Origin of the sequence: Parvibaculum sp. (assembly GCF_049671045.1) — a bacterium.
Classification (GTDB): domain Bacteria; phylum Pseudomonadota; class Alphaproteobacteria; order Parvibaculales; family Parvibaculaceae; genus Parvibaculum.
Map to the genome: position 1 here is coordinate 1 of NZ_JBATUH010000123.1, position 42328 is coordinate 42328.

A 42328-nucleotide genomic window follows, 5' to 3' on the forward strand; every position below is an offset into this window, starting at 1 on the left:
ATCGCTGTCCGTCATGCCTGTGGCGCGCCAGAGGCCGCGCGCGCCCGCCATGTTGCGGCCATGGGTCGATGTACGTGAACGATAGGGAGGCACGGGTCCAAATCCTTTCGTCTGGAGCGAGGGGCCGGGCCCCGGGAAGAGGGCGGGGCCTGCGGGCTCGAATTGCCGGAATGGGGTCTTTTATCCGGCTGTGCCTCAATAGACAAATCCCGCCTTTCGCGTCGTCGCGGCCCGGAAAAAGGGGCGCGCCCGCCGCGGGGGCCGCCCTGCTTCGGGCGAAGGGGAATTCGCCCCGAAGATGGGGGGCAGAGGGCGGCCCCGCGACTGGCCGGGAAGGCATGGCGTCTCGCGCTGACCGACAGGACGGAGCCCCGGTCATGGTGGGTGCGGATGATCGGACGGGTGCGTCCGGGAGCCTTGGGCATCCGCGCGGCGCAATGTCAGCGCCGCCCGCAGATAAAATGATTCCGCAAGCACTTAATCCATCTTTTGCTCCGGCGAATTTGCAGGAGCGCCGCACGCGCCAGCCTGTCGCGGCAAGGTGAAATTGCCGTCATGGAGCCAAATTGCGGGGTGCTGGCTTCATAAAAAGAGGCTAGCATTGAACGCGGATGGGGGGATGAGGCTCGCACTTGTGCGCTGGAGCGGGCAATTGCAAGCCTCCGCCGCCTTTTATCTCGGAGGCAGGGAACTGCCTTCATCTGAAATGAGGCTGAAACGGAGCTTCTCATGATTGGAAAAATCGGGACGGGACTCGTCGCGATGGCCGTCGCCGGATTGATTTCGGTGGCCGCGCATGCCGAAGACAAGGTCCTCAACATCTACAACTGGTCTGACTACATCGCCGAAGACACCGTGGCGAAGTTTGAAAAGCAGACCGGCATCAAGGTGCGTTACGACGTCTATGACGGCAACGAGACGCTGGAGGCCAAGCTCATGGCCGGCCATTCGGGCTATGACATCGTCGTGCCGACCGCCTTCCCGTTTCTCGATCGCCAGATCAAGGCCGGCGTCTATATGAAGCTCGATAAGAGCAAGATTCCGAACTACAAGAATCTCGATCCGAAGCTCATGGCGCGCGTCGCCGCCGCCGATCCCGGCAACGAGCATGCCGTGATCTGGATGTGGGGCACGGACGGCGTCGGCTACAACGTGAAGGCGGTCGAGAAAGTGCTGCCCAACGCGCCGGTCAATTCGCTCGACATGATCTTCAAGCCGGAAGTCGTCTCGAAGCTCGCCAAGTGCGGCGTGACCATGCTCGATTCGCCGACCGACGTGATCCCGGTCGCGCTCAACTATCTCGGCCTCGATCCCAATTCGCAGAATCCCGAAGACCTGCAGAAGGCTCAGGACCTGCTGATGAAGATCCGGCCCTACATCAAGTACTTCAACTCGTCGCAATACATCAACGACCTCGCCAATGGCGACATCTGCGTGGCCTTCGGCTGGTCGGGCGACGTGTTCCAGGCGGCGAACCGCGCGGTCGAAGCCAAGAACGGCATCGAGATCAAATATTCGATCCCGAAGGAAGGCACGCTGATCTGGTTCGACACCATGGCCATCCCGAAAGATGCGCCGCATCCCGAGCTTGCCTATCAGTGGATCAACTTCGTCCTTCAGCCGGAGATCGAGGCGGCGAACTCGAATTATGTCGCCTATGCCAACCCCGTTCCGTCGTCCAAGCCGATGGTCGACGAAGCCGTGCGGGACGACCCGAACATCTATCCTTCCGAGGAAGTGATGGATAAGCTGTTCGCCGTTCCGACCAAGTCGGAGAAGTTCACCCGGCTCCAGACGCGCGCCTGGACGTCGATTCGGACTGGACAGTAATAGAGCAAACCCCGGCGGCGTGGCCGCCGGGGTTTCTCATCGCCGGGGGTTCAATGGCGAGTAAAGGCAATACCTCGTGGATCGAAGGGCTGGCGTCGTCGCTGGCCCGTATTGGTTTGACGGGCAGGCGCATCGTCATCGGCGTTCCGCTGATCTGGTTGTCGCTCTTTTTCCTGCTGCCATTTCTGATCGTTCTCAAGATCAGCTTCGCGACACAGATCCTCGGTATCCCGCCATACACGCCGCTGTTCGACTGGAGCCAGGGAGGGTGGCTGCCCAGGTTGCAGCTCGATTTTTCCAATTACGCCTATCTGTTCGAAGACAAGCTCTACATCGTCGCCTATCTGAATTCGGTCAAGATCGCGTTCTTCGCGACCTGCATCTGCATCCTGATCGCCTATCCCGTCGCCTATGGCGTCGCGCGCGTGCCGGAAAGCTGGCGCAATCCGCTGCTGCTTCTGATCGTGCTGCCGTTCTGGACCTCGCTGCTGCTGCGCGTCTATGCCTGGATCGGCCTTCTCAAGAACAACGGCATCATCAACAATTTCCTAGTTTCCATCGGCCTGATCACCGATCCGCTGCCGATGATGAACAATGCCTTTTCGATCTATGTGGGCATTGTCTATTCCTATCTGCCGTTCATGCTGCTGCCGCTCTATGCGGCGCTCTCGCGCATGGACCTCACGCTGCTCGAAGCCGCGGCCGATCTCGGCGCCTCGCGCACGCGCGCCTTCTTCTCGGTCACGCTGCCGCTCTCCATTCCCGGCGTCATCGCGGGCGGGATGCTCGTCTTCATTCCGGCGATCGGTGAATTCGTCATCCCCTCGCTTCTCGGCGGCCCGAGCACGACCATGATCGGCCGCGTGATCTGGGACGAGTTCTTTGAAAACCAGGCCTGGCCCGTCGCCTCGGCGGTGGCCATCGCTCTCATGCTGTTCCTGGTCGTGCCCATCATGATCTTCCAGCATTATCAGGCGCGTTCGGAGCAGCCATGAAAGTCACCAGCCTTTCCCCCTTCGTGCTGATTTCCATGATGCTGGGCTTCGTGTTTCTCTACGCGCCCATCGTCGTGCTCGTGATCTTCTCGTTCAACGCGTCGCGTCTCGTGACCGTCTGGGCGGGTTTCTCGACGAAGTGGTACGTCTCGCTCCTTACCGACGATCAGGTGCTCGGCGCGGCCTATCTGAGCTTCCGCATCGCCTTCATGAACGCGACGCTCTCGGTCATTTTGGGCACCATGGCGGCGGTCGCACTGGTCCGCTTCGGCCGCTTCTACGGCCGCTCGGTGATGATCCAGTCGATCTCCTCGCGCCTCGTTCTTCCGGATGTCATTCTCGGCCTGTCGATCCTTCTGCTCTTCGTGGCGATGCAGAGCCTGATCGGCTGGCCGACGCGGCGCGGCTTCACCACCATTCTGATCGCGCATGTGACCTTCTCGTCCGCCTATGTCGCCATCGTCGTCCAGTCGCGGCTTGCCGGCCTCGACCGCACCTTCGAGGAGGCCGCCTTCGATCTCGGCGCAAGTCCCTTCAACGTGTTTCGCACCGTCACCCTGCCGCTCATCGCGCCTTCGCTGGTTGCGGGCTGGCTTCTTGCCTTCATCCTCTCCTTCGACGATCTCGTGATCGCGAGCTTCGCTTCGGGCCCCAACGCCACGACGCTGCCCATGGTGATCTTCTCGAAGGTGAGGTTCGGCATCACGCCGGAAATCAATGCGCTGGCCACGATCATCGTCGTCGGCGTCGCCATCGGCGTCATCTTCGCTGGCAATCTGTTGCAGCGTCAGGCCACGCAACGCCAGAAATAGGCCCCGCGCCCCCGCGCGCTCTTCACTCTGGAAGCGGCATGCAATGGCTGCAATGATGCCGCCTGGAGCGCCGTACGACGGAAAGATACGGCCGGAGCAGGAGGGGAGGCGCCGCTTATGGGCAGCATCGACATTCACTATCAGAGCCTGACGCATATATCCCGCGAGATCAGAACGGGCGCCGTTTCGCCTGTCGAGGTGACGCAGGATCTGCTCGGCCGGATCGCGCGTCTGGAGCCCCGTCTCCACAGCTATGCGACCGTGATGGAAGAGGCGGCGCTTGCCGATGCCCGCCGCGCGGAGAGCGAAATCGCCCGCGGAATGGATCGCGGGCCGCTCCATGGCGTGCCCGTCGCTGTCAAGGATCTCTGCTTCACGAAGGACGCGCCAACCGGCTCCGGCACCACCATCTATCGCAACTGGACGCCGGACCATGACGCGACCGTCGTCGAGCGCCTGCGCCGCGCGGGCGCGGTCATTCTCGGCAAGCTGCAGCTCACCGAGGGTGCGACCGGCCATCACCACCCGGACATCGTTCCGCCCGTCAATCCCTGGGGGGCCGACCGCTGGACCGGCGTTTCGTCCAGCGGCTCGGGCGTCGCCACGGCTGCGGGCCTCTGCTTCGGCTCGCTCGGCACCGATACGGCGGGATCGATCCGTTTCCCATCCGCAAGCTGCGGCGTTACCGGGATCAAGCCGAGTTGGGGCCGCGTCAGCCGGTATGGCGTGTTTCCGCTCGCGGAATCGCTCGACCATATCGGGCCGATGGCGCGGAGCGCCGCCGATGCCGCCGCGATCCTCGGCGCCATTGCGGGCGCGGATGCGAACGATCCGACCGCGCGGCTCGAGCCGGTGCCCGATTATCTGGGCGGCATTGCGGGCGGCATCAGCGGCCTTCGCATCGGCATCGACTGGTCCTATGCGACCGATGGTGCCGACGAGGCGGTGGCGGCCGTCATCAAGGAAGCGCTCGCCGTCTTCCGCGAGCTTGGCGCGCGCATCCGCGAGATTTCCCTTCCCTCGATCGCGGGCATTCTTGCCAACGCGCTGACGCTGATGACGGTGGAGGCGGCGGAAGGCCACGCCGCGACCTTCCCCTCGCGCGCGAGCGAATATAGCCCCGGCCTCACCGGGCTCCTCGAAATCGGGCGGGCGGTGACGGGCGTCGACCTCTTCAAGGCGCAGAAGGAGCGCTGGGCCTTCTCGGGCAGGCTCGCTTCCGTCTTCGAGGATGTCGATGTCATTCTCATGCCCGCGATCATGACGACCGTGCCGACGGTGGATGAAGCGAATGCGGCGATGGCCGACCCGGTTCAGGGCCTGCCTTCGCTCCTGCGCTTCACCGTGCCGTTCAACGCTTCCGGAAATCCCTCGATCACCTTGCCGGGCGGCCATGACGCGCGCGGCCTGCCCATCGGCTTCCAGCTTGTCGGGCGGCATATGGCCGAGGATGTGCTCTGCCGCGCGGGCCATGCCTTCCAGCAGGCGACGGACTGGCACACGCGGCACCCGAAGCTCGACTGACGAAGCGGGGCGCGGGCGAGCGCGGGATCTCCCGCCCGTCCGCTCGCCCGCCCGTCATTTTATTCCGCAGGCTGAGGAGTGCCCGAAATATTCCGCGCGACGGAGGCCACGACATCGCGATTGTCGTGATCCCAGGGATGGAAGTCGCGCCGGAAGAAATCGCGCCACGGCTTGCCCAGACCGCGCAGCGCGCCGCCCTTGCCGAAGAGATAGCGGATGCCGCCGATCCACAGCCGGGTTTTCGAGCCCTGGTAGTCGCGCAGCATGATGCGCATATGGCGCAGCGCATCCCAAAAGAACTGCACGGTGACGAAAAGCATGATCCGCCGGCGCAGATAGTTCGTGCCGCCCACGGCGCGATAGACGTCGAAGGCGACCGCCTTGTGCTCGCTTTCCTCGATCGCATGCCATTTCCAGAGCGCGACCATTTCCGGATGGGCGCCTTCCAGAAGCTCCGGGCGGCGGAGCAGGGCGTCGGCAAGGATCGCGGTCCAGTGCTCATAGGCGACCGTCGCCGCGAGGCGGGCGATGGGCGGCAGGTTCCTGTCCGCCCAGGCGATGCGGTTGCGGATTGGCGCCTCGAGCTTGTCGAGCGGATAGAAGCGGGCGGCGCAAAGCGCTTCATTGTACTTCTGATGCTCGCGCCGGTGGATGGACTCCTGCGCCGTGAAGCCGCGTATATGGCTTTGCAGCTCGGGGTCCGTGATCTTGTCGCGATAGTGCTTCACGGCGTTGATGAACTGCTCTTCGCCAACCGGAAACATGATGGAGAGCGCATTGTAGAAGGCAGTGGGAAAGGCCTCGCCGCCATGCCAATCGGTTGCGAGCACATCCGCGATTCTGAAATCGAGGTTGCGCGGCGTAATCGAAACATCGTCGGGGGTGCGGGAAATCTTCTCCGCATTGGTGGGGCTGCTCATCGGGGGCCTCTTCTGTCGTTCGCTATCCGCAATTTAGGAAAGGCCCGGCATCGTTCGAGGTCGAATCCGGCTAGATTGGGGGTCCAAAGTGGCCAAATTGCGCGTGAAGGAATGGAAATGAGCGCTCGCTGCGGATCTGCGGGGCGGTAAAGCCCCGGTCCACACCCTGCGCTCCGGAAACAACGGAATGACCGTCAGCCCCAAAACTCCCGAAATTTATGTCGATGCCGATGCCTGCCCGGTGAAGGAGGAAGTGCTGCGTGTCGCCGAGCGCCACGGGCTCGGCGTCTTCATCGTCAGCAATGGCGGCATGAGGCCGAGCCGTCACCCGCTCGTCCGCACCATTGTCGTGGCCGACGGCCCCGATGCCGCCGATGACTGGATCGCTGAGCGCATCGGGTCTGCGGATATCTGCGTCACCGCCGACATTCCGCTTGCCTCGCGCTGTCTCGAGCACGGCGCGAAAGTGCTGAACGCCAACGGAAAGCCGTTCACGGAGGAAAGCATCGGCATGGCGCTCGCCATGCGCGGCCTCATGCAGCATCTGCGCGAAACGAGCGATGTCAGGGGCGGCCCGCCGCCATTCAGCCGCGAGGATCGCTCGCGCTTTCTGAGATCGCTAGAGGAGGTCGTTCAGTCGGTGCTGAAAAGCGCGGGCGCCGGCAACTGAGCGGCGAAGGCGCGCGAGCGCCCCTCACTTCAATGTGGTGAAGCCATGCGCCTTGAAGATTTTGCCTGCGCGGGCCGACGAGAGGAAACCGAGGAACGCGGCCGCATCCTCGTTTCGGGACGCCGCGGTCAGCGCCGCCGGATAGACGATCGGCGGGTGCGTGTCCTCCGGAAAGACCGCGACGATCCGAACGGCGGGCTCCGCCAGCGCGTCCGTCCGATAGACGATGCCGAGCGGCGCTTCGCCCCGCGCGACGAAGGCGAGCGCGGCCCTTACGTTTTCGGCCTGCGCGATCCGGTTCTCGACGCTCGCCCACACACCGAGCTTTTCGAGCGCGGCCTTGCCGTATTTCCCGGCCGGAACCGCCCTCGTGTCGGCCATGGCGAGCCGGCCGGTTCCGAGCGCGTGGGCGAGGTCGACACCGGGCGCGATCGTGAGTGATACGGCGGAGCCCTTCGGCGCGACGAGGACGAGCCGGTTGCCGAGAAGGTCGATCCGCGACTTCGCCTTCAGCAGATGGCGCGCATCGAGATAGTCCATCCAGTCGAGATCGGCGGAAATGAAAAGGTCGGCCGGCGCGCCTTGCCCGATCTGCTTGGCGAGGAGCGAACTTCCCGCATAGGAAATCCGTACCGTCTTGCCGGTTTCATGCGCCCATTCCGCCGTCACCGCGTCGAGCGCTTCCTTGAGGCTCGCCGCCGCAAAGACGAGCGGCGGAGTGCCAGCCGCCCGCGCCGCCGCGCCCGGCAGCGCGAGAGCGGCGAGGAGGCCGAGCGCCAAGCCGATGCCGCGCCAATTCATCATGCGGGTCGAGCCTCGCTCTTGCCTGCCTCAGAGCACGAGCTGCGTCTGGGTGACGATGGCGGCGAGTTTGCCACCGTCGCGGCTGATGCGGGTTTGCCAGACCATGAGCTTCCTTCCGCGATGCACGGGCGTCGAGATAGCATGCGCGGTTTCGCCGAGCGGTATGGCGGCGAGGAAATTCGTCTTGCTCTCGACCGTGGTGGTCGAGGCGCCCTGATCGAGATTGAGCACGGTGCCGATGGCGCCGAGCGTATCGGCGAGCGCCATGATGGCGCCGCCATGCATGATGTCGGGAACGGTGCAAAGCTCCTTGCGGACCGGAAGCCGCGCCTCAACGCATTCGGGCGTCGCGCTGACCAGTTCGAGCCCCAGAAGCTCCGCGAAGGGAAGCGGGCTCTTGCGCAGGCGCTCCATGATTTCGTCCGACATCTCGACCTCGTTGCTGGTGATGTGAATGAGGGACGTTAAGCCCTGAAGCGGAATTGCGTAAGGGCCGGATTCAGGCCGTCAGACAGGGCCATTTGCGCGGGCGGCCGGCCGATCGCAACTCGGCGGTTGACATAGTTCTATTTTGGAACTTACCTAGCCCTGACATTTGGCAGGAGGACAGGCATGGCAGCCAGACGAAACGCGACGGCGGCGATTGTGGGGGCGGGCGATTTCATCGGCGCGGCCATCGCCCGGAAGTTTGCGGCGGAAGGCTATCAGGTGGTCGCCGGCCGCAGGAATGGCGACAAGCTCGCGCCGCTGAAGACGGAGATCGAGGCGGCAGGCGGCGTCTGCGTCGCCCGATCGCTCGATGCGCGCAGCGAGGAGGGGATCGTCGAATTTCTCAATGCGGCGGATGAAGTGGCGCCGCTCGAAGTGTGCATCTTCAATGTCGGCGCCAATGTAAATTTCCCGCTACTCGACACGACCGAGCGCGTTTTCCGCAAGGTCTGGGAAATGGCCTGCTATGCGGGCTTTCTGACCGGGCGCGAGGCGGCGCGGCTCATGCTGCCGCACGGGCAGGGCTCGATCTTCTTTACCGGCGCGACGGCGAGCCTCCGGGGCGGCGTCGGCTATGCCGCGTTCGCTTCCGCGAAATTCGGCCTTCGCGCGGTCGCGCAGAGCATGGCGCGCGAGCTTGGCCCGAAGAACATCCATGTCGCTCATCTCATCATCGATGCGGGCGTGGACACGGCCTTCGTTCGCGAGCGGATCAAGGCGGCGGGGGGCGAGGAGGCGCTGAAGAACCTCGCGCCCGACCAGCTCATGGACCCGGCCTCGATCGCCGAGACCTATTGGCAGTTGCACAGCCAGAAGCGAGACGCCTGGACACATGAACTCGATATTCGTCCTTACAGGGAGCATTGGTAATGGTGAAGGTGGAGCACCACTTCGATTTCGGAAGCCCGAACTCATATCTGGCGTGGAAAGTCATTCCCGAAATCGAGAAGCGCACAGGCGTGGCCTTCGAGAACGTGCCGGTCCTGCTCGGCGGCATCTTCAAGCTCACCGGCAATCAGCCGCCCATGATCGCCTTCGGCAATATCAGGAACAAGCCGCAATATGAGGCGCTCGAGATGCAGCGCTTCATCGCGCGCCACAAGCTAGATGCCTTCAGGTTCAATTCCCACTTCCCGGTGAACACGGTGCAGATCATGCGCGGCGCCATCGTCGCGGAGATGGAAGGCGTGCTCCCGAAATATATGGAGATCGTCTTCCGCGCCATGTGGGAGCAATCGCTGAAGATGGACGATGCCGAGGTGATCCGCGCGGCGCTCGACGCGGGCGGGCTCGATGGCGCGCATATCATGGCGCGTATTCAGGACACGGACGTCAAGGAGAGGCTGATCGCGAATACGTCGGCCTCCGTCGAGCGCGGCAGCTTCGGCGCCCCGACCTTCTATGTCGGCAAGGAGATCTTCTTCGGCAAGGACCGCCTGCGCGACGTGGAAGAAGAGATATTGAAGCAGAAATGAGCCGGGCGCGGGCGGGCTGAGGTCCGCCCCTCGCTGGCTTCCCCTCCCATGCCGAAAGGCGGATTTTCCGGAACCGGGAGGGCATGGCGCCGGGCCGATTGTGCGTCTATCATCCTCCCCTGAACGCGGGAGGGGGGAGACAATGACCAATCAGGAAATCGTCGCTATCCGGAGCATGCTGGCCCAGTCGGCATTTCCCACGGACATCCACGAACTGCGCAAAGCCTATGACGAAATGGGCGGCCTCTTCCCGACCGCGGCGGATGTCGCGCTCGATGCGGTGAGTGCCGGGGGCGTGCCCGCCGAATGGGCGGTGACGCCCGGCAGCGCGCCCGATCGCGTCATCCTGTATGTGCATGGCGGCGGCTATGTCATCGGCTCGGTCAGAAGCCACCGGCATGTCGTCTCGGAGCTTGGCCGCGCGGCGGGCGCCCGCACGCTCTCGCTCGATTATCGTCTGGCGCCGGAACATGCCTTTCCCGCCGCGGTAAACGATGCGCTCGCCGCCTATCGCTTTCTGCTGGCGCAAGGTTTCGCGCCCGGCAACATCGCCATCGCCGGTGACAGCGCGGGCGGCGGCCTCACCGTCGCCGCGCTTCTCGCGATCCGCGATGCGGGGCTCGCGCAACCGGCCTGCGGCTTCTGCATATCGCCCTGGGTCGATCTCGAAGCGAGCGGCGAGACGATGAAGTCGCAGGCGGCCCGCGATCCGATGGTTCAGAAGGACGGGCTTCTCGGCATGGCGGCGGCTTACCTCAATGGTGCCGATCCGCGAACGCCGCTTGCATCGCCTCTCCATGGCGATCTCAGGGGCATTGCGCCGCTTCTCATCCAGGTGGGCGCGGCGGAAACGCTGCTCGACGATTCCGTTCGCCTCGCGGCAAGGGCGGGCGCGGCGGATGTCGAGGTGAACCTTCAGATCTGGCCGGAGATGATCCATGTCTGGCACTTCTTCCATCCGATGCTCGGTGCCGCGCGGCAGGCGATAGCGGGCGCGGGCGCCATCATCGCGAAGGCGATGGACAGAAGTGCGGGCAGGGCTGCCTGAGGCGCGCCCGCCTTTCGCGTTTCAATCGAGGATCATGCCGATCGAGCCGACAATGCTGCGCGGACGGCGCGGGCCCGCTGCCTCGGCGAACAATCCCTTTTCGAGCGGCGCTTCGAGCATGGCGGTCAGCGTCTGCATGAAGTGCTCGAGCGTATCGTCCGAACTCCAGCTCGGATGCGGGCGGGAGCGATCCGTCAGCGCCGCCTCGCGGAGCGAGAGCACGCTGCTCATATAGGCGCCCATGAAAACGAAGCGCTGGTTCTTCGCGGCGGCTGGCATGTCGGGCATGAGTCTGCGCAGGTGATCGAGGCAGCGCAGATAGCCGGAGTTCCATCGCTTCTCCAGCGCATCCATGAAAAGCTCGCGATGGTTCATGGCGAGCATGGCGATGAAGCGGATATAGGTGTCTTCCTCTTCGCCCGTTTCGCCTGAAAGCCCGATCGAGGGAAAGACAAGCGCTTCCACCGCCTCGCGGACGCTTGAGGGGCCGCCCGACGCTTCCAGCCGGTCGAGAAAATCATTGCGCCGCTTGTCGATCAACTTCGCGCCGTCGGCCACCAGCTCGCGCACAAGCGCCTCCTTGGTGCCGAAATAATAGCTCAGCGATCCGTGGTTCTTCTGGCCCGACGCCTCGACGATCTCGCGCACGCTCACCCCGTCGATGCCGCGCAGCGCGAAAAGCCGCTGCGCCGCGAGCTTGATCTGCTCGCGCGCACCCGTCTGTGCCTTACGTAACGTCTTCGCCATGCTCAAAGAATGATTTGCCGGAGGGCGCGCGTCAATTATATTATCCAAACGACCTAATTCAAGAATGTCAAAAACAGAAGGGGAGGCGCCATATGTCCGAACTCGATTTCACCGGAAAGACTGTACTCGTCGTTGGCGGGTCGAGCGGCATTGGCAACGGGATCGCGCAAGCCTTCCGCGAGAAGGGCGCCGCCGTCCATGTCTGGGGCACGCGGGCGAAGGCATCCGACTACTCCGCCGCAGAAGGTTCGGACATGACGGGCCTTCATTATGACCGCATGGACGTTTCCGATTTCGATGCGATCGAGAAATATCAGCCGCCATTCCAGAAGCTCGACGTGCTGGTGCTGAGCCAGGGCACCGTCATTTATCAGCGCGGCGAATTCAGGATGGATGGCTTCCAGAAAGTGATGGACGTCAACGTCAACAGCCTCATGGCCTGCGCGCTCAAGTTCCACGACATGCTCGCCGCGGCGAAGGGCTCGCTCATCACGATCAGTTCCACCGCGGCTTTCCATTCGACACGCGGCAATCCGGCCTATAACGCATCGAAGACCGGCGCCGTCGGCCTCACGCGCACGCTCGCGGAAGCCTGGGCGAAGGATGGCATCCGCGTGAACGGCATCGCGCCGGGCCTCGTCGATACGAAGCTCACCAAGGTGACGACGGAAAATCCCGACCGCCTTTCGGCGAGCCTTCAGGGCATTCCGATGCGCCGCCTCGGCACGCCGAAGGACATGGCGGGCGTCGCGCTCTTCCTGGCGTCGTCGCTCGCATCCTATGTACTTGGCCAGACCATTCCGGTCGATGGCGGTCTCATTCTCTGAACAACGAAATCAGCCGGGGAGGCAATCCATGAATTTCGAACATACCGACAAGGTGAAGACGCTGATCGCGAAGCTCGAAAGCTTCATGGATCGGCACATCTATCCGAACGAGCAGGCGCATTTCGACTGGGTGTCCAATCCGGCCAACCTCTGGAAGCATTGGCCGGGCCTCGATGAGTTGAAGGAGAAGGCGAGGGAGGAAGGGCTCTGGAATCTCTTTCTGCCGCATGAATATGGCGAGTGGAGCCCCGGCCTCACCAATCTCGAATATGCGCCGCTAGCAGAGATCATGGGCCGGGTGCCGTGGTCGTCCGAAGTCTTCAATTGCGCCGCGCCCGATACGGGCAACATGGAAGTGCTGGCGAAATACGGCACGCCCGCGCAGCAGAAGCAGTGGCTAAGGCCGCTGCTCGAGGGCGAGATCCGCTCGGCCTATCTGATGACGGAGCCGCAGGTTGCCTCGTCGGATGCGACGAACATCGAAACCGAAATCCGCGCCGACGGCGATGACTATGTCATCAATGGCCGCAAATGGTGGATCTCGGGCATCATGGACCCGCGCTGCAAGCTCCTGCTCCTGATGGGCAAGACCAATCCGCAGGCGCCGCGCCACCAGCAGCAATCGACCATCATCATCCCGCGCGAGACGCCGGGCGTGCATATCGTCCGCAACCAGTCGGTCTTCAGCAGCTTCAATTCGCCGGGTGGCGAAGCCGAACTCCGGCTCGAGAATGTGCGCGTGCCGAAGTCGAACCTCATTCTCGGCGAAGGCCGGGGCTTCGAGATCGCGCAAGGCCGCCTCGGGCCGGGCCGCATTCACCACTGCATGCGCTCGATCGGGCAGGCGCAGCGCGCATTGGAGATCATGGCGCGCCGCGTCGAAAACCGCGTCGCTTTCGGCAAGAAGCTTTCGGATCAGAGCAGCATCCGCCAGGACATCGCGCGCTCCTATTGCGAGATCGAGCAGGCGCGGCTTCTGACGTTCAAGGCGGCGGATGCGATGGACCGCCATGGCAACAAGGTCGCGCGCGATCTCATCGCCGCGATCAAGATCGTGGCGCCGCAAATGGCCCAGACGGTTTGCGACCGGGCGATCCAGGCGCATGGCGGAATGGGCGTGAGCGCCGACACGCCGGTGGCGGCCTTCTTCACGCTGAACCGCTTCCTGCGCATCGCCGACGGCCCCGACGAAGTGCATATGTCACAGCTCGGCAAGCTCAAGATCGCCGAATACAACGCGCAGAAGTGAGGTCGCCATGACAGAACCTGTGAGGTCGGTCAGAGGTCTGACTGTGCTGGTGACGGGCGCAGCGAGCGGCATGGGTCGCGCCACCGCCGAGGTCTTCGCCGCCGAGGGCGCCAATGTGGCGGTGACGGATTATTCGGCCGATGGCGCCGAAGCCGTCGCCCGCGCCATCGCCGCGTCCGGCGGCAGCGCAAAGGCGTGGCGTCTCAACGTCGCCGACAAGGATGAGGTCGGCGGCGTCGTCACCGCCATCGCGGCCGAATTCGGCGGCCTCGACATCGTGGTCAACAATGCGGGCATTTCCGGCTTCGCCCCCATCGACGATCCGAACTATGACGATGTGTGGGAGAGGCTGCACGCCGTGCTCCTCACCGCGCAGCAGCGCGTCATCCGCGCGGCGCTGCCTCATCTTCGGAAATCGAAGAGCCCGCGCATCGTCAACATCGCCTCGACCGAGGCGCTGGGCGCAACGGCGATGGACAGCGCCTATGCAGCGGCGAAGGCGGGCGTCACCGGCCTCACTCGCGCGCTGGCGGTCGAGCTTGGCAAGGAAGGCATCACGGTCAACTGCATCTGCCCCGGCCCCATCCTGACCGGGATGACGGCGGCGATCCCAGACGATCAGAAGGATGTTTACGCCAAGCGGCGCACGGCGCTCCGCCGCTATGGCCGCCCGGAAGAAGTGGCGCATATCACCTTGAGCCTTTGCCTGCCCGCCGCTTCCTACATCACCGGCGCTACCATTCCGGTCGATGGCGGGCTCATGGCGCGCAACGCCTGAAACGGGGAGAGACAATATGAAGGCGCTTCTCTATCAGGGCCCGCGCGACATCCGCTATGAGAGCTTCGACGATCCGAAGCTCGCCGGCGATACGGACGTCATCGTGAAGATGGACAAATGCGGCATCTGCGGCAGCGATCTCCACATCTATCACGGCGAGGGCTTCAGCCCGGATCTCGGCTTCTGCGTCGGCCATGAAGCCGTCGGCGAAGTCGTCGAGGTGGGCCGCGGCGTGCGCCGACTCAAGGCGGGCGACAAGGTGATGCTCTCGGCGGCAGTCGGCTGCGGCTCGTGCGCCTCGTGTCTCGCGGGCAACATCAACCAGTGCGAAACGGGCGGAGCGGCCTGCTATGGCCTCAGCCATCGGCTCGAAGGCTGCCAGGCCGAAGGCATCCGCGTTCCCATGGCCGATTTCAACGCCCACATCATCCCCGAAGGCATCACCGCCGATCAGGCGCTGATGCTGACCGACAATCTGCCGACCGCCTGGTTCGGCTGCGTCAATGCGAATATCCGCCCCGGCGCGAAGGTCGGCATCGTCGGGCTCGGCCCCATCGGCCTCATGGCGGTGGAGAGCGCCTTCGTGCTCGGCGCTTCGGAAGTCTTCGCCATCGATCTCGTGCCCGAGCGCAGGGCCATCGCCGCCCAGCTCGGAGCGACGCCCGTCGATGGCGCGAACGCGCTCGAGGCCATCGCCGAAGCGACCGGCGGACGCGGCCTCGACAGCGTGGTGGAGGCGGTCGGCGCCGATGCGACGATCAAGATGGCGCTCATGCTCGCGGGCAAGCGCGGCCATGTCTCGGCCATCGGCGTCAACCAGACGCGGGACTTCGCATTCCCCATGGGCCTTGCCTTCGCGAAGGGGCTGACCTTCCACATCGGCACCTGTTCGGTTCAATCCCACTGGCCGGACCTCGTGCCGCTGATCCGCAATGGCCGTTTGCGCCCTGAAAGGTTCATCACGCATGAGCTTCCGCTCTCCGAAGGCGCGGAAGCCTATCGCCTCTTCGATGCCCGCCAGCAGGGCGTGCTGAAGACTGTCATGGTTCCCTGAGGCAGGTCATGGCGCTCGAAAACTGGACCGATCTCGTCGATCTCGAAAAGCTCCGCGCATGGATGGATGAGGAGGGGCTCGAAAAGGGCGACCTCACCGATGTGGAGCCGCTCGCCGGCGGCACACAGAACATCCTTCTCAAATTCCGCCGTGGCGGCCGCAGCTTCGTTCTCCGCCGCCCACCACATCGCCCGCATATGAACGGCAGCGAGACGATGCGGCGCGAGGCGCGGGTGCTCGCCGCGCTCAAGGGCAGTGATGTGCCACATCCGGGCCTCATCGCGGCCTGTCCGCGCGAGGACGTGCTCGGCGCGGCCTTCTATCTGATGGAGCCGGTCGAAGGGTTCAACGCGACCGTCGGCCTGCCGCCGCTCCATGCGGGCGATGCGGACATTCGCCGCCGGATGGGGTTTGCGATCGCCGATGGCGCGGCGGCGCTCGGCCGCGTCGATCATGTCGCCGCGGGCCTCGCCGATCTCGGCAAGGTCGCAAATTATCTCGAGCGGCAGGTGGCGCGCTGGCGCTCGCAGCTCGAGAGCTATCGCGAATATCCGGGCTGGCCTGGCCCGGGCGATATTCCCGGCATCGACAGGGTGGCGGACTGGCTCGACGCCAATCGGCCTTCGTCGTTCAGCCCAGGCATCATCCATGGCGACTATCACCTCGCCAATGTGATGTACCGCTTCGACGGGCCGGAGCTTGCCGCCATCGTCGATTGGGAGCTGACGACAGTGGGCGACCCGCTCATCGACCTCGGCTGGCTGATGGCGACATGGCCCGATCCAGAAGGGCGCGGCAGCACGGGCTCGGTCGGGGTGAAGCCGTGGGACGGCTTTCCGGCAGCCTCCAATCTCGTCGCCCGCTACGCCGAGGGCTCGACGCGCGATCTCTCCGCCATCGAGTGGTACGCGGTCCTCGCCTGCTACAAGCTCGGCATCATTCTCGAGGGAACACATGCCCGTGCCTCGGCCGGCAAGGCGCCGAAGGAAACGGGCGACATGCTCCATGCCTCCACCATCGGGCTTTTCCGACGCGCGCTGGGCTGGATCGGGGGATAGGGGCACGCGGCTCGCCGATCTCTATCGGAAGGATGGACGAAAATCTGGGGATAACCCGTTTCGTCCGTCCCCGGTGTCATATCCCCGCCGCTTTTTTCCCACTTAGTCTTCGCGGTCGCATGTGGCGAGCGAGGCCGTCCGCCTGTCATGAGGCGGCGGCCGCATGCTATGCTCGGCACATTCGAGGAGTTCAGCGAAGGCTCATCCATGCATCTGATCCCCCGGCTCTCCCTGCTCGCCCTTATCCTTTCCATTGCGCTCATCCTCTCGCCCGATCCGGCGGGCATGGCGGCGCAGGCGGCCGAGGGCAATCTCGCCGTCGCCCGCATCACGCCCTCGGGCGAGGATGTGCCCGCCGAGCGGCAGATCGTCATCGAGTTCGACCGGCCCGTCGTGCCGCTCGGGCGCATGGAGCGGACGGCGGCGGAAATTCCCGTCGAGATCGAGCCGAAGCTCAATTGCGAGTGGCGCTGGCTCAATGAAAGCGCGCTCGCATGCGAACTCAGGGAAGCGGATGCGCTGAAGGCCTCGACCCGCTACCGCATGACGGTCAATCCGGGGATCAAGGCCGAGGATGGAACGACGCTGGCCGGGCCGTTCCAGCACGAATTCGTGACCATGCGCGTGGCGCTCGACCGGGCCGAGTTCTCCGAATGGGCGGGGCCAGGCGCACCGGCGATCCTCGTCACCTTCAACCAGCCGGTGCGCCGCGACACGGTGGTGAACCGCCTCGAATTCTCATGGAAGGGCGACAGGGCGGGCACGCGCGCGGTGCACGCCTCGGAAGGGCCGGATTGGTCGAAGGCGCCGGACGATGCGCTGGTAAAGGTGGAGCGCGAGCCGGGAATAGCCGGCTTCTTCCGGCGGCTTCTCGCTTACCTCCCGTGGTTCCGGCCGGAATCCGTTCCGGGAACGGAGGAATGGGCGCGCCGCACATGGCTGGTGACGCCGAAAGCGCCGCTGCCGCTCGACACCGAGGCCGAACTCGTCATGCATCCGGGGCTCGTTTCGGGCCTTGGGCCGGAGCGCAGCGTCATCGACCAGACGGTGCAGGCCTTCGCGACCTTCGGAGACTTCCGCTTTGCCGGGTTGAAATGCACGCGCAACGATGGCAGCAAACTCGTCATCAGGCCGGACGAGGCGAACCCGCCAGCGGGCGCCTGCGGCCCGTGGAATCTCGTCCGGCTGCTTTTCACCTCGCCGGTGCGCGCGAAGGAGATCCGCGATCACGTCCAGCTCTCGCCCGAACTGCCGAAAGCCGATGCCGAGAGCGATCCCTGGGCCAATGTCGATCCCGAGCAGACGGACGGCTATTACAACTGGAAGGGGCGCCAGAAGGGCGACGAATATTCGGCGCGTTTCCCGGTCTATCTGCGCTCGGACCGCGATTACGAAGCGACGCTGAAACCCGGCGACACAGGCATGATCGTCGATATTTTCGGCCGCAAGCTTGAGGGACCGCTTTCGGTCCGCTGGCGGATGGACAACCGGCCGCCGAATTTCGAGCTGCCGAACGGCATTGCAGTGCTGGAAAAGGGCATCGACAGCGAAGTGCCGCTCTACGTCAACAACCTGACGAGCCGCGACTTCACCTATTCGCGCCTGCGCGTGGGCGGCATCGAGAACGGTCTTGCCGCGAGCGAGAAGCTCGATCCGATCCGCAACGTGCAATATGCGGTTCCCTTCGGCGTGCGTGAGATGCTGGAAGGGCGCTCCGGCGCCATTCTCGGCAAGCTCTCGACGACGCCGAAGCTGCCATATGAAAAGCCCGGCCTTCTCTTCGCGCAGGTGACGCCCTTCAGCGTTCATGTGAAGGTCGGCCATTTCAACACGCTGGTCTGGGTCGCAGATCTTGCGACGGCCGCGCCGGTGGCGGGCGCGCGCGTGCTGAGCTACCGCGACCCTGCGCTGAGCGCCGCCGTATGCGAAGGCACGGCGCCGGCCAAATGGAACGAGCCGGAGCGCGTGGAGGCCATGGCGACGACCGACGAGAATGGCCTTGCGGTTCTCCCCGGCGTCGCGCAGGAGCCGGGCGTCTATCAGTCGGTCTGCGACAAGGCGCTGACGGTACGCGTCGAGAAGGGCGACGATCTCGCGATCCTGCCGATCAACTATCAGTTCGAGGCCGATACCTATCGCGCTTCCGGCGAGCAGGTGTGGCCGATGGAAATGTCCGCGCAGGAGCATATGCGCGTCTGGGGCACGACGGCGCAAGGCGTCTATCGCGCGGGCGATGCCATTCAGTACAAGATATTCGTTCGTGGGCAGAGCAATGAAGGGCTTGTGGCGGCGCCGCCGTCGATCTATCGCCTCCAGCTCGTCGATCCGACCGGCAAGGTCGTGGCGGACATCAGGAAGATCGCACTCAGCGAATTCGGCGCCACCGACGGCACTGTGACCGTGCCGAAGACCGGCGCGGTCGGCTGGTACAAGTTTCGCCTGCTTCAGAAGCTGAACGCCAATGCGAAGGAGGAGACAGACGGATCGGAGGACGGCAGCGGAACGGACGCAACGGCCGAAGGCGCGCTTCCTTCCGGCTGGTTTGCCTGGAAGGCGATGCAGGTGCTCGTCAGCGATTTCACGCCTGCATCCTTCCGCGTGACCACGAGCGTCAATGGCAAGGTGTTCGGGCCCTCCGCGCCGGTCGAGGTGGAGGGCAAGGCCGAGCTTCACTCGGGCGGGCCCTATACGAATGCGACCGCGCGCATCACGGCGATGTTCGCACCGCGCCCCATGTCTTCGGCGCATCCCGTTGCGGCGGGCTTCGATTTCTCGCGCAGCGATCTCGAAACCTCGAGCTACGAAAGGATGATCGCCCAGATCGAACAGCCGCTCGACGCCGAGGGCATTGCGAAAACCACGATCGCGATTCCCGATCAGGGCAACGACGTTTACGGCGACCTCACCTTCGAGGCCGCCGTCATGGACGATCGCGGCAAGAACGTCGCCAATGCGGTGGAGGCGACCTTCGCCGCGACGGACCGCTTCGTCGGCCTGAAGCCGAAGGAGTGGCTCTATCAGGCAGGCAAGCCCGCGACCTACGGCTACATCGTCGTCGATGAGAACGGGACGCCGGTGAAGGGCGCATCGGTCGATCTCAAGATCGAACTGAAGAAGGTGACCGCCGCGCGGGTGAAGTCCGCGGGCAACGCCTATCAGACCGTGTACAATACGAGCTGGGAGAAAGTAGGCGACTGCCGGGGAACGCCGGAGGCCGCGCCCGCCGAATGCAGCGTCACGCCGAAGGAAGCGGGCGAATATCGCATCACCGCGACGGTCAAGGGCACAAAGGGCAAGTCGCATATCGCCGCCAGTGACTTCTGGGTGGTGGGCGCCGACGTGGTGCTCTGGGACGGCGGGCCGGACACGGCATTGCAGATGTTTCCCGAGAAGCCGTCCTACAAGGTCGGCGAGACGGCGCGCTATCTCATCAAGAATTCCTATCCGAACGCGAAGGCGCTCATCACCGTCGAGCGCTATGGCGTCATCGACCGCTTCGTCGAGACTTTCACCACCTCGACGCCCATCGTCGAAATTCCGGTGAAACCGGAATATGCGCCCGGCTTTTATGTCTCGGTCATTCTCATGAGTCCGCGCGTCGACAAGCCGCTCGGCGAGAACATGGTCGATCTCGGCAAGCCCGCCTTCCGCATGGGCTATGTCGCCGTGCCGGTCGTCGATCCCTACAACCTTCTTTCGGTGAAGGCGACGGCCGAGCGGGCGGACTACAGGCCCGGCGAAAAGGTCAAGGTCGCGCTTCATGCAGCGCCCCTGCATGAAGCGAAGAAGGAGCCGATCGAACTCGCTGTCGCCGTGCTCGATCAGGCGGTCTTCGACCTCGTGACCGGCGGCAAGGCGTATTTCGATCCTTACAAGGGCCTTTACCGTCTCGATGGGCTCGACGTGCGCAACTACAACCTGCTGCTCAAGCTCGTCGGCCGGCAGAAATTCGAAAAGAAGGGCGCCAATCCCGGCGGCGATGGCGGTACGGACTTCAAGTTCCGCGAAGATTCGAAATATGTCGCCTATTGGAACCCCTCGGTCCTGCCGGATGCAAACGGCAATGCGAGCGTCGAATTCGATGCGCCCGACAATCTGACGGGCTGGCGCGTTCTCGTCATCGGCGCGACGCCGACCGATCGCGTCGGCCTTGGCGAAGGCGACTTCAAGGTGAACCGGCCGACGGAAATCCGCCCGGTGATGCCGAACCAGGTGATGGAGGAGGACAAATTCTCCGCCGGGTTCAGCGTCATGAACCGGACGGACAAGAAGCGGAAGATCGCCATCGAGATCGCGGTGAACGGCACGCTCGAAGGCGAGGTGCCGCAGAGCCTGAAACGTGAGGTCGAGCTCGATCCCTATCAGCGGACGACTGTTTTCATGCCGCTGGCGGCGGGCCGCGTCGCGTTGAAACGCAATGTGGGGAAGGGTGAGATCGGATTCAGAGTTACGGCGGGAGACGAAACCGACCGCGATGCCTATGCCTATGCGCTGCCCGTCGGGAAACGGAACGGCCTTGTCACCGCCGCGCTCTACGGCACGACGGACAAGGACGATGTGACCGTGCCGGTCGCCTTCCCCAAGGCGATGAGGCCCGATGCGGGCGATCTGTCCGTCATATTGAGCCCGACGGTCGTGACCGATGTCGCGGGCGCCTTCCGCTTCATCGCCGACTATCCCTTCTTCTGCTGGGAGCAGCGGGTGACGAAGGCGGTGATGGCGGCGAACTATGCCGCGCTCGAAAACTATCTGCCCGCCGACATGAAATGGCAGGACGCGGCGAATGTGCTGAAGGAGATGGTGGCGAGCGCCGCCGACTATCAGGCGCCGAATGGTGGCATGGCCTATTGGGTGCCCTCCAGTGAGCGCGCCGATCCCTATCTCTCCGCCTATACGGCGCTTGCCTTTGGCTGGCTCAGGCAGCGCGGCGTCGAGATACCCGAGGCGGTGGATGCGAAGCTCCAGGACTATCTGGGCGAGTTCCTGCGGAAGGATTTGGCGCCGAAATATTATTCGCAGAACATGACGGCCTCGGTGCGCGCGGTTGCGCTCGCGGCGCTCGCCCAGCGCGGCAAGGTGACGGAGAGGGACATCGAGCGGCTGCGACCGCATTTCAAGACGATGGGGCTCTTCGGCAATGCAATGGCGCTGCAGGCGGCGCTGTCGCTCGGCGATGCGAATGGCGGCAAACTTTCGGACGAGCTTGCCGAAATCATTCTGGCCCATTCGAACCAGACATCCGGCAAGTTCCTTTTCAGCGAGGAGACGGGCGAAGGCTTCAACCGGATCCTCTCGACGCCGATGCGCGACAATTGCGCGATCCTTTCGAGCCTCGTCGCCTATGGAAGACAGGAGGACCAGAAGGGTCGCATCGAGAACATGGCGTTCAAGCTCGTGCGCGCCATTTCGCAGGAGCAGAAGTCGCAGGGCTATTGGGCGAATACGCAGGAGAATATGTTCTGCACCAATGCACTCATCGACTATGCCTCGGCCTATGAGCGCGTCGCGCCCGATATCAAGGCGACGGTGACGCTCGATGGCGAGCCGATGGGGAGCGCCGAGCTGAAGGGCGTCAAGTCGGCGCCCGCGACGCTGACACACGAAATCGGCGCGAGCGACCCTGGCCGCGAGGCGAAGGTCGGGATCGCCCGCGAGGGCGATGGGCGTCTCTATTATGCGACGCGGCTTTCTTACGCGCCGACAGACATCTCGTCTTCGGCCGTCAATAGCGGCATCGAGGTGCGGCGCGAATATAGCGTCGAGCGCAACGGCAAATGGGAACTGCTCGGCGACAAGGCGGAAATCGCGCGCGGCGAGCTTGTGCGCGTCGATCTCTATCTGTCGCTGCCCGCGGCGCGCGCCTTTGTCGTCGTCAACGATCCGGTGCCGGGCGGGCTCGAACCCGTCAACCGCGATCTCGCCACGGCCTCGCGCGTCGATGCGGCGAAAGCTGAAATCCAGCGGCCCGAAGGAAGCTGGTGGAACCGCTACAAGGACTGGATCGAATATGCTGCGAGTTACTGGTCCTTCTATCATCAGGAATTGCGCCATGACAGCGTGCGCTTCTATTCGGATTATCTCGACGCCGGCAATTACCATCTGAGCTATGTGGCGCAGGCGATCGCGGCCGGCGATTTCCAGCGTCCGGGCGTAAAGGCCGAAGAGCTTTATGATCCGGAAGTCTATGGCCTCGGCGTGCCGGGAAGTCTGCTGGTGAAGGAGAAGCCGTAAGCCATGAGCTGGCTCGTCTGGAGCTGGACAAATCTCGAATGGACGCCTCCAAGACCTAATGAGTGGTCATGGCGGCGCTGGGCGGGCTTCGGCATGGGAATGCTCGTGGCGGCGCTCGCCGTGGCGACATGGGCGGGGCTTGCCGACGAGCGCGCCCTGACGCTCGGCCCCCGCGTCGCGGCCAACATCCTGCTCGACCGGCACGGGAAAATACTGACCGAGGAGGCAGGCGACTGGAACATCCAGAACCAGGTGCCGCTCTATCGCGTGCCGAGGCGGATGCAGGAGGCGGTACTCGTCGCCGAGGATCGCCGCTTCCACGAGCATCGCGGCGTGGACTGGCTGGCGCGCGCGCATGGGCTCTGGCAGGGCTTGCACTCCGGCCGCAACGTGCGCGGCGCGAGCACCATCACCGAGCAGGTGGTGCGCATGATCGTGCCGAGGCCGCGCACGCTCTGGTCGAAATGGCTCGAAGGGTTCGACGCGCGAAGGCTCGAGGCGCGCTACAGGAAGGCGGACATTCTGGAGTTCTATCTGAACCAGGTGCCCTATGCCGCGAACCGGCGCGGCGTCGCCAATGCGGCGCGTTACTATTTCAACCGCGACCTCGATACGCTCGATACGCGCGAGATGATCGCGCTGGCAATCCTGCCGCGCGCGCCTTCGGGCCTCGATCCCTATCGCGGCGGTGCGAAAATCCTCGACCGCCGCAGCATTCGCCTTGCCACCGCCATGCGACGCGCGGGCGTTCTGCCAGCCAGCGAGTGGGAGCGGGTGATCGACGCAAATCTCGATCTGCAATCGCCGCCGCGACGCTCCGCCATCGGACATTTTCGCAATTATGTCGAGCGGCAGCTTAAAGCTGATGCGCCGGCAGCGGCGGGTCCGCGCCGCGTGGCGACGACGCTCGATGCGGGCCTCGTCGAATTCGCGCAGGACCTGCTCGACCAGCGGCTGGCGAGCCTTGCGCCGCGCCGCGTCCATAATGGCGCGGTCCTTGTCGTCGATCACAGGAGCGGCGAAATTCTCGCCTGGGTCGTGGCGGGCGCCGACGCGGCGGGCGCAACGCCCGGCCGTTTTCTCGACGCCGTTCTCATTCCCCGCCAGCCGGGCTCGGCGCTCAAACCCTTTCTCTACGCCGCCGCCTTCGATGCGGGCTGGTCGCCGGCCGTGCGCATGGAGGATGCGCCATATTCGGAGGCCGTCGGGACGGGGCTTCATCGCTTCAACAATTACAGCCATCAATTCTATGGCGAGGTGAGCGTGCGCCAGGCGCTCGGCAATTCGCTTAACATTCCAGCAATTCACGCCGTGAACTTTGTCGGGCCGGACCGCTATCTCGATTTTCTGCGCTCGCTTGGCTTTGCAAGCCTGACGCGAACTGCGGGTTTCTACGGCGACGGGCTCGCGCTCGGCAATGGCGAGGTGTCGTTGCTGGAGCTCGTGCGCGGCTATGCGGCGCTTGCCAATGGCGGCGTGCCGGTGCCGCTCAGGGCCGTTGCGGATGCGCGGCCGACGCCGAAAGCTGCGCGCGTGATGAGCGCGGAGGCGGCGACGATGATCGGCAATGTGCTCTCCGACCCCTGGGCGCGCGTCATGGAGTTCGGCCGCTACTCGACGCTGAACCTGCCGGTGCAGACGGCGGTGAAGACCGGAACTTCGACGGACTATCGGGACGCCTGGTCTGTGGGCTTCGACAGCCGCTATGTCGTCGGTATCTGGATGGGCAATCTCGACCAGACGCCGACGGATGGCATCACAGGTTCGACGGGACCTGCGCTCGTGCTGCGCGGCCTCTTCGCCTATCTCAATCGCGACGGGAATACGAAGGCGCTGCCGCTCGCGGACGATCTCGTTCTGTCGGATAGTTGCGCCTATGGCCAGAGCGGCTGCGAACAGATTTTCGATTTCCATGCGAAGGGCGGTGCCCGCCTCGCGGCGGCGAGGGGAGAGGCGCCCGGCCCCTCCATTCTGAGCCCGACGCCCAATCTGCGCCTTGCCTATGATCCGCGCCTGCCCGGCGACCGGCAGCTCTATCGCTTCGCGCTCGCGGGCGTGGACAGGCACGACGAGGTGACATGGCTCGTCAATGGCGAGATCGCCGGCAAGAGCAGCGGTGGCGAATTCATGTGGCCCGTCAGGCGGGGGAGCTATGCGGTCGAAGCGCGGATCGAAACTCCGGGCGGGCCGCAAATGGTTGGCCCCGTCGCCTTCTCCGTGCGCTGAGGCGAATTTCAGCTATCGGCAAGCACGCCGCGCAGCAGCGCGCCATAGAAGCGCTCCTTCACGCCCGAGGGCTGGTCGAGCCTCATGCGGCCGAGCGCGATCCGCGCATCGGGCGTGAGTTCCGGGCCGGACAGGCCCCGAAGTGCGAGGCGCAGAAGCGCCATGGGCGAGGCGGACGCGGCCTTGAGCCGCTCCAGCGCGGGCAGGAGAAGCTGCTCGATGGGCGTGAGATCGGTACCGAAGGGGAAGGGCGGGAGTAGCCCCTGTTTCGCAAACGGCGCGAGCGCGCGCTCAATCCGCGCAGGCGTGTTGTCGCGGAAGGCGGCAGGGATTTCGTAACCGGTCTCGATCTTTCCGGCTTTCTTCGCCGCCTCCAGAAGTTCCGCCTGAAAACGGGAATCGGCAATGGCGAGAAGCGCCGCGACGACATCGCGGTCCGTCTTGCCGCGCAGATCGGCGACGCCATATTCCGTGACGACGATGTCGCGTAGATGGCGTGGAATGGTCACGTGCCCATAGGACCAGCGAATATTGGACACCGCCTTGCCGCCGCTTTCGCGCGTGGCGCGGAGCGTGATGATGGAGCGAGCATCTTCGAGCGCGAAGCCCTGGGCCACGAAATCATACTGGCCGCCGACGCCGCTGACGACGCGGCCATCCTCGAGCCCGTCGGAGATGACCGCGCCGAGCAGCGTCACCATCATCGCGCTGTTGATGAAGCGCGCATTCTTCCGCGCCGCGCGCCTTGCCGGCTCGTCATCGCCATAGAGCTGATTGACATAGGATATGGCCTTCATGCGGATCTTCGCGCGCATGTCGTCCGGCATTTCGCGCAAGGCGCGATAGAAGCTCCGCGGGCCGAGAAAGAAGCCGCCATGAAGAACCGCGCCGTCGACTTCGCGCTTCACGACGCCAGCCTTCATCAGATCAAGGAAGGAATCGACAAGCATCTCGCTCGAGCCGAAGAGCCCGATCTCGAAGGGAGCTTCATGCGGCTGCAATGTCGATGCGCGGGAAGGAGAGAGCCTTTCGGCGGCCTCGCGGAAGGCGCCATTTCCCTGCTGCCGGAGAATGAGGCCATGCGCCACAGCATCGCCCATGGAGCCGATGCCGATCTGGAGCGTGCCGTCATCGGCGACGAGACGGGCGGCCTGCAGGCCGATGGCGTAGTCCGTCAGGTTCACGGGCTCCTTGGGCGGCGCGAAGAGCGGGAAGTCGGTCGCCTCGCTGTCGAGGATGAAATCGATCTGGCCCGGCGCGATCTCGGCCTCATGCTCCATGAAAGGAAGCTCGCTGTTCACTTCGCCGACGAAGATGAATTCGGCCTTGCCTGCATTGCGGGCGGCCAGAATGTCGATGGTGAGGTCGGTGTTGCAGCTCATGCTGTAGCGGGCCGCGCCCTCGCCATCGCGCCTGGCGACGAGCTGGGCGACGACATTCGGCTTGCGGTCGAGAATGCAGGCGAGCGCATGGGTGTAATTGGCGGCGATATAGTTCTGCTGCGCGCGCGGCACGCCGAGCCAGCGCCCGGCCAGAAAGAAGAACTCATGCACCTCGATATTGGCGGGAAGCGCGCCCTGCCGCAGCGCCTTCGCATAGGCGAGGTCGGGATAGCCGCCGAACAGCCGGTCGATGACGGGGCCCATGAAGCGCCGCTCCATCTCGCCGGAGGGACGGGGCTTTTCCAGCGTCAGCGCCGTGACGATAGTGAGGCTGAGAGAGCTGTCCGCCGCCGCGCGGGCATAGAGCGCATTCGCCACATGGTTCGCCTTGCCGAGGCCGAGCGGCAGGGCAAGGACGATCTTCTTTCCGACCTTCGCGATGATGTCGTCGGCAAGGGCTGCGGGGTCGTCATAGTGCATGTCAGTCATCGTGCCGGGGAAAGAAGGTGAGGGTGAGTTTGCGGTTTCAGGCGGGTTTCCGTGGCGGATGATGCCCTTTGCGCCCGTTTAATTCCAGTTGTGTATACTGCGACGGCGTGACCCAAGCTCCCGAAATCCCGCCGGGCACCGAGGCAGCAGAGGACGAATATGGCGATCACCATGACGGTGCACGGCGCCGCCCGAACGGTTACCGGCTCGTGTTATCTCATCGAGACGGACAGGTGCAAATTCCTGGTCGATTGCGGCATGTTTCAGGGCGCGAAAACCCTGAAGGAACTCAATTACGAGCCCTTTCCCTTCGAGCCGGGCGACATCGACTTCGTGCTTCTGACCCACGCCCATATCGACCATTCCGGGCTCATTCCCAAGCTCGCCAAGCATGGGTTCAGTGGGCCGGTCCATGCGACGCGCGGCACGATCGACCTTCTCGGCTCCATGCTGCCTGATGCCGGGCACATTCAGGAAGTCGAAGTGGAGGAACTCAACCGCCGCAATGCGCGGCGCGGCAGGCCCGCCGTCACGCCGATCTACACGGCCTCCGATGCTGAGGACTGCCTCCGCCTCATGAAGCCGGTCACCTATGACGGCTGGTTCGAGCCCGCCGAGGATGTGTGCGCGCGCTACTGGAACGCGGGCCACATTCTCGGCTCGGCCTCGATCGAGATCGAGATCGACGCGGGCTCCGCGGCGCCGCGCCGCCTCAGGCTGCTCTTTTCGGGCGATATAGGACCCGACGCGCAGACTTTCCACGCCGCGCCGGAGTCGCCGGAAAATCTCGACTATCTGATCTGCGAGACGACCTATGGCGGCAGGACGCGCGAGAGGCTGACGCATGACGACCGGCTCGGGATTCTGGCGAAGGAAGTGACGGATGCCTTCAAGGATCGCGGCGCGCTCATCATTCCCGCCTTCGCGGTGGAGCGGACGCAGGAGCTGCTGGCCGACCTCGTGGAGCTTGTGAACTCGGGCGCCGTTCCTCGCGTTCCGATCTTCCTCGACTCGCCGCTCGCCATTCGCGCCACGCAAGCCTTCATCGATCATGCCGACGAGCTTGAGAATGGCGACGCCTTCCGCAAGGCGATGGCGACGCCGCTCCTTCGCACGACCGAAACGCCGACCGAAAGCATGGGAATCGAGCGCATGGAAGGGAACCACATCGTCATCGCGGCGAGCGGCATGTGCGATGCGGGCCGCATCCGCCATCATCTGAAAAACCATCTGTGGCGGCAGAACTCGACCGTGCTTCTGGTCGGCTATCAGGCGCAAGGCACGCTCGGCCAGATCCTCGCCGACGGGGCGAAGGCCGTCCGCATTCAGGGCGAGGAAATCAGGGTGCGCGCGCGCATTCGCCAGACGGACATCTATTCCGGCCATGCGGATGGCCCGGCTCTCGTCGAATGGGTGCGGCAGCGAAGCCCGGTCAAGCGGGCGATCCTGCTCACCCATGGTGAGGATGCGGGCCTTGAAGCGATGCACAAGGCGCTCTCCGATCTGGGCCTCGATGGCGAGCGCATCATCGAGCCGACGCTCGATGACATATTCGATCTCATGACCGAATTGCCGGGGCCGCGCCTGCGGCCGGGGCCGCGCCGCCTGCGCGCGGAAGAAGTGGGCCGCTTCGACTGGCACAATGACTTCTCCAAACTCTGGCTCGACATCAGCGAAGAGCTTGATCGCGCGGCCGACGACCGCGCGAAGAATGCCCTCATCCGCCGTCTGCGCCATGCCCTCGAGGAGAGGGAACGGCGCTAGCGGCAACGTGTAAGAGTGAGGCGTAAATGAAGGCAGAAAAAGTCGTTACCCTGACCATGCACCCGGCGATCGACGTTTCGACCTCGGTCGAGCATGTGGAGCCTACTCACAAGCTGCGCTGCGCGCCTGCGCATCGCGACCCCGGCGGCGGCGGCATCAATGTTGCCCGCGTGCTGCGCCGCTTCGAGGCGGATGTGCTGGCGATCTATGTGGCCGGCGGATCGACCGGCGATCTCCTGCGGAAGCTCGTGCACCGGGAGGGTATACGCGATCTCGTCATCAGGGAGATGACGGAGACGCGCGAAGACTTCACCGTCTATGAACAATCGAGCGGAAATCAGTTTCGCTTCGTCATGCCGGGACCGGAGCTTGCGAGGGAAAGCTGGCTCGCCGCGCTCGATGCCGTGGCAAGGCTCGAGGAGAAGCCCGGCTACATCGTCGCGAGCGGGAGCCTGCCGCCCGGCGTGCCGGTCGATTTCTATGCCGAGGTCGCGCGGATCGCGCATTCGCTCGGCGCGAGATTCGTGCTCGACACATCGGGCGAGCCGTTGGCGGCTGCGCTTTCCCGATCTCCCTTCCTCATCAAGCCCAACCTGCGCGAATTGCGCGAACTGACGGGTGTGGCGCTCGATGGCGAGAGGGATTGGCTCGAGGCGGCGCGCCGCCTCATCGCCGCGAGGCAGGCGGAGATGGTGGCGCTGACGCTGGGCGAGGAGGGAGCGCTGATCGTCACGCAGGACGAAGCGTGGCGCGCCGAAGCACCGAAGGTGGAAGTGGTGAGCACGGTGGGCGCGGGCGACAGCTTTCTCGCCGCGCTCGTCTGGGGCATCGCGTCGGGCGAGCCCTTGGCGGAGGCATTTCGCCGCGCTGTCGCGGCGGGATCGGCAGCGCTTCTTTCTCCGGGCACAGAGCTTTGCCGGCCAGAGGATGTCGCGCGCCTTGCGCGGGAAGTCTCGCCGAGGCGGATCTAGTTTCAGGCGCTCACGCCAAGCAGCATGCTGATGCGTCCGTTGCCCCAGAGAGGCAGAAGGAGCCGCGCCTGTGCGCCATGCTGGATATAGGTGGGTGCGCGGCTTTCCACCGTGGCGCTCGCCTGCGCGCGGAGATATTCGAAGGGCGCGGCGGAGGCGATCTCGTCGGCGAAGCTGCCGGTAACGTCCTTGCCATAATGCTCCGAGAGCCGCCGGCCGATGATTTCGAAACGGAACCGCTCGGGCTTCTCGAAGACGCCGATGAGCATCATCCGGTCCTCGAGCCGCGGCAGGGCGGAGAGTTTCACATCGTCCCAATAGGGCATGTCGCTGGCCTGGCCGCGAATGAGGCTCTGCCAATAGGTGTGAACTTCGGCAAGGTCGGCCTCGATCGTTGCGGGCAGGGCGTAGGGCGAAGCGGGATTTGTCATTTTCTCTCACTCATGGCCGGAGTTGATATCCGTTTCCCGTGTGGAGCGGCATGGGAGAAAATTACTCCGTCCTCGTTGCCGCCGCAATTTCCTTGAATTCCGCATCATCGCGGGACGCCTCGAAAACGGGGCGCGCATCAACAGTGCCGGTCTTTTCGTATAGCCGCCTGACAAGATCGAAGGCGGGCTTCCTCCTTCCCGTTTCATCGACGAGCCCCTTGCGATTGAAATATTGCTGATAGGCGGGATGTGTGCGGAGCATGGAACGAAAATCCTTGAGAACCCAGGGCGTGACGCCGGAGAGCGCGGGGCAGTTCGCGAGCATCCTGAACTGAAGCGCGTAGAGGCGCGCCTGAAACCGCTCCGACATCATGGTGGTGCCGTCACCCACAAATCCCGATTTCGCGTCCGCGCCGAATTCGCTGATCAGGAATGGCTTTGATGCGCGCGGCGCCATGCTCAGTTCAGGAAGGAGATCGAGCATGAGCAGTGCCATTTTCTCCTCCGCAATGGGTACGGCGCCCGCCCATTGCGCGGCCGTGTACCAGCCGAGATATTCGTTGAAGGCGACGACATCGAGCTCGTCGAGCAGCGGGTCGTCAATGATGAGCGCTGGCGCGCGCGCTGCCCTTTCGAGGGAAGGGCGCTCGTTAATGTCGATGCCGTCCGCCAGCAGCAACGCGCGGATGGGCGCTTTTTCCTCATCCGTGATTGCGGGATCGAGGAGCGCGCGTGCGCGGATCGCCCTTGATAGCGGCTCGCGGAAATCCTTGTCGCGGCCGTAAATGGCGGCCGAGACGAGGCGCGAGGGATCGAGGGTGCGGGCGTCGCGGATGAGCGAGGTCAGAAATTTCGTTCGCTCAGGCGTCGGAGGCGTTTCATTGGCGACGGACCATATGATGACGCAAGCGCGGTTCCTGTCGCGCTCGATCATCTCGCGCAGTTGCGAACGGGCGACATCAAGCGTGGCGCCATCGCTCCATGACACGGCCCAATAAACGGGTACCTCGGACCAGACGAGAAGCCCGATCTCATCAGCGAGCCGCGTCACGAACTCATTATGCGGATAATGAGCGAGGCGGATGAAATTGCAGTTGAGTTCCTTGGCGAGCGATAGTGTGGCGCGCGCGTCTTCGGCGCCGAAGGCGCTGCCATCGTGCAAGGGGCTTTCCTCATGGGCGGCAATGCCTTTCAGAAAGATCGGCGCTCCGTTGAGGATGATGTCGCCGCCGCGCGCCTCGATCGTCCGCAACCCGATGCGGTCGCGGATCGTCTCGCCGTAAAAACCGATTTCGATGTCGTTGAGTTGCGGATCGTCCGGCGACCAGAGCGGCGCCTTCGTTTCGAAACGGACCTCCGCGTATCCGGAGGCATCGACAGTGGCGCGGGCGGCTTCGCTCACGCCGGGCAGCGAGATCGTGACGATCTCGCCGCCCGCCGCGCCGTCAATGGAGAAGGCGGCGTGAACGATCCGCGGCGAAAGGCCGACAAGGCGCAGCCAGTAATCCCGGATGAAGGTTTCGGGAAGGCTCAGAAGCAGCACTTCGCGCTTGATGCCGCCATAGTTCCACCAGTCGGTGACGATGGGCGGAACGGTCCTGGCGTCGAGACGCGCATCGACCCTGACGATCAGGAAATTCGCGCCCTCACGCAGCGCCTCGGTCGCCTCGAACGCGAAGGGTGTGTGGCCACCTTCATGCGCACCAAGGCGGATGCCGTTGAGCCAGACCTCGGCACGATAATTGACGGCGCCGAAATGAAGAAAGTAGCGGCGGCCGCTACGCCTGGAAAAAGAAAAGTCCCGACGATACCAGATGACGGATTCATAGAAGAAGAGCCTCGCATCCTGCGTGTTCCAGTCCCTTCCGGTCTGGAGCGTCACGCTGTCGTCAAAGGCGAATTCCACAAGCTCGAGGCCGGTTGCCGCCTCGCGGCCTTCCGCAATGCCGGCAATGTCGCGGCCCGGAAGCGGCGGATGTTGCGCGGGCGCGCGGGGATCGACGATGACACGCCACTTGCCGCCAAGATCAACATGCTCCCGTCCGAAGGGATTCTGGACGATGGTTCCGGCGTCGGCGGGAGGCGGGGCAGAGGGCATCGGATCAATCCTTGCGCGTCGGTCTGATGAGGCCGGCGTACCAGCGCGCGGAAGCCTTGGGCGTGCGTCTGAGCGTCTTGAAATCGACATGGACGAGGCCGAAGCGATTGGTGAAGCCCGCGCCCCATTCGAAATTGTCGAGAAGCGACCAGACGAAATAGCCGCGAATGTCGGCTCCCGCTCGGATCGCCTCGCCCATCGCATGCGTATAGGCGCGCAGATAGTCGATGCGGGCCTTGTCGGCTATCGCGCCGGTGGCGTCGGGCGCGTCATTGCCGCCCGAGCCATTCTCCGTGACATAGATTGGGAGTCCGTAACGGCGCCACGCCGCGATCAGAACGTCGCGAAAGGCGTCCGGATGGATCGACCAGCCGGCGCCGGTTTGCTGCGCGGAGGCGGGAGGCTTTCCCCAGGCGAAGCCGAGCTGGCTCGCGGCATCCGCCCTCGCATAGATCGGCGAGTAATGATTGACGCCAAACCAGTCGAGCCTGCGGCAGATGCGAGCCATGTCGCCCGCCTTCTGTGAGGGTTCCATTTCATGCGCGATGAGGGCGGGATAGGCAGCGAAGCTCTGCGGCTCGGGAAAGAGTAGGTTCCAGTGCGCGTCGAGCAGCGCTGCCGCATGTGCGTTTTCGGGCTTGCCGCTTTCCGGCAAGACGGGCTGCCGGTTGTGGATCGCGCCGATGAGCGCGGAAGGGCGGAGGTCGCGGATCGCATCGACCGCCGCGCCGTGAGCGAGATTGAGGTGATGGGCCGCCTTGTAATAGGAGCTTTTGTCGGCGATGCCCGGCGCGTTCCAGCCGAGCGCATAGCCGAAGAGCGTGGAGACCGAGGGCTCGTTGAAGGTGGCGAAGTGCTTCACCCGGTCGCCATATCGTTGCGCGACGAGGGCCGCGTAATCCGCAAACCAGCCGGCGATATCCCTGTTGGTCCAGCCGCCGAGATCGTCGAGCGATTGCGGCAGATCCCAATGGTAGAGGCAGAGCCAGGGCTCGATGCGGGCTTCGAGCAGGCGGTCGATGAGGCGGTCATAGAAGGCGAAGCCTTGCTCATTGGCGGCGCCGCGGCCGCGCGGCAGAAGGCGCGGCCATGCGGTGGAGAAGCGATAGGCGCGCACCCCCATGTCGCGCATGAGCGCAATGTCTTCAGCGTAGCGGTGGTAGTGATCGCAGGCGATGTCGCCCGTGTCGCCATTGGCGATGCGCCCCTTCTGGCGGCAGAAGACATCCCAGATGCTGAGGCCGCGTCCGTCTTCATGAGCCGCGCCCTCGATCTGATAGCTCGAAGTCGAAACGCCCCAGAGAAAGTCCGGGCGCAGGAGAGCGGTATCGAGTTCGGCGCCGGGAAGTTCCGATTGAGGCGCGGCGATCTTGTCGTTCATTTCATTCTCCCGCGGCGCGAAGGCCGAAGCGGTTCGGTTCAACCGGAATAGGTTTCGTCGATCTCGGACAATTCCGGCAGTTTGGGCGCGGGCGGACCGCCGAAGAGATAGCGCCCGTCGGCCGCCCGTTCGAGACAGAGCTTGCGCCGATGAAAGGGCTCCAGCGCCGCATGAAAGCCGATGGTGATGAGCGTCACGCCGGGGAGACAGGAGAGAACCGCTTCCATGATCTTTGTCTCGCTCTTCTGATCGAAGGCGTCGGTCGCTTCCTGCATGAAGATCCAGCTCGGCCGGCGCAGGAAGAGCCGCGCGAAGCTCAATCTCTGCTGCCCGCGCACGGTAAGACTGCGGTCCCATGCATCGGCCTCGTCGAGGTGGGTGACGAGATAGCCGAGCCCCGCGCTTTCGAGCGCGTCATGAAGATCGTCCCTGCTGAACGTGCCGGCCGCGTCCGGGTAGCTGAGGGCCTCTTCGAGCGTTCCATGGGGAATGAACGGATTTCGCGGCATGAAGAATATGGAACTCGCGGCCGGGAGCAGAACTTCGCCACGGCCCCACGGCCAGAGGCCGGCCACGACCTTGAAAAGGTCAATCGCCGCGCCCGCATCGCCGTCGATGAGAAGCCGCTCGCCCGCCTGCACCTGCATGTTGAGCCCGTCCAGCACGATCTGGCCGTCCGGTCGCGCTATGCGCAGATCGCGGATGATGAGGGTTTCGCCATCCGCCTTGCCGACTGCGATGCGGTTCTCGTCGAGATTCGCGCGCGTTTCGTCGAGAGTTCGGAGATCGTCGTGGAGGGAGAGAACGCGCTCCGCCGAGGCGCGCCAGCGCGCCATATCGGCGAGATTGTCGATGGGCCAGGAGAGGGCGGAGGTGAGCTTCTGGAACGCCTGCGCGGACTGCATGAGAACGCCGAGCGTCATCGTGCCGGCGATATATTGCGGCGCCATGACGAGAATGGGAAAGACGGGAAGAAGCGCGCCGTAACCGGATGTGAAAAAGAGAATCCATGTCAGGGCGAGCGTTTGCCGCGACCACCACCGCCTTATATCCGCAAAGAGGCGGGACGAGCGCAGCCTTTCCATACGCTCTCCGCCGAGGAGCCCGATCGATTCCGAGTTCTCCCGCGCTCGCGCGAGAGCGAAGCGGAAATTCGCTTCCGTCGTCTGAAGGCCGTTCGTGGAGCGGACGAGCGGCTGGCCCAGCACGAGCCCCATTCCCGTGCCGACGCCTGCATAGAGGAAGGCCAGCAGGACCATGTAGCCGGGAATGTAGAAGGATGATCCCCGAACGCTGAATGTCGCGCTGCCGGCAACGGAGAGAAGAATGTCGATGAAGCTGCCGAGTATGAAGATGGAATAGACGAGGGTGTGCGCGAGCGAGATCGCATTCTCGGTCACGATGTGGACATCCTCGGCGATGCGGCCATCCGGATTGTCATGCTCGCCGGGCGTGAAGATGAGATGGTAGTGCCGCTTCTCCGCCATCCAGCGATCCACGACGCGGGCCGTGAGCCATTGGCGCCAGCTCACCTGGAGCGTGCGCTTGACCTGGAGGTGAATGGCGGTGACGCACATCGTCAGAATGAAGATGATGACGAAAACGCCGATCTGGGTCAGGAATTTCGGCACGGAGCGCTCGCCCAGCGCATCGAAGAGCGCGCCGTTCCAGTAATTCGTCCAGATGGCAAGCCCGACCTGCATCAGCGTGAGGAGGAGGAGCGCAACGGTAAGCGCGCTCGCCTTCCAGCGTTCCTCCGCCGTCCAATAGGCGAGCGCGAGGCGCGCGAAGCGCCGCAGAATGCGGTAGCGGGAACGGAGGGAGCCTACGGCAAGTTCGGTGCTGGTTGCGGAGGCTGGCTCGGCCATTTCATGTTCCTGGGCGCCGGTGGCGCGGCATCATCCGCCGGCCCTGACGCCCGGAGAGGCGCTCTCGGCCTCCGAGACGATATTCATGGTGCGTATGAGGCTGCCGGGGTTGACGCTGATCGAGCTGATGCCGAGATCGGTGAGGAAGCGCGCGATGCCCGGATCGTTCGCGGGAGCCTCGCCGCAAATTCCGACATGGCGGTGGTTTCGCTGGGCGCCCGTCACGGCAAGCCGCATCATCTCCAGCATGCCCGGATCGCTCTCGTCGAAATCGAAGGCGACGATTTCGGAGTCACGGTCGACCCCGAGCGTGAGTTGCGTGAGGTCGTTGGAGCCGATCGAAAACCCGTCGAAAAGCGCGGCAAAGGCATCGACGCGAATGACATTGTTCGGAATCTCGCACATGACGAAAATCTCAAGCCCGTTCTCGCCCCGCTTGAGCCCGTGCTCCGCCATGGCCGCGAGCACCTTGCGCGCCTCCTCCTCCCGGCGGCAGAAGGGCACCATGATGCGGAGATTTGTCAGACCCATTTCGCCCCGGACGCGGGCGAGCGCCGCGCATTCGAGCGCGAAGCCTGCCGCATAGGCGGGATGTGCGTATCGGGACGCGCCGCGAAAGCCGATCATCGGGTTCGCCTCAGTCGGCTCGAATGGCTCACCCGCAATGAGGCGCGCATATTCATTCGTCTTGAAGTCCGACAGGCGCACGATGACGGGCTTCGGATAGAAGGCGGCGGCGATGGTGCCGACGCCTTCGGAAAGTTTCTCGACGAAGAAGTCGGCCGGCTTTTCATAGCCGCGCGTCAGACGCTCGATCATCTTTCTGTCCCGGGGCGACGCTTTCGAGGGCTCGGCCAGTGCCATGGGATGGATGCCGATATATTCGTTGATGATGAATTCCATCCGCGCGAGGCCCACGCCGTCATTCGGCAGCATGGCGGTGCGGAAGGCGAGGTCGGGATTTCCGAGATTGACCATGATCTCCGTTCGCGGGCGCCGGATATTGTCGGTGCTCACGCGCGAAACATCGAAGGGGATGGTGCCTTCGTAAATATGGCCCGTCTCGCCCTCGCCGCAGGAAACGGTGACGGTCATTCCGGTCCTGATCTTCGAGGTCGCGCCCTCGGCGCCCACGACCGCCGGAACGCCAAGCTCGCGCGCGACGATCGCCGCGTGGCAGGTCCGCCCGCCGCGATCTGTGACGATGGCGGCGGCCGACTTCATCACGGGCTGCCAGTCCGGGCTCGTCGTTTGCGCGACGAGAACCTCGCCGGGCTGAAAGCTCGCGAGTTCCCTCGGATCGGAAATCACGCGCGCCTTGCCTGTGGCGATCCGTTCACCGACGGCGCGCCCTTTGGCTATGGCGGTTCCTGTGCCCTTGAGGGAATAGACTTCCACGATATTTGTCGCGTGCTGCGAGGCGACCGTCTCCGGCCGCGACTGGATGATGTAGATGAACCCGTCATCGCCATCCTTCGCCCATTCGATATCCATGGGCATCGGATGTCCGGCGGCGCGGGAGTAATGCTCCTCGATGGCGATGGCCTGGCCCGCGAGAGCGAGGATTTCGCTGTCGGGTATGCAATAGCGTTCGCGCTGCGCTCTGGGGACGGTTCTCAATCGCGTGGTGACGGAACCTCTGGCGCGCGCATAGACGAGTTTCGATTGCTTGGCGCCGAGCGAATGGCGCAGCACGGCCCGGTGTCCCTGGCTGAAGGTCGGTTTGTGTACATAGAATTCGTCCGGATCGACCTGACCCTGCACGATCGTTTCACCAAGGCCGTAAACACCCGTGATGAAGACGACATCGCGGAAACCCGATTCCGTGTCGAGAGTGAACACGACGCCGCTCGCGGCCGTGTCGGCGCGCACCATTTTCATGACGGCGACGGAGAGAAAGACCTTGAAGTCATCGAAGCCGTTATTGCGGCGGTAAACGATGGCGCGGTCGGTGAAGATGGAAGCGAAGCAGCGGCGGCACGCCTCGACAAGCGCGCTCGTGCCTCGCACATTGAGGAAACTCTCATGCTGCCCGGCGAAGCTCGCCGTCGGCAGATCCTCGGCAGTGGCGGAGCTGCGAACGGCGACGGCGACATTGCGGCCATACTGCTTTTCGAGTTCGGCATAACTTGCCGCTATGCCCTCGCGGATCGCCTTTGTTCCGGTCGCCTCATAGACGATTTGCCGGGCGCTCGCCGCGGCGGCGGAAAGCGCCGCGGTATCGGATATGTCGAGCGTGGCGAGGAGCGGGCGCAGCTTTTCCCATGCGCTAGCCTCGCTCAGCGCATCCCGATAGGCGGCGGCTGTCAGCGCAAAGCCGCTCGGCACCCGTACGCCGGCGGCGGAGAGAGCGTTGTAAAGCTCGCCAAGCGATGACGTCTTGCCGCCGACGAGAGCCACGTCCCCGACGCGAATGTCCTTGAACCAGCGGATATATCCTTCACCCGCCACAGCTTCTGCCGACATGGATTACGCCTGCATCCAGTGATCTGATTTTTATGCGAAATCCGGGCGGGAACGGCATTGATCGAGGTCAAGGAGGCGCAAGGAAGGGTGCGCCGTCGCTCAATGACCTTGGCCGGCTCAAGGCGTGGATTTTTCGATCCATGTGTCGCCGGCCTTGCGGTAGCTCTTCTTGACTGCCGCCCAGGCTATCCTGTGCGCGATCTCCTCCTGACGTTCGCCGGCCGATGCGTAATTCGCCCAGGCATGGTTGAACGCCTCGCGGTAAATATTCTGCGCGTGGAGCGGAAGGCGCTCGCGCAGCGAAGGCGGCAGATTGGCGTTCGTTCGATAGGGCATGTGCGTCAGTGGCTCTCGTCGAATGACGAACAATTCTCGCCGAAGGCTTCCAGTCCCTCCTGGAGGTAGTCCGCGAGAAGCGGCAGGCCGAGGAGATATTCGGCTGTCCGCGCATTGTGCTCGTCGCGTGCCGTCTCCAGCGCCTCGGCCCATTCCGATCTGTCGAAGGTGCCGCGTCCGACCCATGCGAGCGCGACGAGAGTGATCTGCTCCTCCTCGTCGAGGCCGCGAATGAAGGCCAGAAGCTCCTCCTGCGTCGGATCGTCGGCGAAATCCTCCAGAACGTCCCGCATTTCCTCATCGGTCGGATTGGAGCCGGAATCCGGATCGCTGATCTCCTCCTTGACGTCGAACATGCGCGCCTTGGCGATGACGTAGCAGACCTTGTCCGTATTGATGTCGAGCATGAGCCTGTCCTCTCAAGACGTTCCGCGCATCGCATCGGTGGCGCGGATCGCGGTCGTATCGGCGGCTTCTCGCGGCTTCAACGGTGGAAAATCGTCGGGCGTGATCGTTTCCTTCTGAAGGAGCAGGCGGACGCCGGATTCGAGATCGTTCTTGCGGCTGCGCAGAATGTCCTTCGCGCGCTCATAGGCTTCCGCGATGAGGCCGCGTATGGCGAGGTCGATTTCGCGCGCTGTCGCTTCCGAGTAGTCCTTCTCGCGCATGCCGAGAACATTGTCGCCGAGATAGCTCGATCGCTGCTGCTCGAGCACGGGCTGGCCAAGCTCCTGCGTCATGCCGAAACGGGTCACGATCTGCCGCGCCACATCGGTGACCTTGGCGAGATCGTCGGCGGCGCCGGTCGAGATTTCTCCGAAGGTCACGTCCTCCGCCGCGCGTCCGGCGAGAAGAACCACCATGCGGTTCTTGAGTTCGCTCGTGGTGATGAGGAAGCGGTCTTCCGTCGGGCGCTGGAGCGTGTAGCCGAGCGCGCCGATCGAGCGGGGAATGATGGAGACCTTGTGCACGGGGTCGGTGCCCGGCAGGGTGGAGGCGACGAGCGCGTGCCCCATCTCGTGATAGGCGACGCGCTCCCGCTCGGCGGGCTTGAGGAGGCGGCTCTTCATCTCCGATCCGGCGACGATGCGTTCGACGGCGCGGGTGAAATCCTCCATCGTCACGTTGTCGCCGCCGCGCCGTGTCGCCACGATGGCCGCCTCGTTGACGAGATTGGCGATGTCGGCGCCGGTGAAGCCCGCCGTGATGCCCGCGATCTCGTCGGGCGCGATGTCGGGCGCGACGGTAACCTTTCTGAGATGCACCTTGAGGATCGCTGTGCGCCCGTTGCGGTCCGGACGGTCCACGACGACCTGCCGGTCGAAGCGGCCAGCGCGCATCAGCGCGGGATCGAGGATTTCGGGCCTGTTGGTCGCGGCGAGAAGAACGATGCCGACACGCGGGTCGAACCCGTCAAGCTCGGCAAGAAGCTGGTTGAGCGTCTGCTCTTTCTCGTCCTGTCCGCCGAGGCCGCCCATGGGCGAGCGCGCGCGGCCGAGCGCGTCGAGTTCGTCGATGAAGATGATGCAGGGCGCGGCCTTCTGCGCCTGCTCGAAAAGATCGCGCACGCGCGCCGCGCCGACGCCGACGAAGAGTTCGACGAATTCGGAGCCCGATATGGAGAAGAAGGGCACGCCCGCTTCTCCCGCCACGGCGCGGGCAAGCAGCGTCTTGCCCGTGCCCGGCGGCCCGACGAGAAGGATGCCCTTGGGAACATGCGCGCCGAGGCGGCCATATTTCTCCTTGTTCTTGAGAAAGGAGACGACTTCCTGAAGCTCGAGCTTCGCTTCCTCCACGCCGGCGACGTCGGCGAAGGTCACGCCAGTCTTGGTTTCCACATAGACCTTTGCCTTCGACTTGCCGACGCTCATCAGCCCGCCGACGCCCTGCCGCTCGGCAAAGCCGCGAAAGACGAAGAACCAGAGCCCCAAAAAGAGCAGCATGGGCGCGAGCCAGGAGAGGAGGATGGTCATCCAGTTCTGGTCCGAGCCCCCCGAGACCTTCACACCTTCCTTGATGAGTTCATCGGCGATGCCGGGCTCGACACGCGTCGTCGTGAAGGACTCCTTGCCGTCGACGGGCTTGACGAAGGTGCCGTGGATCTGCGTCTCGGTAACGGTGACCTCGCTGATCTTCCTTTCACGGGCGAATTTCAGGAAATCGCTATAGTCGATATGCGCGACCTGCCGCGACCCGAGCCAGATCTGGAATGCGGTGATGGCAAGCAGCGCCACGAGGAAATAGCCGAAGTTGAAGCGGAACTTCTTGTCCATGGCTGCGAGGGCCTCATGCGCCGTGGCGCGGGATGGGGAAGAAGACGCTTTGCCCGGCGATCGGTTTCATGCCCCTTCAAACCTCGATGATGACCTTCAGCGAGTTGGTTTTGGCCGCATCGGAAAAAGTGTCGTAGGCCTTGAGCATCTCGGCGAGCTTGAAGCGATGCGTGATGAGGAGCTTCGGGTCGATCTTCTTCGACCGTACCGTCTTCAGCAGCATCGGCGTCGTCACCGTGTCGACGAGGCGCGTCGTGATCGAAATGTTCCTTGACCAGAGCGTCTCCAGATGGAGATCGACCTTGGTGCCGTGAACGCCGATATTCGCTATGGTGCCGCCCGGCGCGACGATGTCCTGACAGAGGATGAAAGTCGCGGGTACGCCGACCGCTTCTATGGCGACATCAACGCCTCGGCCGCCCGTCATCTTCATGATCGTCTCGACGGCCTTTCCGTTGGCGCTGTTGACGGTCGTAGTGGCGCCGAAGCGCTTTGCAACTTCGAGGCGGTTGTCGATGAGGTCGATCATGACGATCTCGCCGGGCGAGAAGAATTGCGCCGTCAGCAGCGCCGCAAGCCCGATGGGGCCGGCACCGACAATGGCGACCGTGTCGCCCGGCTCGACCTTGCCGTTGAGAACGCCGCACTCGAAGCCTGTGGGGAGGATGTCGCTCAGCATGACAAGCGCTTCCTCATCCGCGCCGGCGGGAACGGGATAGAGGCTCGTATCGGCGTGAGGAATTCGAACATATTCGGCCTGCGTGCCGTCGATCTCATTACCGAGTATCCAGCCGCCCGTCGTGCAATGCGAATAGATGCCCCGGCGGCAATACTCGCATTTGCCACAGGACGAGATGCAGGAAATGAGAACGTGATCGCCCTTCTTGAAAGCGGTGACGCCGGGGCCCGTCGCCTCCACGATGCCGACGCCCTCATGGCCGAGAATGCGCCCCGGTTTGCAGGTCGCGACATCGCCCTTGAGAATGTGAAGGTCCGTGCCGCAGATTGTCGTGCGGCTGACCTTGACGATGGCGTCGGTCGGATCGGAAATTTCCGGCATGGGGCGTTCTTCCAGCGCCTTCTTGCCCGGGCCTTGATAAACGAGAGCCTTCATCGCCTGTTCCTTTCCTGTCGAGGCGGCGCGAGCCGCGCGGCTCTAGCCGGGCGGCGTCCAGTGGGTTTTCACGTCGCCGCGCGTCCGGCGCGCATGATCTTCGAGCCGGCGCGCAACCGCGTCGAACGCGTCTCTCACGGCGACATGCGCATCCTCATGCGTGTGGTCCTTGGGGCGCGGACCTGTCACCGCGATCTCATGGCCGGGCACGCGAAGATTGATGCTGACGATGAAGAGGCCGCCCTTCTTCGGTCCATGTTGCGGCGCCTCGACCACCACGTCGCAGCCGGTGATGCGGCCATAAAGATGTTCGAGCTTTTCCACCGATTGGCGGATGCGCTGTTCGAGCGCGGGTGATGGCTCGATGTGGCGGAAGGTGATGGAAAGGGGGATTTGCATGAACGTCTCCTGCCTCTGTGCCAACTAGTCAGGACCGGGCAGGTGGACGTTGCATTGACTTCGATCAAAGAACGCCCGGGGCGCTTTCAGAAGCATTCTTTCAATGGGAAATCATGTTCGGTATAAGGCGGAGTGAGGTCGTAAATCTTCGAGAACCACGCCGCCACAGCCGGGATTGTGAAGATGTCCAACGACACGAAAATCGTCGCGTTTCAGGGCCGCATCGTCATGGTCGGCTTCGGCAGCATCGGGCAGGGCACGCTGCCGCTGATCCTGCGTCATGTCGACATCGCGCCATCCCGGATCACGATCCTCACGGCGGACGCGAGCGGACGCGCCGAGGCGGAGGCGCTTGGCGTTCGCTTCATGGTGAACCCTCTGACGAGGGAGAATTACGCGGACATCCTCGCCCCCCTGGTCGGCGAAGGCGATTTCCTTCTCAACCTTTCGGTCGAAGTGTCGAGCCTCGCCCTGGTCGAATTCTGCCATCGCCGCGGCGCGCTCTATCTCGATACCTGCATCGAGCCATGGCCGGGCCGTTACACGGACACTTCGATTGCGCCGTCGCTGCGCTCGAACTATGCGTTGCGCGAGGAGGCGCTGGCGCTCCGTGCCAAAT

At 64.0% G+C, this 42328-nt stretch carries 33 protein-coding genes; 18 read left to right on the plus strand and 15 right to left on the minus strand.

Annotated elements, in window-relative coordinates; all coding sequences use genetic code 11:
* The first annotated feature begins 729 nt into the window (after window positions 1–729).
* From WBG82_RS14610 to WBG82_RS14625, 4 genes are all read left to right on the plus strand, one after another.
* Entirely contained in the window at window positions 730–1830 is a 1101-nt protein-coding gene (locus tag WBG82_RS14610) for a polyamine ABC transporter substrate-binding protein (RefSeq protein ID WP_424425434.1), read from the plus strand.
* Window positions 1831–1883: 53 nt separating this feature from the next.
* Window positions 1884–2825, plus strand: a complete 942-nt coding sequence (locus WBG82_RS14615) for an ABC transporter permease subunit (RefSeq protein WP_424425436.1) — start codon at window positions 1884–1886, stop codon at window positions 2823–2825.
* Entirely contained in the window at window positions 2822–3637 is an 816-nt protein-coding gene (locus WBG82_RS14620; protein WP_424425437.1) for an ABC transporter permease subunit, read from the plus strand. Before WBG82_RS14615 ends, WBG82_RS14620 begins: the two co-directional genes overlap by 4 nt.
* A gap of 117 nt (window positions 3638–3754) precedes the next feature.
* On the plus strand, window positions 3755–5161 hold the full coding sequence (locus WBG82_RS14625; protein ID WP_424425438.1) for an amidase: 1407 nt from the start codon (window positions 3755–3757) through the stop codon (window positions 5159–5161).
* A gap of 59 nt (window positions 5162–5220) precedes the next feature.
* Here the strand turns inward: WBG82_RS14625 and WBG82_RS14630 are convergent, their stop codons facing one another.
* The gene (locus WBG82_RS14630; RefSeq protein ID WP_424425440.1) at window positions 5221–6081 is read right to left on the minus strand and encodes a metal-dependent hydrolase; all 861 of its coding nucleotides are present in this window, start codon (window positions 6079–6081) and stop codon (window positions 5221–5223) included.
* Window positions 6082–6268: 187 nt separating this feature from the next.
* Here WBG82_RS14630 and WBG82_RS14635 point away from each other — a divergent pair, with 187 nt between their 5' ends.
* Entirely contained in the window at window positions 6269–6751 is a 483-nt protein-coding gene (locus WBG82_RS14635) for a YaiI/YqxD family protein (protein WP_424425442.1), read from the plus strand.
* Between the two features lie 24 nt (window positions 6752–6775).
* Here the strand turns inward: WBG82_RS14635 and modA are convergent, their stop codons facing one another.
* Both modA and WBG82_RS14645 read right to left on the minus strand, forming a co-directional pair.
* The gene (gene modA, locus WBG82_RS14640; RefSeq protein WP_424425444.1) at window positions 6776–7555 is read right to left on the minus strand and encodes a molybdate ABC transporter substrate-binding protein; all 780 of its coding nucleotides are present in this window, start codon (window positions 7553–7555) and stop codon (window positions 6776–6778) included.
* A 27-nt stretch (window positions 7556–7582) separates the two neighbouring features.
* Window positions 7583–7984 carry a PaaI family thioesterase gene (locus WBG82_RS14645; RefSeq protein ID WP_424425445.1) on the minus strand — a complete coding sequence of 134 codons (402 nt, stop codon included), beginning with the start codon at window positions 7982–7984 and terminating at the stop codon, window positions 7583–7585.
* Between the two features lie 183 nt (window positions 7985–8167).
* On the opposite strand from WBG82_RS14645, the gene WBG82_RS14650 reads away from it, so the two are divergent.
* The 3 genes from WBG82_RS14650 (at window position 8168) to WBG82_RS14660 (ending at window position 10567) form a co-directional block, all read left to right on the plus strand.
* On the plus strand, window positions 8168–8914 hold the full coding sequence (locus WBG82_RS14650; RefSeq protein ID WP_424425447.1) for an SDR family NAD(P)-dependent oxidoreductase: 747 nt from the start codon (window positions 8168–8170) through the stop codon (window positions 8912–8914).
* Window positions 8914–9519: a 2-hydroxychromene-2-carboxylate isomerase gene (locus WBG82_RS14655; RefSeq protein ID WP_424425449.1), complete on the plus strand. Its 606-nt coding sequence runs from the start codon at window positions 8914–8916 to the stop codon at window positions 9517–9519. Before WBG82_RS14650 ends, WBG82_RS14655 begins: the two co-directional genes overlap by 1 nt.
* Before the next feature lie 142 nt (window positions 9520–9661).
* A complete protein-coding gene (locus WBG82_RS14660) occupies window positions 9662–10567 on the plus strand; it encodes an alpha/beta hydrolase (protein WP_424425451.1) in 906 nt (301 codons plus the stop codon).
* Window positions 10568–10588: 21 nt separating this feature from the next.
* Here the strand turns inward: WBG82_RS14660 and WBG82_RS14665 are convergent, their stop codons facing one another.
* Window positions 10589–11314 (minus strand): TetR family transcriptional regulator, encoded by a 726-nt coding sequence (locus tag WBG82_RS14665; RefSeq protein WP_424425493.1) that lies wholly within the window; start codon window positions 11312–11314, stop codon window positions 10589–10591.
* 92 nt (window positions 11315–11406) lie between these two features.
* Here WBG82_RS14665 and WBG82_RS14670 point away from each other — a divergent pair, with 92 nt between their 5' ends.
* The 7 genes from WBG82_RS14670 to WBG82_RS14700 all read left to right on the plus strand — a co-directional run bounded on the left by WBG82_RS14670 (window position 11407) and on the right by WBG82_RS14700 (window position 24737).
* Window positions 11407–12141 carry an SDR family NAD(P)-dependent oxidoreductase gene (locus WBG82_RS14670; RefSeq protein ID WP_424425453.1) on the plus strand — a complete coding sequence of 245 codons (735 nt, stop codon included), beginning with the start codon at window positions 11407–11409 and terminating at the stop codon, window positions 12139–12141.
* Between the two features lie 28 nt (window positions 12142–12169).
* Window positions 12170–13390 (plus strand): acyl-CoA dehydrogenase family protein, encoded by a 1221-nt coding sequence (locus WBG82_RS14675; protein WP_424425455.1) that lies wholly within the window; start codon window positions 12170–12172, stop codon window positions 13388–13390.
* 7 nt (window positions 13391–13397) lie between these two features.
* Window positions 13398–14168 carry an SDR family NAD(P)-dependent oxidoreductase gene (locus WBG82_RS14680; RefSeq protein ID WP_424425457.1) on the plus strand — a complete coding sequence of 257 codons (771 nt, stop codon included), beginning with the start codon at window positions 13398–13400 and terminating at the stop codon, window positions 14166–14168.
* Window positions 14169–14184: 16 nt separating this feature from the next.
* Window positions 14185–15222 carry an alcohol dehydrogenase family protein gene (locus tag WBG82_RS14685; RefSeq protein ID WP_424425459.1) on the plus strand — a complete coding sequence of 346 codons (1038 nt, stop codon included), beginning with the start codon at window positions 14185–14187 and terminating at the stop codon, window positions 15220–15222.
* A gap of 8 nt (window positions 15223–15230) precedes the next feature.
* Window positions 15231–16280 (plus strand): phosphotransferase family protein, encoded by a 1050-nt coding sequence (locus WBG82_RS14690; RefSeq protein WP_424425461.1) that lies wholly within the window; start codon window positions 15231–15233, stop codon window positions 16278–16280.
* A 168-nt stretch (window positions 16281–16448) separates the two neighbouring features.
* Window positions 16449–22511 carry an alpha-2-macroglobulin family protein gene (locus tag WBG82_RS14695; protein WP_424425463.1) on the plus strand — a complete coding sequence of 2021 codons (6063 nt, stop codon included), beginning with the start codon at window positions 16449–16451 and terminating at the stop codon, window positions 22509–22511.
* Between the two features lie 3 nt (window positions 22512–22514).
* Window positions 22515–24737: a transglycosylase domain-containing protein gene (locus WBG82_RS14700; protein WP_424425464.1), complete on the plus strand. Its 2223-nt coding sequence runs from the start codon at window positions 22515–22517 to the stop codon at window positions 24735–24737.
* An 8-nt stretch (window positions 24738–24745) separates the two neighbouring features.
* Here the strand turns inward: WBG82_RS14700 and WBG82_RS14705 are convergent, their stop codons facing one another.
* Window positions 24746–26599 (minus strand): acetyl-CoA hydrolase/transferase C-terminal domain-containing protein, encoded by a 1854-nt coding sequence (locus WBG82_RS14705; protein ID WP_424425466.1) that lies wholly within the window; start codon window positions 26597–26599, stop codon window positions 24746–24748.
* A 168-nt stretch (window positions 26600–26767) separates the two neighbouring features.
* Between WBG82_RS14705 and WBG82_RS14710 the strand changes: the two genes are divergently transcribed.
* Window positions 26768–28372 carry an MBL fold metallo-hydrolase gene (locus WBG82_RS14710; protein WP_424425468.1) on the plus strand — a complete coding sequence of 535 codons (1605 nt, stop codon included), beginning with the start codon at window positions 26768–26770 and terminating at the stop codon, window positions 28370–28372.
* A 26-nt stretch (window positions 28373–28398) separates the two neighbouring features.
* Window positions 28399–29343, plus strand: a complete 945-nt coding sequence (locus tag WBG82_RS14715) for a 1-phosphofructokinase family hexose kinase (RefSeq protein WP_424425470.1) — start codon at window positions 28399–28401, stop codon at window positions 29341–29343.
* Window positions 29344–29345: 2 nt separating this feature from the next.
* Here WBG82_RS14715 and WBG82_RS14720 read toward each other — a convergent pair whose 3' ends face one another.
* The 10 genes from WBG82_RS14720 to WBG82_RS14765 form a co-directional block, all read right to left on the minus strand.
* On the minus strand, window positions 29346–29774 hold the full coding sequence (locus tag WBG82_RS14720; RefSeq protein WP_424425472.1) for a hypothetical protein: 429 nt from the start codon (window positions 29772–29774) through the stop codon (window positions 29346–29348).
* Between the two features lie 61 nt (window positions 29775–29835).
* A complete protein-coding gene (locus tag WBG82_RS14725; protein WP_424425474.1) occupies window positions 29836–31872 on the minus strand; it encodes a glycoside hydrolase family 2 protein in 2037 nt (678 codons plus the stop codon).
* Window positions 31873–31876: 4 nt separating this feature from the next.
* The gene (locus WBG82_RS14730) at window positions 31877–33253 is read right to left on the minus strand and encodes a GH1 family beta-glucosidase (protein ID WP_424425475.1); all 1377 of its coding nucleotides are present in this window, start codon (window positions 33251–33253) and stop codon (window positions 31877–31879) included.
* Window positions 33254–33291: 38 nt separating this feature from the next.
* Complete coding sequence (locus WBG82_RS14735) at window positions 33292–35121, minus strand: ABC transporter ATP-binding protein/permease (RefSeq protein ID WP_424425477.1); 1830 nt, start codon at window positions 35119–35121, stop codon at window positions 33292–33294.
* Window positions 35122–35151: 30 nt separating this feature from the next.
* Window positions 35152–37587, minus strand: coding sequence for a phosphoenolpyruvate synthase (gene ppsA / locus WBG82_RS14740; protein ID WP_424425479.1), 2436 nt, complete (start codon window positions 37585–37587; stop codon window positions 35152–35154).
* Window positions 37588–37704: 117 nt separating this feature from the next.
* Window positions 37705–37923, minus strand: coding sequence for a ChaB family protein (locus WBG82_RS14745; protein WP_424425481.1), 219 nt, complete (start codon window positions 37921–37923; stop codon window positions 37705–37707).
* Between the two features lie 5 nt (window positions 37924–37928).
* Complete coding sequence (locus WBG82_RS14750; protein ID WP_424425483.1) at window positions 37929–38330, minus strand: DUF3775 domain-containing protein; 402 nt, start codon at window positions 38328–38330, stop codon at window positions 37929–37931.
* Window positions 38331–38342: 12 nt separating this feature from the next.
* Window positions 38343–40196, minus strand: coding sequence for an ATP-dependent zinc metalloprotease FtsH (gene ftsH / locus WBG82_RS14755; protein ID WP_424425485.1), 1854 nt, complete (start codon window positions 40194–40196; stop codon window positions 38343–38345).
* A gap of 76 nt (window positions 40197–40272) precedes the next feature.
* Window positions 40273–41310 carry a zinc-dependent alcohol dehydrogenase family protein gene (locus tag WBG82_RS14760; RefSeq protein ID WP_424425487.1) on the minus strand — a complete coding sequence of 346 codons (1038 nt, stop codon included), beginning with the start codon at window positions 41308–41310 and terminating at the stop codon, window positions 40273–40275.
* 42 nt (window positions 41311–41352) lie between these two features.
* On the minus strand, window positions 41353–41709 hold the full coding sequence (locus WBG82_RS14765) for an HPF/RaiA family ribosome-associated protein (protein ID WP_424425489.1): 357 nt from the start codon (window positions 41707–41709) through the stop codon (window positions 41353–41355).
* Between the two features lie 183 nt (window positions 41710–41892).
* On the opposite strand from WBG82_RS14765, the gene WBG82_RS14770 reads away from it, so the two are divergent.
* On the plus strand, window positions 41893–42328 hold a 436-nt coding region (locus WBG82_RS14770; RefSeq protein ID WP_424425491.1), incomplete at its 3' end, for a saccharopine dehydrogenase NADP-binding domain-containing protein.

What these genes read in the sequence shown, in the direction of transcription:
- WBG82_RS14675 (WP_424425455.1), top strand. Translation starts at nt 12,170, where the DNA reads ATGAATTTCGAACATACCGACAAGGTGAAGACGCTGATCGCGAAGCTC.
- WBG82_RS14630 (WP_424425440.1), bottom strand. Translation starts at nt 6,081, where the DNA reads ATGAGCAGCCCCACCAATGCGGAGAAGATTTCCCGCACCCCCGACGAT.
- WBG82_RS14710 (WP_424425468.1), top strand. Translation starts at nt 26,768, where the DNA reads ATGGCGATCACCATGACGGTGCACGGCGCCGCCCGAACGGTTACCGGC.
- WBG82_RS14730 (WP_424425475.1), bottom strand. Translation starts at nt 33,253, where the DNA reads ATGAACGACAAGATCGCCGCGCCTCAATCGGAACTTCCCGGCGCCGAA.
- WBG82_RS14735 (WP_424425477.1), bottom strand. Translation starts at nt 35,121, where the DNA reads ATGGCCGAGCCAGCCTCCGCAACCAGCACCGAACTTGCCGTAGGCTCC.
- WBG82_RS14620 (WP_424425437.1), top strand. Translation starts at nt 2,822, where the DNA reads ATGAAAGTCACCAGCCTTTCCCCCTTCGTGCTGATTTCCATGATGCTG.
- WBG82_RS14615 (WP_424425436.1), top strand. Translation starts at nt 1,884, where the DNA reads ATGGCGAGTAAAGGCAATACCTCGTGGATCGAAGGGCTGGCGTCGTCG.
- WBG82_RS14610 (WP_424425434.1), top strand. Translation starts at nt 730, where the DNA reads ATGATTGGAAAAATCGGGACGGGACTCGTCGCGATGGCCGTCGCCGGA.
- WBG82_RS14660 (WP_424425451.1), top strand. Translation starts at nt 9,662, where the DNA reads ATGACCAATCAGGAAATCGTCGCTATCCGGAGCATGCTGGCCCAGTCG.
- WBG82_RS14765 (WP_424425489.1), bottom strand. Translation starts at nt 41,709, where the DNA reads ATGCAAATCCCCCTTTCCATCACCTTCCGCCACATCGAGCCATCACCC.
- WBG82_RS14725 (WP_424425474.1), bottom strand. Translation starts at nt 31,872, where the DNA reads ATGCCCTCTGCCCCGCCTCCCGCCGACGCCGGAACCATCGTCCAGAAT.
- WBG82_RS14665 (WP_424425493.1), bottom strand. Translation starts at nt 11,314, where the DNA reads ATGGCGAAGACGTTACGTAAGGCACAGACGGGTGCGCGCGAGCAGATC.
- WBG82_RS14750 (WP_424425483.1), bottom strand. Translation starts at nt 38,330, where the DNA reads ATGCTCGACATCAATACGGACAAGGTCTGCTACGTCATCGCCAAGGCG.
- modA (WP_424425444.1), bottom strand. Translation starts at nt 7,555, where the DNA reads ATGATGAATTGGCGCGGCATCGGCTTGGCGCTCGGCCTCCTCGCCGCT.
- WBG82_RS14650 (WP_424425447.1), top strand. Translation starts at nt 8,168, where the DNA reads ATGGCAGCCAGACGAAACGCGACGGCGGCGATTGTGGGGGCGGGCGAT.
- WBG82_RS14635 (WP_424425442.1), top strand. Translation starts at nt 6,269, where the DNA reads ATGACCGTCAGCCCCAAAACTCCCGAAATTTATGTCGATGCCGATGCC.
- WBG82_RS14720 (WP_424425472.1), bottom strand. Translation starts at nt 29,774, where the DNA reads ATGACAAATCCCGCTTCGCCCTACGCCCTGCCCGCAACGATCGAGGCC.
- WBG82_RS14625 (WP_424425438.1), top strand. Translation starts at nt 3,755, where the DNA reads ATGGGCAGCATCGACATTCACTATCAGAGCCTGACGCATATATCCCGC.
- WBG82_RS14695 (WP_424425463.1), top strand. Translation starts at nt 16,449, where the DNA reads ATGCTCGGCACATTCGAGGAGTTCAGCGAAGGCTCATCCATGCATCTG.
- WBG82_RS14670 (WP_424425453.1), top strand. Translation starts at nt 11,407, where the DNA reads ATGTCCGAACTCGATTTCACCGGAAAGACTGTACTCGTCGTTGGCGGG.
- WBG82_RS14705 (WP_424425466.1), bottom strand. Translation starts at nt 26,599, where the DNA reads ATGCACTATGACGACCCCGCAGCCCTTGCCGACGACATCATCGCGAAG.
- WBG82_RS14645 (WP_424425445.1), bottom strand. Translation starts at nt 7,984, where the DNA reads ATGTCGGACGAAATCATGGAGCGCCTGCGCAAGAGCCCGCTTCCCTTC.
- ppsA (WP_424425479.1), bottom strand. Translation starts at nt 37,587, where the DNA reads ATGTCGGCAGAAGCTGTGGCGGGTGAAGGATATATCCGCTGGTTCAAG.
- WBG82_RS14700 (WP_424425464.1), top strand. Translation starts at nt 22,515, where the DNA reads ATGAGCTGGCTCGTCTGGAGCTGGACAAATCTCGAATGGACGCCTCCA.
- WBG82_RS14715 (WP_424425470.1), top strand. Translation starts at nt 28,399, where the DNA reads ATGAAGGCAGAAAAAGTCGTTACCCTGACCATGCACCCGGCGATCGAC.
- WBG82_RS14745 (WP_424425481.1), bottom strand. Translation starts at nt 37,923, where the DNA reads ATGCCCTATCGAACGAACGCCAATCTGCCGCCTTCGCTGCGCGAGCGC.
- WBG82_RS14685 (WP_424425459.1), top strand. Translation starts at nt 14,185, where the DNA reads ATGAAGGCGCTTCTCTATCAGGGCCCGCGCGACATCCGCTATGAGAGC.
- WBG82_RS14690 (WP_424425461.1), top strand. Translation starts at nt 15,231, where the DNA reads ATGGCGCTCGAAAACTGGACCGATCTCGTCGATCTCGAAAAGCTCCGC.
- WBG82_RS14680 (WP_424425457.1), top strand. Translation starts at nt 13,398, where the DNA reads ATGACAGAACCTGTGAGGTCGGTCAGAGGTCTGACTGTGCTGGTGACG.
- WBG82_RS14760 (WP_424425487.1), bottom strand. Translation starts at nt 41,310, where the DNA reads ATGAAGGCTCTCGTTTATCAAGGCCCGGGCAAGAAGGCGCTGGAAGAA.
- WBG82_RS14655 (WP_424425449.1), top strand. Translation starts at nt 8,914, where the DNA reads ATGGTGAAGGTGGAGCACCACTTCGATTTCGGAAGCCCGAACTCATAT.
- ftsH (WP_424425485.1), bottom strand. Translation starts at nt 40,196, where the DNA reads ATGGACAAGAAGTTCCGCTTCAACTTCGGCTATTTCCTCGTGGCGCTG.